The organism is Pseudomonas bharatica CSV86 (assembly GCF_000319305.2).
GTDB lineage: Bacteria > Pseudomonadota > Gammaproteobacteria > Pseudomonadales > Pseudomonadaceae > Aquipseudomonas > Aquipseudomonas bharatica.
The window spans coordinates 1376524-1433865 of sequence record NZ_AMWJ02000001.1 but is presented as its reverse complement, the minus strand read 5'-3'; the positions used below and the strand labels follow the sequence as shown (position 1 = coordinate 1433865).

The following is a 57342-nucleotide window of genomic DNA, read 5'->3' as shown; positions in this document are numbered from 1 at the left end:
CCGCCGAGGCTGTGAGACATCGCATGCACCGCGCCGAGGATCGCATTGGAGAACGCCAGCCCGGCCTGCATGCTGCCGAGCATGATCGACTCGCGCAGGGCGATGTCCGAAGGGTTGGCGATCATCTGCACCAGGTTGCCGTCTATCAGGCGCATGGCTTCCAGGGCGTGGGTATCGGTCAACGGCCCGTGGCCGGTGGAGACGAACGCCTCGATGGCGTGCACCAGCGCATCGATGCCGGTACAGGCGGAGAGGAACGGGTCCATGCTCAGGGTGGTTTCCGGGTCGATCAGCGACACATCGGGCACCACCGCCTTGCTGACGATGGAGAACTTCATGCGTTCCTGCTGGTTGGAAATGATCACGAACTGCGAAACGTCCGCCGACGTGCCGGCTGTGGTCGGGATCAGGATCAACGGCGGGCTGGGCACGCGGATGGTGTCGACCCCTTCGAACTCGAGGATGTGCCGGCCATGGGCGACCACGATACCGATGCCCTTGGCGCAGTCCATGGGGCTGCCGCCGCCAACGGCGACGATCACGTCGCACTGCTCGGCGCGGTAGCGCTCGGCGCCGTCCATCACCTCTTCCACCCGCGGGTTGGGCGACACCTGGCTATACAGCACGTAATCGATGCCCTGGGCCTGCAGACTGGCCTCGACATCCGCGACCCAGCCGGCGGCGATGACGCCGGGGTCGCTGACCAGCAGCACCTTGCGCGCGCCGAAGGTCCGTGCGTAATTGGCGACGTGATGGCGGCAGCCGGCACCAAAGATGATTTCGGGGGAGACGAACTTGCGCAACTGGCTCAGATTCGGGCTCATGCAACGCCTTCTTGTTTTTTTAAGTTAGCGCCAGCCTAAAGCAAAGAGAGGGTAAGGCAAAGGCGGCGCCGGCCGTCTCGAGAGCCGGCCGGCGCCAGGAGGATCAACGGTTAGCGAAGTACATGGTCACTTCGAAACCGATACGCAGATCAGTGAACGCAGGCTTTTTCCACATAGGTCCATCCTCTTCTGGCACCGCAGGCTGGCGGTGCGTCTAGTGATACACCGTTTCCGGTGCGGGTCGAATACTACTTTGGAACAGTCTTGCCACAACCGCAGTGGCTTGGAGCCTGGCTTGTCGGGCTTAGAAGAAGCCCAGCGGGTTGACGTCGTAGCTGACCAGCAGGTTCTTGGTCTGCTGGTAGTGGTCGAGCATCATCTTATGGGTCTCGCGACCGACACCGGATTTCTTGTAGCCACCGAACGCGGCATGGGCCGGGTACAGGTGGTAGCAGTTGGTCCAGACGCGACCGGCCTTGATTGCGCGGCCCATGCGGTAGGCACGGTTGATGTCGCGGGTCCAGACGCCGGCACCGAGGCCGAACTCGGTATCGTTGGCGATGGCCAGGGCTTCGGCTTCGTCCTTGAAGGTGGTGACGCCGACCACAGGGCCGAAGATCTCTTCCTGGAACACACGCATGCCGTTGTGGCCCTTGAGCAGGGTCGGCTGGATGTAGTAGCCGCTGGACAGGTCGCCGGCCAGCTGCTCGGCGTTGCCGCCGGTGAGGATCTCGGCGCCTTCGTCGCGGGCGATCTGCAGGTAGGACAGGATCTTGTCGTACTGCTGCTCGGACGCCTGGGCGCCGACCATGGTTTCGGTGTCCAGCGGGTTGCCGCGCTTGATCTGCTTCACCTTCTTCAACACCTCCTGCATGAACTGCGGGTAGATGGATTCCTGGACCAGCGCACGGGACGGGCAGGTGCACACTTCGCCCTGGTTGAAGAAGGCCAGGACCAGGCCTTCGGCGGCCTTTTCGATGAACGACGGCTCGGCCTGCATGATGTCTTCGAAGAAGATGTTCGGCGACTTGCCGCCCAGCTCGACGGTGGACGGGATGATGTTCTCCGCTGCGCATTTCATGATGTGCGAGCCCACCGGAGTGGAACCGGTGAAGGCGATCTTGGCGATGCGCTTGCTGGTGGCCAGGGCCTCGCCGGCTTCACGACCGAAGCCCTGGACGATGTTCAGCACGCCTGGCGGCAACAGGTCGCCGACCAGCTCGATGAACACGGTGATCGACAGCGGCGTCTGTTCGGCCGGCTTGAGCACGATGCAGTTGCCGGCGGCCAGGGCCGGGGCGAGTTTCCACGCAGCCATCAGCAGCGGGAAGTTCCACGGGATGATCTGCCCGACCACGCCCAGCGGCTCATGGAAGTGATAGGCAGCGGTGTTGTCGTTGATCTCGGCGGCGCTGCCTTCCTGGGCGCGGATGCAACCGGCGAAATAGCGGAAATGATCGGCAGCCAGGGGCACATCGGCGTTGAGGGTTTCGCGGATGGCCTTGCCGTTGTCCCAGGTCTCGGCCAGGGCCAGGACTTCGAGGTTCTGTTCGATGCGGTCGGCGATCTTCAACAGGATGTTGGAACGGTCCTGTACGGAGGTGCGGCCCCACGCGTCGGCAGCGGCATGGGCAGCGTCCAGTGCCTTGTCGATGTCCTGGGCGTTGGAGCGGGGGAATTCGGCAATCAGTTGGCCGTTGACCGGCGAGGTGTTGCTGAAGTATTGGCCGCTCAGCGGCTGGACGAACTCGCCGCCGATGTAGTTGCCGTAGCGGGGTTTGAAGGAAACGATGGCATCCGGGCTGCCGGGAGCTGCGTAGATCATGGTTCAGGGCCTCTGCTGAGCGGCGCCCGCCGTGGATGACGGGCAGTGACTGGATCTTAGTCAGGCGCGGCGGAGCAACGAATCAGCACTTGGCAGGGATGGGCTAGTCATTTGGTCGTAGGAGCGTGGCGGTTCGGCGACCCGACAAGCCACGCTCCTACGGGGACAGCGATGAGTCAAGCTCAGAGGCTCAGGAACAACTTCTGCGCACTGCTCTTGTCGATCCGGCTGCGATACACCTCGATGATCGCCTGGTTGCTCTGCGATGCCACCACCTGCGGTCCACGGTCATAACGCTGCTCGCGGGTCTTCAGGTGCGCCGCGGTGAAGTCACCGACCTGGGCATCGGCGCTGGCGTAGTGGAAATGCGCGTACCACAGCGGCTTTCCGTCCTTGTCATTGACCACGAATTCCTGCAGGTAGTCTTGGCGAAAGCCCTTGCGCCTGGCCAGCGCGATCCGCTCGCCTTCCCGCGCAATGCTGATTTCCTGCTGCTCCAGCAGCCAGGCCACCTGCCCCACCGTCGGTGCCTGCTTCTTGAGGATCTCCACCCGCAGGCGCCGGCCCTCGTCACGCATCAGTTGCGCCTTGGCGGTCAGCGCCGCGGACTGGCGCGCGGCGTCGAGGCCGTTGCTAGAGTCATCCGTGGCGTTTTCCCGGGTAAGCGCATTCTGTATCTGCTGGACCAGGGCATCCAGCGGGCGCGCTTCCTGGATCAGGATGTCCTCGATATCGACACCGACGGCCGCAGTCTTCGCCTGGCTGCGCACCTTGGCGATACAACGCTCGGCATTGTTGAGCAACGGCGTGGAGCGCTTGATCAGCGTAGCCAGGCCGGCCGGGGTCGGTGCCGGCGGCTCGCTGTGGGTTTCCACCACAGGCTGCCAGACACCTGGCTCGGAACTCTCCTCATAGCTGGCCAGCTCGCTGTTGTCGATAGGATCGACCACCACCACGGTTTCCGGACGGTCGCCTTGGGCCTTGCGCCGCGATCCCACCACGACGCCACGGTTGCGGGTGCGGATCAGCACCTGTTTGCGCTTGACTGGCGTTGGCCTGGGCATGGCCTCACTTCGACCAGGCAGCAGTTGCAGGCGCGCGGCCAGTTCCGCCTGGGCCTCGCGATGCAGTCTTTCCAGACTGTCGATGAATGCCTGGAGTAATTGCGCTGCGCCGGCGCCTCGCGGCAAAGTCTGATACAGACGGGAAGTATCGAGGGCGTGGCCGAGGCGACTGACCACGCTATCGAGCACCTCCACCTCCTCGGACTCGCTGAAGGCGCCTTTCACATCCAGCTCATCGCGCATGCTCAGACCGGTCCGCGCCGCCAGCAGGCCACGGTAGAGCACCTTGTAGTCGCTGCTTTTTTCGATATCGAGAATGGTCGCGGCACGCAGGCTCAGGTCTACCGACGTCCATGCCCGCAGGCTTGGCTCGCTGGTCAGAAGATCGTGGGTTTGGTCCGCCAATTGCGGTCCGCCGGGCAGGATGTCGCGCAGTTGCTTGCGCATGTCGACGATCACGGCATGACAGGCAAGAATGCCATCGACTTCCTCCTGGGACTTGCGACACGCTTCCATCATGCGCTTGAGCTGTTCCACGTGTTCTGGCGATTGCTCTTCCTGTGGCGAGCTTGCCGGGCGCATCTGCCGCATGATCGCGTGGTTGTCGCTGAACCGGGCGTGCAGGACATAGGCCAGTTGCGCCTGGGTGCCGGCACGATCGTAGAGGTTGCGCGCATGCATGCGCTTGAATTCCGGCTGCGGCTTCAACTGCTGCAACTGGCGCAGATTGTCGTCGAACGACACCAGCACAGCGTCAAGCTGGACAAGATGGTCGTGATAGACCTGCAGATGCTCCTTGGCCGGATACTGTTGGCGCGCCGCTTCGTCCAGGTCTGCCTGGACCTGCTCGGAAAGGCTGACCCGCTGTCCGAGCAGGCGGGCGTGGTTCTCTTCGAGCTGGACAGCGCGCTGGCGGTTGCTCTCACGCAGTTGCGCGATGCGCCGGTTGACCGGCATGCCGCCGCGCAGGCGCAGGCCGAAGTCCAGCCGCCAGTTCCCACCGGCGTCGCTGCGAACCCAGGGGCCGAGCTTGCCGGCGGCATCGATCAGGCGCGGCCCATCCTCGGTGAAGGACAACCGATAGATCATCCCGTCGATCAGGCCCAGCCACTGCTGCTGGTATTGATAAAGCCCATGATGGGGTCCCGGCCCTATCGGCGTACCGAGCTCGTCCACACTGACCTCGCTGCGAAAACCGGACAGTGCCTCGCGCTGGGCCACGGTCAGGTCGGTGCTTCCCCAGCCGAAACGCGACCAGCGGGGCGCCTGCGGCAGCTCGGTCTTGCTCGGCTCGATGCTCACCGCCTCGCTGTCCCGGTCCGGGGCTGTCGTGGTGTCGCCTGGCAGGCCGGGTTCGCTTTCCGGCAGCAGCAGCAGCAACGCCAGGCTCAGGAGCAATTGCTGCAGGTCACCGGGCTGGCCGGCGCTCTTGTCCTGCGCCAGTACCCCACGCAGGCTGGAAAACAGCGGCAGCATCCAGGCCGCCTTGACCAGTGGCCCATTGAAGAACGGCAAAATGGTGTTCAGCATCAGCCAGCCCAGCTCCTGGTAGCCCAGCCAGCGACTTTCGCTGGTAGACAGGGTTTCCCGCTGCGCCCGGGCAATCAGTTCCTGGGCGCAGGATTGATACAGCTGCTCAGGGACATTGCCGTGCAGCGCCGCCTCGCCCAGCTTGGCCAGCGCCGGCACGCTGATGATGGAGAACTCGTCACCAGGGAAGAAGCGCACGATGTGCGGTTCGGCAAAACCGCCATGGGCGTAGACCGCTCGGCGCGCCGGCGCCAGACGCTCGAGAATGTCGTCCTGCAGGGCTCCCGCTGCGCACAGGGCCTTGAAGAACTCCGCGCGGCTGGCGTACTCGCGCAACGGCTCACGGTGCAAGGGGCGATACAACAGGCAAGGGCCTTCGCCGATGGTCGGCGCCTCGATCAGCCAGGCATTGGCAGCGACATCAGGCGTGGCACCGGAACGAGCGATGAACGACAGCGGCCGCAGCGCCACCTGGGCCGCGGACGGCAGTTCGGGCCGGAACAGGCTGTCCACCCGCTTGACGCTCTGCGCGCTGAGCGATGCCGGATCACGCAGACGGGTTTCCAGCGCTAGCAGTGGCATTTGCTCGCAGATCTGCTGGATAAAGCGTTGCTGGCGCGGCCTGCGCTCGTCGGCATCGTCGAGCAAGACACGCTGCAGCAGCTCGGGATAGTGTCCTCCCACATCCAGGCGCGTCACCAGGCCCTTGAGATAATCCACCGTCAGCCACTGCGGCAACTTCGCCCCACTGAGGCTGTGCAGGCTCACGGTGCCGGCCTGCAACACCGCCAGGTTGGCCAGGGCGAACTGCATCGGCGTCAGCCGCACGATCTTTTCCTCGCCCTGGGGCACCACGCTGCCACCACTGCCGCCAGCGGCCCCGGTCACCTGCCTGTTGACCAGTTCCAGGTCATCCAGATCCGGTAACGGATCATGGGGATGGTCAGTGAGCATGGCGTCATGCAACTGCTGGCGGGCGAAATCGAAAGCGTCGGGCACGCCGTCGAGGAAGGATTTTTCCTCCTCATCCTGCCGCAGCCATGCCATGCGCAGCAGGCGCCCGGCGTAATCACGGCGCTGATCCTCGCTGGCCTTGGCCAGCCAGTCCGGCAATTGCAGGCGCAAGCGCTGGCGCATCTCGCGCTGGTTGGCCTGGCAGATGCCGAGCAGCGAGCTGGCTTCATCCAGACGCAGTTGCAGCGACTGGCCGGCACTCATGCCCGGCAGCGCCGGCAGGTGTGCCAATGCGGCGACAAGATCCTGCTGCTGCTCGCGCAACAGCAGGGCCTGGGACACGAACACCGAGCCAGGTGCCGTGTACTGGTGCAAAACCTGCGGCCCTTTTCTGTCAGGACAGCGATTGACCAGCGAGCCACGCAGGGCCGTACGCGACTCGAAGCGATAGATGGATCCGCTCAGGCTGAAAACCAGGGCCATCTTGCGCTGCAACTGGCTGACTTCGCGCTCCAGCAGGATCGCACTGGCCAGTTCCGGATCCAGGCCCTGTTCGACGCACAGAACCTGCGCGAGCAGGCTGATTTTCACTTCGACCAGGTTGTGCAATAGCGCCCGGTCCTGCGCTCGCGGGAAGTTGACGATGGTCCTTGCGGTCGCTGCCTCAAGGCTGTCCAGGCCACCATTGCGGAACAGTTCCTCTACGACTTCCTGGCATTGCTGCTGCAGATGGCCAGCCATCCACAACAACGGACTCCCCTCGCCGTCGCGGCTGAAGTTCCAGTACTCGTACAGCGCCTGTTGGTAAGTGGACAGCAGGTACCGCGCGCTTTCGTTGATCAGCGCCTGGATATCGGCAACTTCGACCTTGCTGCGGAACGGGGTTTCCGCGCCCTTGTAGAAGCTCAGGTAATCGCTGTCGGCGTCGAGGCTGAGCAAGGCGCCAGTGCAGAAGCACTCGATCAGAACATCGGCCAGGTCCTCGACCTGTTCGCTGCCCTTGGCATCTGTCCGGTACAACAACAGCGCCGAGGGGTCGGGCTCGGCGAATCCGCGCAGGTAGGCCTGCTCGAAGATCAGGCACCAGGCCACGTCACGCAGCGAGGGACGCCGGGCGAAACGCTGGGCGATGGGGCCGCAGAGGGGGGAGTTCAGGGCCAGTTGGCCGAGGGGTGATGGGGTTGGGGTCATGGGTGCGCTTCCTTGGGCTGGAGGGAAGCAGCATTTCAATCGTATGCATTGGCATGACGGTGGTAGATCTTGCTTGGGTGGTTGCGGCTGATGGCCTCATCGCTGGCAAGCCAGCTCCCACATGCGCTATCCCTGGGAGCTGGCTTGCCAGCGATGAGGCCCTATCTGACAACAACGTTGGCAGTGCCGACCTCATCGCCGGTACTTTCAGCGGAAATCAACGGTCCTTGAACTGCGCCTCACGCTTGGCAATGAACGCCGCCATGCCTTCCTTCTGGTCCTCGGTGGCGAACGCCGCGTGGAATACCCGGCGCTCGAAGCGCACGCCTTCCGACAGGCTTACTTCGAAGGCGCGGTTCACCGACTCCTTGACCATCATCGACACCGGTACCGACTTGCTGGCAATCACCGCCGCCACTTTCAGCGCTTCGTCCAGCAGCTCGGCCTGGGGCACGATCCGCGCCACCACGCCAGCCCGCTCGGCTTCCTCGGCGCCCATCAGGCGGCCGGTCAGGCACAGTTCCATGGCCTTGGCCTTGCCTACTGCGCGGGTCAGGCGCTGGGTGCCGCCCATGCCCGGCAGCACGCCGAGGTTGATCTCCGGTTGGCCGAACTTGGCGTTGTCGGCGGCAAGGATGAAGTCGCACATCAGCGCCAGTTCGCAGCCGCCACCCAGGGCAAAGCCGGACACCGCCGCGATGATCGGCTTGCGCCGGTTGGCCACGCGGTCACTGTCGCTGAACAGGTCGTCGAGGTAGATCTGCGGGTAGGTCAGCTCGGCCATTTCCTTGATGTCGGCGCCGGCGGCAAAGGCCTTGGCCGAGCCGGTGAGGACGATGCAACCGATATTGGCATCGGCCTCGTAGGCGTCCAGCGCCTGGTTCAGCTCGCCGATGATCTGGCGGTTCAGGGCGTTCAGCGCCTGGGGCCGGTTCAGGGTAATCAGGCCGACCTTGCCACGGGTTTCGACGAGGATGGTTTCGAATGTCATGAGCTGCTCCCTTCAAAGATTGCGCGCAATCACCATGCGCTGAATGTCGCTGGTGCCTTCGTAGATCTGGCAGACCCGCACATCGCGGTAGATCCGCTCCAGCGGAAAGTCGCTCAGATAGCCATATCCGCCGAGGGTCTGCAAGGCATCCGAACAGACCTTTTCGGCCATTTCCGAGGCGAAAAGCTTGGCCATGGACGCTTCGACCAGCGCCGCCCGACCGGCATCGCGCAGGGCGGCCGCGTGATGCACCATCTGCCGCGCCACGGCAATCCGGGTGGCCATGTCGGCCAGGCGGAAGGCCACGGCCTGGTGCTCGATCAGCGGCTTGCCGAAGCTCTCGCGCTCGCGGGCATAGTCCCGGGCCACCTCGAAAGCGGCGCGGGCCATGCCCACCGACTGCGCGGCAATGCCGATGCGACCGCCCTCCAGGTTGGCCAGGGCGATCTTGTAGCCTTCGCCCTCCTCGCCCAGGCGATTGGCCAACGGCACCCGCACCTCGTCGAAGACAATCTGGCAGGTGTCCGACGCGTGCTGGCCGAGCTTGTCCTCGACCCTCGCGACCTGGTAGCCGGGGCTGTCGGTGGGAACCAGGAAGGCGGTGATCCCGCGCTTGCCCGCGGCCGGATCGGTAACGGCAAAGACGATCACCAGCCCGGCATTGCTGCCGGAGGTGATGAACTGCTTGCAGCCGTTGATCACGTAGTGGTCGCCGTCGCGACGGGCGCGGGTCTTCAGGCTGCTGGCATCCGAGCCGGCCTGGGGTTCGGTAAGGGCGAAGGCGCCGAGCATGGCACCGCTCGCCAGCGGAGTGAGGAACCGCTGCTTCTGCTGCTCGTTGCCGAACTTGAGGATCGGCACGCAGCCCACCGAGTTGTGCACGCTCATGATGGTGGAGCAGGCGCCGTCACCGGCGGCGACTTCCTCCAGGGCCATGGCGTAGGACAGGTAGCCGGTATCGCAACCGCCCCACTGCTCCGGCACCAGCATGCCGAAGAAGCCCATGTCGGCCATCTCGGCCATCGCCTCCTTCGGAAAACGATGCTCGCGGCTCCATTGCTCGGCGAATGGCCGCAGGCGCTCCTGGGCGAACTGCCGGGCAGCATCGGCGATCTGTTGTTGCTCGTCGTTAACCAGCATGGCGCACCTCAGTCCAGGATCTCGACAGCCATGGCCGTGGCCTCGCCACCACCGATGCAGATCGCCGCCACACCGCGGCGCTTGCCTTTCTGGCGCAGGGCGGACAGCAAGGTCACCAGGATCCGCGCGCCGGACGCGCCGATCGGATGGCCAAGGGCGCAGGCACCGCCGTGGACGTTGACCTTCTCGTGTGGCAGCCCGAGCGTCTTCATCGCAACCAGGGTCACCACGGCAAAGGCTTCGTTGATCTCGAACAGATCGACATCGCCCACGTCCCAGCCGGTGCGTGCGAGCAGCTTCTCGATAGCACCGATCGGCGCGGTGGGGTAAAGCGACGGCGTGTCGGCGAAGGCGGCGTGACCATGGATGACCGCCAGCGGCTTGAGGCCCAGCGCCTCGGCGCGGGAACGGCGCATCAGCACCAGCGCCGCGGCGCCGTCGGAGATCGAGCTGGAGTTGGCCGCGGTCACGGTGCCCCGTCGCGGAACGCCGGCTTGAGTTGCGCGATCTTGTCCAGGCGCGCCTTGGGCGGCTGCTCGTCATCGCTGATCAGCACCTTGTCCTTGCCCACCGTGACCTCTACCGGAACGATCTCCGCGGCGAAACTGCCGTCCTTGATCGCCTGCTGGGCGCGGGTCAGGGAGGCGATGGCGAAATCGTCCTGTGCCTGGCGGCTGAAGTCGTTGGCCTCGGCACAGTCCTCGGCGAAGGTGCCCATCAGGCGACCCTTGTCGTAGGCATCTTCGAGACCGTCGAGGAACATATGGTCGATGATCCTGCCGTGGCCCATGCGATAACCGCTGCGGGCCTTGTCCAGCAGGTACGGGGCGTTGGACATGCTTTCCATGCCGCCGGCGACAACCACCTCGGCGCTGCCGGCCAGCAGCAGGTCGTGGGCCATGATCGCCGCCTGCATGCCGGAGCCGCACATCTTGTTCAAGGTGGTGCAGGTGGTGCCCTTGTCCAGCCCGGCACCCAGTGCCGCTTGACGCGCCGGGGCCTGGCCAAGGCCGGCAGGCAGTACGCAGCCGAACAGCACCTGCTCGACGCTGCCGGGCTGGATGCCGGCACGCTCGACGGCGGCGCGGATCGCCGCGGCGCCCAATTGCGGCGCGGTCAGGCTCTTGAGGTCGCCCTGCAGGCCACCCATCGGGGTGCGCACGGCGCTGACGATGACGATCGGATCCTGGTTCATGTTCGACTCCTTATTTCGCAGCCATGCGCAGAGCGCCGTCGAGACGGATGGTCTCGCCGTTGAGCATGCTGTTTTCAATGATGTGGCGGGCCAGCGCAGCGTACTCGGCCGGGCGGCCCAGGCGGGGCGGGAACGGTACCCCGGCGGACAGCGAGGCACGGACCTCCTCGGTCATCCCGGCCATCATCGGGGTTTCGAAGATGCCCGGGGCAATGGTCATCACACGGATGCCGAAGCGCGCCAGTTCCCGCGCGGCAGGCAGGGTCAGGCTGGCGACGGCGCCTTTGGAGGCGGCATAGGCGGCCTGGCCGATCTGGCCGTCGAAGGCGGCGATGGATGCAGTGTTGATGATCACCCCGCGCTCGCCCTCCTCCGACGGCGCGCCTTCGGCCATGGCCGCCGCTGCCAGGCGCAGCATGTTGAAGCTGCCGATCAGGTTGACGTTGATGACCCGGGCGAAGCTGTCCAGGCCATGGGGACCGTTGCGGCCCAGGACTTTCTCGGCACCGACGATCCCGGCGCAGTTGACCAGCCCGTGCAGGCTGCCGAAGGCGGCGAGCGCAGCATCCACGGCGGCCTTGGCCGCGCCTTCCTGGCTGATATCGGCTACCGCATGCCGGGCCTGCTCGCCAAGGCTGGCGGCCCTGGCGGCGACGGCCTCGGCATTGAGGTCCACCAGCATTACCCGGGCGCCGGCCTGGATGAGCATTTCAGCGGTGGCCGCACCCAGCCCGGAGGCGGCGCCGGTGACGATGAAGTTGTGATTGGCGATTTGCATGCTTGGCTTTCCTCAGGCGCTGGCCTTGTGGGCTTGTTGCGCCGCTTGTTGAAGGGCGATTTCCTGGCTGCGCAGGATGAAACGCTGCAGCTTGCCGCTCGGGGTCTTGGGCAGCTCGCTGACGAATTCGATTTCACGGGGATAGGCGTGGGCGTAGAGGCGCTTGCGTACGTGCTGGCGCAGGGCTTCGGCCAGTTCTTCGCTACCCTGCTGGCCGGCGCCGAGTACGACGAAGGCCTTGATCAGTTCGGTGCGCTCCGGATCGGGCTTGCCGATCACCGCCGCTTCGATCACCGCCGGATGCTCGATCAAGGCGCTCTCGACGTCGAAGGGGCCGACCCGATAGCCCGAGGTGGTGATCACGTCGTCGCTGCGCCCGACAAAGCTGATGCTGCCATCCGGGTTCAGCTCGACGGTGTCGCCGCTGAGGTAGTACTTGCCGACGAAGGCCTTGGTCGGCAAGCCGTGGTAGCCAGCGAACCAGCACAGCGGCGACTGCTCGCGATCCACGGCGAGGATGCCCGGCTGGCCGGCCGGCAGTTCCTCGTGCTGCTCGCCAAGCACGACGATGCGGTGACCGGGCACGGCATAACCGGCCGATCCCGGATGAACGTTGTGTTCCAGGCCGTGGTGGTTGCACAGCACCATGCCCAGTTCGGTCTGGCCGTAGTGGTCATGAATGGTTACCTCCAACTCGTCGCGGAACCAGCGGATCACCTCCGGATTGAGCGGCTCGCCGGCGCTGCTGACCACCCGCAGGCGCCCCTTGATCGGCGCGGAGAAGGCCGCGCCGGCGGCGATCAGCATGCGATAGGCGGTGGGCGAACCGGCGAGGTTGGTAATGCGGTATTTGTCGATCACCCGGCAGGTGCTCTCGACGCTGAACGGCCCGTCGAAGAATGTCGTGGCATGGCCCAGGGACAACGGCCCGGTGACCGCGTAGTACAGGCCATAGGCCCAGCCCGGATCGGCAAGGTTCCAGAAGGCGTCCTCGGGACGCAGGTCGATGGCATCGCGCATATAACCCTGGAAGGCAACGATGGCGCGCAGCGGCACTTCCAGTGGCTTGGCCGGCCCGGTGGTGCCGGAGGTGAACATCAGCAGGAACGGCGCTTCGCCGGGCAGCAATACCGGGTCGCAAGCCTGGGTGGTGGCATTCAGCGCAGCGTGGAAATCCACATCGCCACTGCCCTGGGCGGCATTGACGCAGATGATGGCGGGACACTGCTCGACTTCGTCCAGCTTGGCCCGGTTGTTCGCATCGGTGACCACCACCCTGGCCCCCGACGCATGCAGGCGGTGTTCGACCGCCTTGGGTCCGAACGCGGTGAACAGGGGCTGGTAGACCGCACCCAGGCACCAGGTGGCCAGTACGGTAACCAGCAACTCGACGGTGCGCGGCAGCAGCCCGGCGACCCGATCGCCAGGGCCGACGCCCTGGGCCTGGAGGACGCTGGCGAAGCGCGCCGCCTGGTCGCGCAATTCATCGAAACGGTAGCTGGCGCTCTGGCCGTCGCGGCCCTCCCAGTACAGCGCGACGGCCTCGCCATCGGCGTGCCGGTCGCAGCACTCGACGCAGGCGTTGAGCGCCTCGAGACTGCCTGCCAGTGCCGCCCGGGCTGTCTGCTGGTAATTGAAAGAACGTACTGCCGCGCTGTACTCACGCATTCGCCAGACTCCCCATTGTTGTTTTTGGAAGGAATTCGAAGGTCTGGAAATAGTCGCCCCGGTGCCACAGCGCGGCAATGGTCAAAGCTGTCAATGTGAATGACTGGTTTGGCCACTCGTGCGCTGGCCTGCCTTGCCTGGGCTTTTCGTACAGAGCCTAACAACAGGATCTACAGAGGATATTCAAACCAGCGCCGGAAGATTTTCCAACTAGCGGAGCGTGGCCCTATGCATAAGATCCCGCATCGTATTCAAACTTTCGGATAAAGAGGTCTGAACGATGCCGAATATTACCTTCAACGACACCAGAAAAAACACCAACGCTAGCGATATAAAAGACCTGATCGCCATAATAGATTGTCTATGGCGAGCATGGACCATGAAGGGCCAGGCACCAGCACACGAACTCGCAGACACTCCTTTTCAACCAACAGAAAATTCGTTACTGCATCATAGAATCAGATCCCTCAATACAATGGCCCTTGAGCTTTTGAGGCGTGATGACTTTCTGCAGGTGCTCTACAAGGAAGACATACCCCCTGGCAAACTGTATATAACGAAAGGCGCACTGTCTGGTGTTTCTTCTACCAAAGACATCAGAATGCTTCAGGACGCACAACACAGCCTTCTAGAGAGCCAGACAACCAAGCAATGTATTAGCGCCCTGATAGAGGCAACCAGTACGCTTCAGGATCTTCATCCTTACCACTCCGAGCTTGCGCTCGCCAACGCCATTACCTGCTATTTGGGCGGCACCGTTATCGCACTACGCACCCGTGCTGACCTATCCCGAGCGATAGTGTCACTCGAGGAGAAAGTGGCAGAACTTGTCGTCGACGCCAGCGACCCTGTAGACCCGGTCCGAGAAAAGCCTGACCTGATGATTGCGCTTCACTCGATCGATGATCTGAAAAAAAAGACCATCCGCTATGTTGCTGAGCTTGACCCCCGGCTCAGGCCCTCACCATGCTCGCAGTTGGGACACAACCTGAGGCTCGCACGACAGGCATTGTTGAAGCTCTCAGGCCGCCAGGAACTCCAGGATTTTTGCCAACGCTCCGACCTGGACCCGTGGCGTCTGTCATTCTCAAGCGACGGTAATTTGCAGGCAGCCCGCGTTGATAACAACCCGCCACTGGAGATACCTGGCGCCCAGCTATCGAGTCACTCGCTATCGGAAATTATCGGCACACTCAGAACGCTATCGAGGCAACTCCATACGGACCTTTCTTCGGATGGCACGATGCGACTTTCCAGTCTCCTAGACTACTATTCGATCGCTCATCCCATACATCTTCCAGGTTGGGGGACCGATGAATCCCTGGAGCAGCTGGAAACACAGCTGAAGCAGCAGCTCACGCGGGGAGAAAAAAAACTAAAAACACTTACCGCCTCAACTCGCCTGTCCATCGGACCCTGCCACCGGAGATATCCAAGCACCTTGTCGATGCCCTGTGGTCCGTCTATGACAACAACCAGGCCACCCGGGCCGATCTGATGAAACTTGACTTCGACGGCCCTCAAATTCGCAACTTCAGAAGGAATGGGAACGCGCCCAGCTTATACTGTTCGGCCTGTACCGCACCCCCGACTTCTGGCGCCTGACAAGACTCTGGAACCTGTCGATCAACAGCCTGTTGATTACGAAAGGCTCAATCTCCCTGTCGGAAATCGATAACAAGAGCAGAAGAACGACCTTTCTTCCGAAAGACTTCAATGACGAATCATTGAAAAAGCAGCTAAAACTTCTGATCCGCCTAGCGAACAGGATGCATACTGTAACCCTCCGTCCACGCCCATCCCTTTACTCAGCGCTTGTATTTCACTACAGACAGCCTCACACGGGAACATCGCCGTTTTCACTTGAGCAAAGCAGGTTAACGAAATGGGAAACACTGGCTATCATCAACGCTTTGCTACAGCAACATGACGAACTTTCTGCCTCGTCTTATTACCTCGGTGAAAAGCGCGACCTGGAAGAAATCCGTACTCTTTTGCCGACCGTCAAGGACACTGCAAGTTATCGTTACCGCCCGTCCACCGGTACGCTGCTGGCAAAGAAGACCTCACAAGCACTGAAGGATTTCCTTACCCTGCTCCCGAAACTATCGCCGGCCAATGCGCCTGGCGCATCGTTCTTTTACTGCAGTGTAGATGATGAATCCGGGGCGTTTACAATAAAGCATTCCCATGATCTCGACTGGTCATTCGACGGTTCATCATTGAACGACAATATGCAGAAGGACGCGTTGGAAAGCTTGAAGTCCGCTTCCTCATCCAGCCTCTCCCTGTGCAGTGACGGGAAGATTGGCTTACAGGAAGCTGCTGGGTATTACTTACAAACACTTCCAAGCACGCCGCCCGATGCCTTGCTCAAGGCTATTGAAACGCAAATTGGACGAGTGGGTTGTGGCCTCAGACGCGACTTCATCGACGCCAGTAAACTCTTGAATCAGGATGAAAATGTCACCCTCAGGAATGTGGTATCCAGTTTCCTAAAAAAAAACAATTGCGCCACTACGCTTTTTGAGTTTCTCGGCAACCAGATACTTGGAGAAGACAACCTGTCATGGAGAGACACCGACAGATGGCTCTATTTTCTGTACAAGATGATTTCGAGCACCGCGGCATACACATTGACGGAGCGAATACTCAAGTCACTGCACTGGTACAGCAGTTCCAGACGCCCCGGCTCCGTTGTAGCAAATGCAAGCCTGCTCATCCATGCGCTTTTGCTTGATCTTGACCCTCCCTCCAGCAAGGTCAACAAAAAGCTCCTTGGCTACTATATGAACAAAGAGCAAAATAACGGCAAATCCTATTCAGATATTTATATCGATTTCAAAAACCATGTGCGTAGCCTCGGCCACCTTTCGGCTGAAGCCGTCGACATGATATGCCTGTTCGTGGCCAACCGAATTGCGCCCGAACTGTTGACCTGCGACAGCTCCATCAAGCACGGCGGCCTCTTGATCACAACAGAGTACGTCAGCTCTGTCTATCTGGCGGAAGCATTGGCAGCTGGCTCATCGCAAGATAAAACCACGAACGAGCTTCTGTCACTCGCCGATGAACTACGCATGGAGCCTGCCGACAGCGAGACCGAAAAATTTATTATCCAGCAACAATGGCTGCCTGCCTTGCTCTGGACAAAGTTCCGTAAAGGAAAGGTCTCTTTTTCAGAATCGAGCCTGGACGAGCAGTTGGCCAAGGATGCCCTCACCGCATTCGAAGAGCGCAAAATTCAAGTCAAGCAGGCACTCGTGGATGTCAAACGTCAAATTCCCGACCGCATGTCGATTGTCAGAGCGGAAATTCAAAGAGTGTTCCCTCGATACCCCGGGGTCTTCGCTACGGAGGAATGGAACACTTCCAACATCTGCCTCTACCAGAGCCATGAAACCATTCATGCCTACCCGTTTCATGAAGTCTATGCCTCGGAAGCGCTAACTGAAATCATTGAGGACTGGTCCCTGGCAGTTGCCGAACCGCCGCTTGGTCAATACTCCGCCGAGCTGAAGCAGGCCAACAACCTGCGAAAAGATGCCTATAACCAAATCAAGAAACGCGCCGCAGAGCTGGCAGATGTGAATGCTCTTTTCGAACAAAAGTTCGATGACTACACAAGAACGCTATCGACTGCGTACAGCGTTCTAACCGAGGAAGCGCTATTTCAACTCCCGGAACGTATGATCAATGCTATCAAACGGCGTGACTTCGAGATTTTCACACTGCGCACCGCTGTACCGGAACTTGAAGCCCAGCAGGAGTCTCCCAGACTGACCAATTGCCTCAGGGGGCGATTCGGAGTGCTGTTGAAAATCAAGGAGCATAAAACCACGGTTTATTTCCAGCTTCTCCCGTTGCAAGGACTTTGCCTGGCCTTGCCCGCAGAAGTCCAGATCCCCGTGGGCGGCAGGCTCGTCGAACGAAGGGTCCGAACCGCCAAGGGTGCAGCTACTATCTGGGTCAGGGAAGGGACACCACTTCCCGTGGACTGGCATGCGTATCTTATGGGCACCAGCCCCAATGCCGGCGCTTCGTCTTCGCTGATTGTCGAGCCCCTGGTTCACACATCGCTCGCACAGCAAGGGCCTGGCGACGACAGTTCCCCGTTCATCCCGATCACTGATGCCCTGGTCAATAACCTGCTGCTGGGCGATAAAGAGACATTGAAACAACTATCCTGGGGAGAAACCTCGCTTGAAAAAGACCGGAAAAAAGGTCTCTTGAGCAACACCGTGGATATCCTCGTTCCTTTCGTCGAGAACATCCGATCACTGATCAACTCCAAACCCGCCTTTGATCCCAATAACTTTTCATCGGCCGCCTTCTGGCTTTATGCCGAAGCCATATTATTGGCCATTCCCTTTTCGAAAAACCTCTCGAAGCTGCTCACCGGTTCCAGAAGCATCAAGCCCTCCACGCTCGCTGAAGTGTCCTTGAGATCGACGCTGGAGGCCTTGAACCCAGCCTCGGGATTCATCAGCAGCATCAAGCTTGTCAGCCTGGCATCCTCCAAAGGCTACAAAATTTCCCAGCGAGAGTTGCTCAAGCAGTATCGACGGTTCAGGTCGTCATCCGCCGGTTGGTACTGCCAAAGCGGAGTTGCTCTTCTAAGACAACGATTCGTCTCATTACTCGCACCCTCCGCCGGCGGGACCGAAAACCGTTCGTTATACCAGTTGATGGTCAGGTCGACCGGCTCCGGTTCCGGCTGTTATCTGGTAGACCCTGCAACCCTTGCGGCCTACGGCCCATTACTGGAAAGGAAAAGCGTCTATGATGCGGCGGGCGTCATGAGCAATGTCCTGGTGAAATCCCAGTCCCTTCTCCCCGGATCGTTAGCCTCGAAAGTGCTGACCAGTGGCAAGTCCGTCACGCGTTTGCACGAAGATGACGAACCCGCGGCCCACGACGAACTATTGAACATTGTTAGTCCGCCAGCGTGACAGGAACCGACCGCAGCGTACCCGGTGGCAACCACCGGGTACATCGACCTCAATAGAGCACGTTATCCGTCAACTCGCTTTCCAGCCTGCGCAAATGCTCTTCTCGCCGGTTTCCCAGCTCTTTCATTTTTTGCAGGTAAACACCTTCAGCCAGAACCGACTGCTGCGCGCCGAGCTGCTCCAGCTCTCGCCAGTAGATATCCTCCACCTGCTCGAATCGTGCGGGGAACTCTTTACGCAAATACTCCCGCCAGAAATCAAGATTATTGACGAAGGCGGGAAACCGATTGCTCGCTTCAGCCTGCGTTACTTGCTCGATGGCATGCTGCACCTGCACCGGGGTCAATTTGACCAGGTCCGAGAACTTTGTAGTCACGGGTTGGCCAGGCAGGTGCAACTGCTCTTTCAACGCCATCCGATAGGCGAGGCTGATTTCGATTTCATCGACCTCCTTGCCGCTACGTGATCGTTCAACCATATCGGCACGGGCGATGTTCTGAAGCTGCTCGAGTCGAAACAGTCCACGGACGAGTCGGGTGATGTCCAAACGCTTGGGTATCCCGCCTCCGGCAGAACCGATTTGATAGACCAGACATCTTACTTCGAGGTCACTGAATACGTTCGCAACACTGTCAATGCACCTGACGGGCTGGGCGGCGACGTTGAACAGGGCTTCGCGCAAACCTGTATCTTCGTGCATGCTCGTGAGCATGGACCAGATACGGCCGCACAGATCGGAATGCGCATTCTTGAAGTCAGTCGTGTCCTTCAACCTGGCGATAATTTCGAAGAAATCGCGCGCCCCCTCTTCCATCGCGACGCTGTTCCATAGCGTGACCCGATCCGACCTTTCCTGCCCCTTGAACGGCTTCAGGCATGCTCGAAGGGTGTCATCCAGAGAACGCAGGAATTGATCCTGGGCGGTATAGAACCAATGATCCAGGCCCACGTTATCCTGATCACTCAGCAACAAGGCATTCTGGATTCTCGGCAACAGTCCACTCTCACCTCCCGGCATCCTCCGGATACCATTTCCGCGCAGATCGGCAAACTCTAGGAACGGCAAGCTAATCAGGCTTTCCGGCACCACACCCAATTTGCAATCACGCAGCCGGATCACCCCCAACGCCGTCAGCCCATGCAAGTCCAGTCCCACGCTCAGATCGATCCCGGTCAGGTCTAGCGTCTGCAGTCCATTCAGTGAACCTATGATCTGCTTTTCCTCCGGTTGCAATACGAACGTGTTGCGCCTCATGCTCAACACTTTCAATTTGCGCATGGTACGCAAGGCCGCCGGGACTCGTTCAAGGCCACATCTCTCCAGTACAAGGACCTTGAGCGATTTGAAACACGAGAGGAACCGATCCGCGTTATCGGAAAGCCGTGCATTGTGAATCCGCAGGTCGATGACATGGGAAAAGTCGACCTCGGGAAACTCACCCAGCCCATCGAACTCCCGAGAGTCGATCTTCAAGGAATAGCCAAGGATCCGCCCCCCATGATCACGGATCGCCGTGGTTTGCCTTCGCCAGCAACGCTTTATTTTCCTGATGATCCATGAGCGCTTCAGCTTTCCAAGACCTTGCCCCTGTTCTCGCCAGGCATGCAACGCTTGCTCCAGCCGGCGATAGTCCTCCTGGTAATCCAGCAACCGGCTGAAAACGTCTCCTCCCTGCGCAGCCGTCTGATCAAGAAATGCCTGGATCTGGTCATTATCGAAACCCGGATACAAAGACCGCGCCATCCTCGCCAACAGGGATATCCGTGCCGGTGCTCTTCCACTGAGCGGATACCCCAAGCGCCCGTCGGCAAGCCGCAGAACCGGCCGGAAAGCGGGTGTTTGCTGCGCGAGGTTCAACCAGCCTGATACAAGTTCCCGCTTCTCCAGCACCTTTGCAGTGACACGTTGTCTTGCCTGTTTCCCGTCTTTCCATCCCAAACGGCTGCAAGGTTCAGTACCCAACACATCGATGATCGCCTTGTAAATATCGTCGAACGCCTCCAGGCGCGTGCCTCTGTCAACCTGCACTCGCCCTGCTTCCGGGACGAGAATCGAAATCACAGGCGACTGTCCCGACTGGGAATAAAGCACCCCGCTCGCCGCCGGCGCGCTCTTCACGTGCAGGCTCAACTCTCTTGGCCACTCGGCTAGATTGCTGCAGGCAGCAAAGATCACCCGGACACTGTCGGGATTATGAAAGTTGTTGAAGTAGATACCTTCGAGCGCCCGCTTCACTCGTAATCCGCGAAGCATCCGGACAATACGCTGCCCAGTCGACAAGGGTATCCGCGAGCCCGACTCCAGTTGCTCCAGTTCGGCAGCGTTCATATGTTCAAGGAGCACGTCGGCGTAACGATCCGGCAGACCAGGAAAGTCGCGTCGCATAACATCGTGGCCCATGCCCGCGGCGCCCTTGGTTTCGCTCACCAGGGATTGGAAAAGCGGGTGCCGCTTCTGAAACACGGCATCAACCGTAACCGGCAATGGCTCTAAAAGCTGACGAGCACGTTCGAACAACTCGGAATCGGACTCACGGGCCCGCTCTGCACTCACTGCAATGTTGTCCAGTAACCGGTCTATTCGCCGGTCGGCCTGAAAACGCTCCAGCGAGTCTCTCAACTCCACCGGGATCGAATGCTCCTCGACGAGACAACCTCGTAGATAGGACTCGTCAATCCCGGAAATCCTCAACAGATCGTTGAGCTGATCATCACCCAGATCCTGGGTGTCAGTGTCCTCTCGCGACAGCATTCGAGCGGCACCGGTCCACTCCAGCGGATGCACCTCGGAACGCCACCAACCCTCTTGTTCATTGCTATTGAGCAAGAAATTGGATGAACCGGCCCGTTCAGCTTGATTGGCCCATAGACGCCGAACATTATCCCGGCGTATGACAGGAATCAGATGTTGCAAATGCCCGACCGGAAGTTGCCTGGCAACGATATGAACGGCCGCCCCGGTGATCGCAGAAACCGCAACAGTGCGCAGCGCCCCCATGAAATGATCCAGCGCTTGCGTGCACTCACCATGGGTCCAGTCTTCCACACCTTCATACACTTGGCTCAGCAAGTCTTTCACCGTCGCGACCAGCATCAACTCCCCCACACCAGGGATGAACGAGCCCAATAGCTGCAACGCCCCCAGGCCCGCACTTTCCAGTTGCTCTGCCTTTTTTCGATAGGCCGCGTCGTCTAGCAGTGCAACGGGGACGATGAGGGCGGCGGCGTCGGCCTTGATGCGCCATATTTGCCTCGTCGCCAAAATATCGAAGAGCTTGCTGCCGACGCCCCGGGTAGTGATTTCCAATTCGGGCGTGGCGCCCTGCGCCGATAATCTTTCAGCTATATCCAACTGACGATCGCGCTGGAACTGGCCAATGAACCACCGTCGGTATTCCGGCTCGGCCAACTGCTCGCCCAAGGCATGTCTCAGTGCATACCACGATGCATATTGACGGAAGGGCCGTAGCCGATCCCCTGGCAAGTAAAGAATCACCTGCCGTACCAGGCCTGACTTGTACCAGCGCACAGCGCCAGACAAGGGTTCCCCTATGGCCTCGAACACCAGCGCATTGGCCAACAGGACGCCGAAGACATCGACAGAAACACAGCGCACGGGAGTTCCCCGTAACCCAGTGACCCCGAGTCAACGTCCAGGCACATCTTCAATGCGTGTTCATCCAGCTCGCCTTGCAGGTAACTGCAATAGGCGTTGGCGAAGAACAGGTCGCGCTGAGCACCGGATAACAGCGCCAGCCGTTGATATCGCGAATCGGGATCGACGGGATAAATGACACCGTCTATGTGTTCCAGATAGCGTTTTCCGATATCTGCCTGACGACAGCGAGCAGCGACCCGCTCCGGTTCGAGCGGCAAGAGTTCGCCGTTCTCGACCACGCCGGAGCCCGGGTAATAGAACGAATCATCACATTGTGCAGTTTCAAAACCCTGTAGCAGGCGACGCAAGAGGTCCTGCGATTTCGAATACCGGCGAAACCCTGGAAGATCGACATCAGTAATTCGTACTGGTGGCTGTTCCACATGCAGCCCGAACTCCAGCCATTCGCTCTTTGCAATATCGATATCCCGACCGAGCAACTCGTTGAAAAGAGCGCCGTAGTGTGACACTGCAAATGTGTCCGCCGGTTCGATTGCAGACAACAACTGCTCGATTGCCACATGGCTGGAGTGGTATCGGGAAAGACTCGCATGCAAATGATCAAGTTGCTCCGCTGTGGCGGACTTGATCCAGTGCGGTGCAATAGTACAAATGAACCGATTGATTTCCGTACCGTCATCCAGGTCGGGCTGGACGGCTGCAATTGGCGGGGGCGGCGTAAGTTCACTCATGGGCAAGGCTCCTCGGGTTGAAGAGCCGCAGGCTAGGAACGGACGCTTGCCAGCGAATAGATGGAAATGCATCACGGCGTGCCTGCAGGCTTTTCCCGGAGGGGCGTGTTCCCGCTGACAGCGACTGACCTTATCCCTCTAGGCTCCCGGCTTTGAAACCCAGGAGCCTCCCATGAACGACACGCCCCCGCTCACCGATGCCCACGCCCTCGACCGCTTCATCGCCGCCAAAAGTCCCGAATGGCTGAAACGCGCCTCCATCGAACAGCTCGACGCCTTGCGCGAAAGCCTGTCCAGCCACCACCACCTTCAGGCCCGGGTCGGCGAATTGCTCGGGCGCATCCAGGCCCCGAAGCACTTCGCCGAGCCACGGTTGCTCGAGATGCTGCGCGGGCTTGGTTGCACACCGCAGCCGGCCAGGTCGGTGTGGCGCGATATCCGCCTGAGCGTGAAGATGCCGGTGTTCCGCATCACCGATGTGGATTTGCCATCATTCCACTACTACCCGGTGGACAGAGACCTGTGGAGCCGTCTGCTGGGCAATTTCGAGCAGGATGAGGCGCAGCCCGGGCCCATTACCCGGGCACCGGCATCGTTGAGGACGGCAGGCTGCTGGCTTGCGCGCCAGCCGAAGTCGCGGCGCGATGCCGCAAGCTGGACCTGGGCGGGCAATACCAACAGCATTTGCGTGAGGTCCTGGAGCCCGAAGATCCGCTGCAGCGCCAGCAGATCATCAAGCTGCTGAGCGACGACAAGCGCGCGGCCCTGGCTGCCCATGCCCGCTGTGCCTTGCTCAAGGGCGAGATCGATGCCGACGCCGAGCAATTGCTGCTGGAGCTGGCCAATGATCGCCCGGCCAGTGACGCCAGCATCGGGCATCTGCAACTGCTCGGCTTCGACGTGCACGGCGCACTGTTGTTGCAGGCATCCGCCAGCCATCCGAAGCTCGCCGGTCAGGTACTGCTGTACCTGGCCAACGACCCCGACCGGGCAATACGCCAGTGCGTATCGCTGGCCGCGCTCAATGACGACCTGGCTTCCTGTCTGCGCAATGCGGATTACGCCGAGTTCATCAGTCGACAACTGCAACGGGACGACCGTCTGAGCTTCCTCGGCATGCTGCAGTCCAGCCTGTTGGCAGCATTACCAACGTTGCAGGTGCGAAGCCTGGCGACCGGACCTGCGCCTTTCGAATGGCTGGCGCGACAACAGATCGCCAGAATCCGCTCGGATGCCGCGCAACTGCTGGTACCTACCGCTGCGATCGACCAGGCACTGCATCGCCAGCGCATGGAAGCGCTCAAGTCCGTCGGCGCGAATGTGGGCAGCCTGCTCGCCTCGTTTATCCCGGGGATCGGCGAACTGATGCTGGCGGGGCTGATCAAGGACGTGCTTTCGGAAACCTACGAGGGCGTGGTCGACTGGAGCCACGGCCAACGCCAGGAGGCGCTAGACCATTTGTTCGGCGTGGTCGGCAATCTGGCGATCACCGCGCTGGTCGGTGCAGGAGTGGGCATGGTCGCGCGCCAGCTCAAGCGCAGCGCGTTCGTCGATGTTCTGCTGCCTGTGGTCCGTAGCGATGGCAGGCGGGTGCTTTGGTCGGCGCAGCGCTCCAACCACCAGGCACCTCTGGCCCTGCAGCAACCCGCCGATGCCGATGGCCTGGTGCGGGTGCAGGGACGCCATTGGTGGCGCAACGGCGAGCAACTGCTCGAAGTGCGACGGCCCACGGCCGAGGCACGCTGGCGCATCGTCCACCCATCGCGCCGCGGGGCCTGGACCCCGGAACTGACCGGCAACGGCGACGGCGCCTGGTGGCAGAGCGGCGAGGACCCGTTGCAATGGCAGGGCCGCGCTGCACTGTTGCGTCGCTTCGGGCCACGTACCGACGGCCTGAGCCCAGTGGCCTGCGAACAGGTTGCGGCGATCTGCGGCCATGACGAGGCAAGCCTGCGCGGGTTGCTTGTAGAGCGTCGGCCCATGCCGGTGGAACTGGTCCAGGTCCTGGCCGACTTCAGCCTGGATGCGCGCATCGCCGACTTCTTCGAACAGCTCGACGACGGCACCCCGATTGACCGGCTGGATGCCGGCCTTTGTGCCGCCGCCCGGGAGCTGCAGCCCGCCTCCCCCACCGTCGACGACGAGCGCCTGGCCTGGACAGCCGATGCACAGGCGTTGCGGCCAGCACTGTTCGAACAGCTGGCGCGGCAGACCGCTCCTACCCTGGACGCCACAGGCCTGCGCGTGCAGCAACTGTTCCCCGGGCTGCCCGAGCGTTTCATAGAAGCCTTGCTGGCGGATACCGGCGAGTTGCATGCCGAGCAGCGCCTGCCCCTGGAGCTTCAGGAAAAAGCCCGCCAGGCCATGCGCGAGGTACGCGTTCTGCAGGCGCTGGAAGGACTGTATCTGGACAGCCGTTGTGGCAGCGATACGGTGCGCATGGTGTTTTCCCTGTTCCGCAGCTTGCCGCAGTGGCCCCGCGGGCTGAGCTTCGAACTGCGCGAAAACAGCTTCGATGGTCCTGTCATAGAACGGGTCCTGCCCCTGGCCGAGGCTTATGAGGTCCGGGTTCTGGTGGGCAGGGACGGGCAATTCCGCGCCTACGAAACCGGCGGAGCGGCATTGGGCCAGGCCAGCGGCAGCCTGTTCCAGGCCCTGGTGGACGGGCTTGGGGCCCAGCAACGCGCAGCCCTGGGGTGCAACGATGCCACGGCCATGCTCATCCTCCTGCGGCAGCAAGCCGACATCGACCGCGAGCGCTTGCCCGGCCTGCTCGGCATCAGTCGACCACCGGTTTACTTCCGCGCGCCGCAACGCCTGGCAGACGGGCGCCGCGGCTACCCACTCAGCGGTCGGGGACGTCCCGGCAGTACCACTCTCACCAGCATGGTGCGCAGCCTGTATCCCGGGTTCAGCGAACTGGAGGCCAGAGTCTGGCTGGAGCAGATCCAGCAACTGGACGGCGATCCCATGGGCGCTCTGTTGCGCGGTCAGGAAAACCTGCGCAACCTCGACCAGGCACTGGCCCGCTGGACGCAGGGCGCCCCGTTGCTGGCCCGCGGCGCGCGGCGCCGGGTGGCCGACGAAATTCGCCGCGGCTGGTGCCGGCAAACCTCATCGGTAACGGATATGGAAGGCCGCATCATCGGTTATCGACTGGACCTGGCACGCTCCCTCGGCGGCGACCTGCCGGAACTGCCGGAAGCAGTGGACTTCTCCCATGTGCTGGAGCTCAACCTCTCCGGCGCCAGGCAGGGTATCGCGGTAAACGGCTTCCTGCGTAGCTTCACCCGATTGCGCTGGCTTGACCTCGGACACAACACCTGTGAGCGGATCCCGCCGGCGCTGGCGAGCATGACCGAGTTGCAGGAGCTGTATCTGGACGGCAACCAGATCTGCATGGACGACTCCAGCCAGGCTACGCTGTCCGGACTGAACCGCCTGGAGGTGCTGAGCCTGGATCGCAATCCACTCGGTCGCAGCCCCGACGTCAGTCCCCTGCTACGCCTGCGACGCCTGAGCCTGCGCGGTACGGGTATCGCGGCCCTGCCAGGGGGCCTGGTCAACCGGGCCTTCCTGGAACTTGCAGATCTGCGCGGCAACCAGCTGGAGCAGTTGCCGGAGGCGTTCTTCTCTGCATCCGCGCGCATCCGCAGCGCTACCGTGCTGTTCGACAATCCGTTGCATCCCGAGGTGCGCGAGCGCTTGTGGGGCTTGGCGAGATGGACAGGGCGGGCCTGGAACAGAGCACCAGCGATGAGGTCTGCGAACAGTGGCTGGCCGGCATGCACGATGACCTCATGCGCGAGCGTGCCGGACAATGGCAGAGCCTGCGCGCCGAGCCGGGTTCGACAGCATTCTTCAGCTTGATCGGCGACCTGCTGGACACCGCCGAGTACCGCCTGGCGCCGGAGCATCTACAACAGCGCGTATGGCAGATGATCGCCGCCGCGGTGGAAAACACCGCCTTGCGCGAGTCGTTGTTCGAGCTGGCCAATGCACCGACCACGTGCGTGGACAGTGTGTCATCGAGCTTTAGCGTGCTCGATGTACGTCTGCAGGTCAGCCTGGCTGCCGCCAGGGTGCCCGAGACCGAGCATGGGACGGCGCTGCTCGCCTTCGCCCGCCGCCTGTTCCGCCTGGATCGCCTGGAAAAGCACGCCTTGCAGTTGATTGCGCAGCGGCACCTGGCGGGCGAACTGGTGGACGAAGTGGAAATCAGCCTGGCCTTGCGCGTGCGCCTGGCCGAGGTCCTGCAATTGCCCGGACAGCCCCGGCACATGCAGTTCGGCGACATGGCCGCATTGTCCGACCTTGACCTCGCCCAAGCCAGGACGGCGGTGGAGACTGCCGAGGCCAGTCCCGCGCTGGCCGACTTCATCGCCCGCCAGGATTTCTGGCTCGAGCATCTGCGCGAGCGACACGGGTCGGACTTCCGACGTATAGAGGCACGTTTCTGGGACAGCCTCGAACGCCTGTGCGAAGCCCGGACGCAGATGCCGGAAGGCGATTATCTGCAGCGCATGAACCAGCTCGGCATGGAGCGTGAAAACGCCCTGCACGAGCAGGCACGGACTTTCACCGAACAGGCCCTGGACGCCGGCTGATCGCCAAAGGAAGCAGGCCCCTTCAGGAACTGGCCAGTACCAGCGTCCGGTAATGCCCGGGACTGCTCCCGGACCACTTGCGGAAGGCCTTGTGGAAAGAGCTCACATCGGCAAAGCCCAGGCGTTCGGCAATCTCGGCAAAGCCCAGGTTCGGTTGCGCCAGCCAGCCGATCGCCAGTTCCTTGCGCACACTGTCCTTGAGTGCCTGGTAGGTCTGACCTTCTTCGGCCAGCCGGCGGCGCAGTGTCGAGGCGGAGATGCACAGGTGCCGGGCCAGGGTTTCGGTTTCCGGCCACTGCGCAGCCGGGCGCTGGCGCAGGTCGTCCTTGATGCGCCGCGCCAGGCTGTCCGGATCGCGGTACTTGACCAGGATATTGCCGGGCGCCTGGGCCAGGAACCGCTGCAATTCCTCGCCATTGCGCTTGACCGGCAGGTCAAGGCAATCGGCGGCGAAGATCATCCGCGTGCGCGGTCGCGAAAACTGCAGGTTCTGCGAGAACATCACCCGGTAGTCATCGCAGAAATCCGGTTCGGCGCAGCGCAGCTCGATGGCCAGGATCGGGATGCGCCGCCCGGCCAGCCAGCAGGCCACGCCGTGCACGATCATCCAGAAGGTGAAATAGGTGAAGGGCCGGCGCGCCTCCTGCTGCGGCTCGCCGATCACGATCTCGGCCAGGCTCTGCTGGCGCACCAGCACCGGCTGCAGGTGTTCGAATGTCAGGGTCAGGAATTCCAGGGCCGAGGCCAGCGCGGCGCCCACCGTGGGCTGGGCCATGGACGAGCGACAGATGAAGGCCAGGCTGCCGCTGCGCAGTCCGCGCGGGTCCATGCAGAAGAATTCGTCGTTGCAGCGTCGCGCCAGCAAGCGCCAGAGCCGGGCATAGGCGCTGGCCGGGACGCGGGCATCGGGCTGATCGAGCCGGGCCGGGTCGATATCGACCCGGCCCAGCACCTCGGCGGTGGCAACCCCCGGCGGGCAGCTTTGCAGCAGTGCTTCGCGCACCAATTGCATGGAGATGGTGTCTTTCGCCGTGTTCAACAGGGGTTCGCCTTGGGTCATGCCGGTACCGGCATCTTACGCCAGATTCAAGCGTGCAGTGCCAGCCTGGCGGCCCCGAACACTCAGCCCTGGTGTCTGGCCACCCACTTGGCATAACTGTCGATGAACCCCTGCAGGAACGGCCGCGACTTCTCCGACAGTTTCCCCTGCTCGTCGAACAGGCTCCCCGCGCCGCCCACATAGGCCTCCGGTTGCTGCATGCACGGCACATCGAGGAACACCAGGGACTGGCGCAGATGATGGTTGGCACCGAACCCGCCCACCGCCCCCGGCGACACGCTGATCACCGCTCCCGGCTTGCCGCTGAACACGCTCTGCCCGTAAGGCCGCGACCCGACGTCGATGGCGTTCTTCAAGGCCCCCGGCACCGAGCGGTTGTACTCCGGGGTGACGAACAGCAGCCCTTGGGTGTCCTTGATCTGCTCGCGGAAAGCCTTGTACGCCGCCGGCGGATCAACGTCGATATCTTCGTTGTACAACGGCAGCTCGCCGATCTCGACGATCTTAAGCTTCAGGCTCGACGGCGCAAGCTCACCCAGGGCCTGGGCCACTTTGCGATTCAAGGACGCCTTGCGCAGGCTGCCGACCAGCACCGCAACCGTATAAACCTGACTCATGAGCACCACCATCTGCGTGAATTAGGGAATAGACAGTTATAGATGATGGACGAGTGGCGGGAGGTTTTTTTCCTGGTCCTACAAAACTTCCTACGGACCGGTACGGTCTATGAACCACGCAGATCATTTTTTTCAGAGGTCATAACCGAAATGACAGCAGTACTGGTCGGGCAATTTCATGCCAGGGACGCCGAAGGACGCATCTATCCCGTGCATGAGTTTCAGGAAGCCACCCTGCAGGCCGATGGAAGTGCCGCCTCGTTACCGATTACCACCTACCGCCTGGCTATCGGCGATCGGGTCAACCACCTGGGCGAAGATCGCTTCGAGCTGGTGCAGAGTGGCGTCGAGTTGATCCGCGTCCCCTGATTTCCCTTTGCGAGCGGCTCGATCGTGGGCCGTTCCTCTTTTCCTTCCGAGAAGCAATCTGCGCCCGCCGTAACCCGCCTCATCCCGTCCATCTCCCTGACGACACATTGTGACCATCCCCTGGCCCATCCTGCGCGCCCACAGCCTCAGGAGAAGTCGATATGGCGATCTGTTTCAGCCCCCTCGGCCGCACCAGCCTGCGCGTCGCCGATACCTGCCCGTTGTCCCTGAGATGGAGCTACCAACTGCTGCTGGAACTGGGCGGACACCGCAACTTCATCACTCGCCACGGTTTCAACGACGACGAGTTGGCCCATGAGCTGGGCCTGCAGAAATGGGTCGAGGGCGACACCTTCGATACGGTCCGGGTGCTGGCAGCCCTGCGCAGGAACGCGCGCGCCTTCCACGCGGAGCACCCGCAACCAACCTACCCGGACCGACTGGGCAACAACCTGGCGGCGTTGGCCGGGTTGCTGGGGCTGAACGAGGCCGAGTTGCGCATCCTCGGCTTCTGCGTACTGATGTTCTGCGACCCGACCCTGAGCGACGCTACCGACCAACTGAGCCTGCTGGGCATCAATCGGACCATGAAAGTGCTGTCGGTCCTGCTCGGGCTTGACCTGCCCACCGTGGAAGCCTGCCTGGCACGTAGCAGCACCCTGATGCGCAGCGGCCTGCTCGAGCTGGGCACCGTCAACCGTGCAGCAATGGCCCTGAGTTCGATGCTGTCGATCAGCAATACCGAGCTGCCCGGCCTGCTGCGTTTCAGCCAGGGCCAGCCCCTGGAGCTGTTCGCCTACGCCTTCCGCCCCAGCCCGCCGGGGAACCTGAACGCCGAGCACTACAGCCATCTGAAGCACTCGCTGGGCATTGCCGAACGCTATCTGGAAAAGTCCCTGGCCCAGCGGCGCCCCGGGGTCAACATCCTGCTCTACGGCCCTCCCGGCACCGGCAAGACCCAATTGAGCCGGCTGATCTCAAGGAACCTCGGCTGCGTGCTGTACGAGGTGGCCTGCACCGACAAGCACGGCGACCCGGTCCAGGCCCGTCAGCGCCTGTGCTCGCTGCGGGCGGCCGACAGCGTGCTGCGCTCGCAGAGGGCGCTGCTGGTACTCGACGAAATCGAGGACATCTTCCACCACGCCAGCCCCGAAGCCGGCAGCCGCTCGCAGAAGGGCTGGATCAACCGCATGCTGGAAGAAAACGCCCTGCCCTGCTTCTGGTTGAGCAACAGCATCGAAGCGATGGACGCCGCGCATGTCCGTCGTTTCGACCTGGTCATCGAAGTGCCCAATCCGCCTTTGGCGCAACGTCGCAAGCTGTTGCGTGAATGCAGCGGCGGCAAGCTGGGCGATGAATTGGTCGAGCACCTTTGCAGCCATGAACAGATGACCCCGGCCGTGCTGGAGCGGGCGATACGGGTGGGACGCAGCCTCGCCCAACGCGCCGGAAAACCGTTGGACAACGCCGTTCGCAGCATCGTCGACAGCACCCTGAAGGCCCAGGGTTTCGAGCGGCTGCAGCCCGACGAGCAAGGCTTGCCGCCCTTCTATTCGCCACAGTGGATCAACACCGACCTGGCACTCGACGGCCTGGTCAGCGGCCTGCAGGCCCACTCCCAGGCCCGTCTGTGTTTCTACGGGCCACCGGGCACCGGCAAGACCGCACTCGGCCACTGGCTGGCCCGCGAGCTGGGCAAGCCGCTGATGGTCAAGCGCGTATCCGACCTGGTCTCGCCCTACGTCGGCAGCACCGAGAAGAACCTGGCCGATGCCTTTGAACGGGCCCGCCAGGAGGACGCGGTGTTGCTGCTGGACGAGGTCGACAGTTTTCTCAGGGACCGACGCAAGGCCCGGCAGAGTTGGGAAATCACCGCTGTGAACGAAATGCTCACGCAAATGGAAAGCTACAGCGGGCTGTTCATCGCCTCGACCAACCTGATGTCCGACCTCGATGAAGCCTCGCTGCGCCGCTTCGATCTCAAGGTACATTTCGGCTATCTGAACCCGACGCAGATCCGCAACCTGTTCGCTGCACACCTGAAAGCCCTTGGCCTGAAGGATGCCGGTGGCCGCGCCGTGCAGGGCCTGCTCAGCGAAACCTGCCTGACGCCGGGAGATTTCGCCCTGGTCGCCCGCCGTGCGCGCTTCAAACCCTTTGCCAGCGCCGCCGGGCTGGCCAGTGCACTGCTTGCCGAATGCCAGCTGAAGCCCGCGGCCCGGCAACGCCCGATCGGCTTCGCCGCCTGGACCAACTAATGCTTGCGAGGGGCTGCGGATCGGCAGAAACTCGCCCGCTTGATTGCTAGCCAAAGGCCAGCCCCGACCCCACAAGGATGATCCAGGTGCCTTCCGCCAAGACCCACAGCGCCCTCAATCGACAATGGGAACTGCTGCAGCAACTGCCCAAACGCCCGCCCGGCATCACCGTCAGCGAATTGCTGGCGCGCCTCACCGCCGCCGGCTACAGCATCAGCCGGCGCAGTATCGAACGAGACCTGCGCGACCTCTCGGTAGTCTTTCCCTTGCAATGCAACGATGGCGGTACGCCCTTCGGCTGGTACTGGAAGCCGGGCGTTAATGTGGAACTGCAAGGCATCACCCTGACCGAAGCGGTCAGCCTCGCCCTGGTCGAGGATGCGGTTCGCCCACTCTTGCCGGGGAGCATGCTGAGCGTGCTGGAACCACGCTTCGAACACGCCCGGGCCAAGCTCAAGGGCCTGGGCGACGGTAATCCGGCCGCACGCTGGCCGGACAAGGTGGCCAGCGTGCGGCCGGATTTCAATCTGCAGGCACCCCAGGTCCAGGCACGAATCCTCGAGCCGCTGCAGCAGGCATTGATCAGCGAACGGCAGGTGCAGTGCCAGTATTATTCAGCACATAACGACAAGCTCAGCGAACTGACCCTCAATCCACTGGCAATCGTGCAGCGCGGCCTGATCACCTACCTGATCGCCACCGCCGAGCCCTATACCGATGTCCGCCAGTTCGCCGTGCACCGGTTCCGCAACGCCGTCTTGCTCGATTCATCCTGCCGGGGCCTGGATTCCTTCGAACTGCAGGCCTACCTCGACAGCGATGCCCTGCAGTTCGGCAAACCAGAGAAGATCCGCTTGCAGGCATGGGTCAGCGAGCACCAGGCCCGGCTGATCCGCGAAACGCCACTGAGCAGCGACATGCAGTTGGAGGAAGTCGAGGACGGTTTCCACCTGAGCGCTACGGTGACCAATACCTGGCAACTGCACTGGTGGATCCTGTCGCTGGGCGATGCCTTGGTGGTGCACGAGCCACCCGCCCTGCGCCAGCAGATTGCCGGGACCCTGCAACGAGCAGCGGCGGCCTACGGGCCGGCCTGATCATCAGCCATTTGCAGAAGCAGGCGCGGCAGGATCTCTGCCGCGTCACCTGCCAGGGTGAAGGTCGTTGCCCCGTCCGCCGGCTCCGCGTCGAGATTGACATGCACCACCTTGGCACCGTTCTGTCGGGCCACCTGGGGAAGCTGCGCAGCAGGCATCACCAAGCCGGAAGTGCCGACCACCAGCAGCAGATCGCACGCCCTCGCGGCGGCCAGCGCCTCGCGCCAGGGCCGCTCAGGCAATGCCTCGCCGAACCAGACCACGCCGGGACGGATCCTGCCATTGCAACGCAGGCAACGAGGCGGCTCGATGCGCTCGCCCTCCTCGACCCGTGCCGGCTCGGCATCGCTGCCGGCGTAGGCCCGGGCACAGGCAAAACAGCGCGGCGCATGCAGGCTGCCGTGCAGATGGATTACCTCCTGGGACCCTGCACGCTCGTGCAGGTCATCGACATTCTGGGTCACCAGGGTCAGGCGCGGGACCCGGCGAGCCAGTTCGGCGATTGCAAGATGCGCCGGATTGGGCCTGGCGGCCAACACCTGGGCCCGCCGCCATTGATACCAGCCCCAGACCAGCGCCGGATCCTGGCGAAAGGCGTCGGCGGTGGCTAGGCTGGCCGGGTCGTAGCGGCTCCACAAGCCGCCCAAGGCATCGCGAAAGGTCGGAATGCCACTGCGCGCCGAAACGCCGGCGCCGGTAAAAACCAGTACATGGCGTGCGTCGCGCAGTATTCGCAGGTCGAACCCCGTCATCCTTCTCTCCTTGCTTCACGCTTCGTCAGACAGATTATCGAAATGGCCGACGACGATTCGCGTCGCGTCCGAAACGCGAAAAGCAAAAAGGGCGACCCTTTCGGATCGCCCTTTTCGCTGTACCGCCAACAGGAGCGGTGATGTTTGGTAGGCACAATTGGACTCGAACCAACGACCCCCACCATGTCAAGGTGGTGCTCTAACCAACTGAGCTATGTGCCTGCTGTGGGGCGGCATTCTACGCACTTGGCTGAGGCTGTCAACTGCAAGATTGAAGAAAATCTGCAAAAGAATCAGCGACTTCAAAAAGCGCGTGGCGGCAGACAAGGAAAACTCAACACAGGCCGCCCGGTCCCTGGTTACTTTTTGATCCAGCACAGCGCTTGCCCAGGGAAATCGTTTCGCCTGAGTCTCGTCGGCGGTCGATGCTCATCCCTTCTGCGAAGAACATTGGCCATCAATCAGCTACCAATTGACGAACCCAGGTTGCGCATTACCATAGAGTAACCTATAAAAATTATAGGTAACCGAAATGAGCCGTCAGCCTTTATGGACGAAGCAACAGCTCGAGGAATTCGTTCACGCATTGGCCAGGGATTCGGCCAGGGTCGTGTTCACGGGGCATTGCCTGCAGCGAATGGAGCAGCGCGGGGTGTCGACGGTCGAGGTACTGTCCTGCCTGCGTCGTGGATCCATCGTCCGCGGACCGTTCTACAACGCAGGACACCAGAGCTTCGAGTTCCGCATGAGCGAACCGGCGCCACGGGATATCGTCTGCGTCGTAGCGGCTGTAAAGCCGGTCGCAATCCCTGGCGAGCTTTTCGCCATTACCGTCTGGGAGATTTGAGATGTACGAATATACCGGCTGCGGCCTGAACGGGATCTTCCTGAAGAATGGCTACAAGATGGTGGAAACCTCGTATGGGGGTGGTGTGGTCATCGAAGACATCGATGGCCTGCACCGGGCCATTGCAGTAGACATTCTCGGCCAGACCACGCCGATGTCCGGGCATCAGTTTCGCTTCCTGAGAAAGGAGCAGGGCCTGGTCCAGAGCGAACTGGCAGCCCTGCTGCGCGTCGATGTGCAGACGGTCGCCAACTGGGAGAAGAAGGGCCTGGAGGCTGTGCCCGGGCCGGCGGATGTAGCGATGCGCGCCTGTTACTGCGCCTCTGTTCAGGTCCGCTTCGGGCCGGTGGTCGTCGAGCCAGACGCGAAGGCTGACGAATCCGCAGTCTTCGAGTGGAGCGATCATGCGTGGGTTGAGCGGGCCGCGTAAAGCCGGGACGGTTCGGGCAGACACAGCGAAAACAGAAAGGGCGACCCTCTCGGATCGCCCTTTCTGCTTGACCGCCAACAGGAGCGGTGATGCTTGGTAGGCACAATTGGACTCGAACCAACGACCCCCACCATGTCAAGGTGGTGCTCTAACCAACTGAGCTATGTGCCTGCTGTGAGGCGGCATTCTACGCTTTCGACAAGGTGTGTCAACCTTTTTTTCGCCTAAACCACTGAATAATAGAAATTTTTTACTTACGCTTGAGGCTTGGGCCGGCTTTAGGGGATTTCGTCAGCCCGGCTGGCGGGTGTTTATTATTGTTGATAGGATTGGCGCATCCGTAAAAAATACAAAACACACAACTACAAAGTCATCGTTTAGAGGTTCACCGCGCATGGCCACCATCGCCTACCCACAATCCTATTACGCCGCCTCGGCCAATCCGGTACCCCAGCGCCCCGCCCTGCAGGAAGAAGTGCAGACCGATGTCTGCGTGATCGGTGCCGGCTACACCGGCCTGTCCAGCGCCCTGTTCCTGCTGGAGAACGGGTTCAGCGTCACCGTACTGGAAGCCGCCAAGGTCGGCTTCGGTGCGTCTGGCCGCAACGGCGGGCAGATCGTCAACAGCTACAGCCGCGACATCGATGTCATCGAACGCACCGTCGGCCCGCGCCAGGCGCAACTGCTGGGGCAGATGGCCTTCGAAGGCGGGCGCATCATTCGCGAGCGCGTCGCCAAGTACAACATCCAATGCGACCTGAAGGACGGTGGCGTATTCGCCGCCCTGACCAGCAAGCAGATGGGCCATCTGGAATCGCAGAAGCGACTGTGGGAACGCTTCGGCCACACCCAGCTGGAACTGATGGACCAGAAGCGCATCCGCGAAGTGGTGGCCTGCGATAACTATGTCGGCGGCATGCTGGACATGAGCGGCGGTCATATCCACCCGCTGAACCTGGCGCTGGGCGAAGCCGCCGCCGTGGAATCCCTGGGCGGCAAGATCTACGAACAATCCCCAGCCGTGCGCATCGAGCGCGGCGCCAACCCGGTGGTGCATACGCCAAACGGCCGCGTGCGGGCCAAGTTCATCATCGTCGCCGGCAACGCCTACCTCGGTGGCCTGGTTCCGGAGCTGGCGGCCAAGTCCATGCCCTGCGGCACCCAGGTGATCACCACCGAACCGCTGAGCGACGAACTGGCGCGTACCCTGCTGCCGCAGGACTACTGCGTCGAGGACTGCAACTACCTGCTCGACTACTACCGCCTGACCAGCGACAAGCGCCTGATCTTCGGCGGCGGTGTGGTCTACGGCGCGCGTGACCCGGCGAACATCGAAGCGATCATCCGGCCGAAGATGCTCAAGGCCTTCCCGCAGTTGAAGGACGTGAAGATCGACTTCGCCTGGACCGGCAACTTCCTCCTGACCCTGTCGCGCCTGCCGCAGGTTGGCCGGATTGGCGACAACATCTACTACTCGCAAGGCTGCAGCGGCCACGGCGTGACCTACACCCACCTGGCCGGCAAGGTACTGGCCGAGGCGCTGCGTGGCCAGGCCGAGCGTTTCGATGCCTTTGCCGAGCTGCCGCACTACCCGTTCCCGGGTGGCCAGATGTTCCGCGTGCCGTTCAGTGCGATCGGCGCCTGGTACTACAGCCTGCGGGATCGCCTGGGGGTTTAATTGCTGCTGGCAGCAGGTTTATCCCTGCTGTCAGTCCCGGCCCTATCGCTGGCAAGCCAGCTCCCAACACTGTGGGAGCTGGCTTGCCAGCGATAGGGCCCTCAAGAGCAACACAAGGCTCAGCGCCCGATCGCCTCGACCGCCTGCCGCGCCGCCTGCTCCTGCCCCGCCTGGGCCAGATCATTGGCCGCCTTCAACCAGCGCTGCCGATCCACCGCGGCCGGCAACTGCCTTGGCTGCTGGACCAGCACCGCCCAACTGCCCTCTTTCTTCCACGCCGACTCGAACGCATCGAAGTCCATCAACAGCCGGCGGCTATTGCCCGCACGCAGCAATACCCGTTGCTTATACCGATCGAAGCCCACCAGCAGCCCGTAGCGCGGCTCGCTCCAGAAGGCCGAGCCCTCCTGGAAACGCACCAGCACCGGATAGCCCGCGGCGACCTGGCTCAGCAGCGCGGCCAGGCTGTGATCCAGCGGATAGACCAGCATGCCGTACTGACGCGCCGTGGTCTCAACCCCGGCCTGGAGCTTTTCGGCTTGTTTCGGCAGGCCCAGCAACCCCGGCGTCACGCGCACGCCCTGCTGCGACAGCAACGCAGCCAGCGCCATCGGTGCACTCTGGTCGGCGTTGCCACGGAAGAACGGTACGGAACTCAGCTCGACCCGCTGGGGCAATTGCCTGAGCTCGGAAGACGGCTGGCTGGCACACCCGGCCAGGCCGGCGGCCAGGAGAAAGGCCAGCATCAGGCGGCGCGGGGCAATGGAAAGGATCGGCATGGGTCCTCGCTCGACAGGGTCAAAGGGCCGATCATAGGCCGACGGACGGCAACGGTATAGCCCGCGCCGGGCTTGGAACAAAGCGGTCTAGCACTTGGACCTTCGGTCAATAGCCTGAAATAACTGACCGTCTAGACTTATCAGGTGTCTGAGTTACAGGTCCCGCCTGTACTGAAGAAGGAGGCACCCATGAGCCTGACCATGGCTATCTTCATGTTGATCGCAGCCTGGCTGAGCGTAGCCGCTGCCATGTTGTGGGGTGTACTGCGCATCGCCCGCCGCCACCATTTGCACCACCAGGATCCGCATGCAGCGACCAGGCCGGCCGCACCAGCCCATCGCCGGGCTGGCCGTCGTCACGCCAACGCGCACTGATCCGCCAGCCGCCTGCCATAAAAAAGGGGCTCCCGAAGGAGCCCCCAAACTACAGCACGCAACAGATCCGGTTGATCAAACCTCGCTGGCCTCACGGCGCTGACGAGCCCTGCGCGACATGATGTTGAGCACCTCGATCGCGGTAGAGAACGCCATCGCTGCATACACGTAGCCTTTCGGCACATGGGCACCGAAACCTTCGGCGATCAGGGTCATGCCGATCATGATCAGGAAGCCCAGTGCCAGCATCACCACGGTCGGGTTGTCGTTGATGAACTTGGCCAGCGGGTCGGCGGCTACCAGCATCACGATTACGGCACTGATTACCGCGATGATCATGATCGGCAGGTGTTCGGTCATGCCCACGGCCGTGATGATGCTGTCGATGGAGAAGACGATGTCCAGCAACAGGATCTGACCGATGGCCGCTGCAAAGCCCAGGGTAATGGTAGACGAGGCTGCCGATTCTTCCTTGGCCCGGGGATCCACGCTTTCATGGATTTCCTTGGTGGCTTTCCACAGCAGGAACAGGCCGCCGGCGATCAGGATCATGTCCTTCCACGAGAAGCTCTTGCCGAGGATGTCGATCACCGGCTCGGTGAGCTGCACGATCCAGGCCACGGTGCTCAGCAGCGCCAGACGCATCACCAGGGCCATGGAGATGCCGATGCGGCGGGCCTTGGAGCGGTACTCCACTGGCAGCTTGTTGGTCAGGATGGAAATGAAGATGAGGTTGTCGATACCAAGGACGATCTCCATCGCCACCAGGGTGGCCAGGGCGACCCAGGCGGTCGGGCTTGCAGCGAGTTCCAGCAGGTATTCCATGTATCAGGTCCTGAGAGGGGGTTATTGAAAAAATAGATCAGATTTTCTGGCCGTCGGCGTCCTTGCTGTCTTCCTTGTCGGTTTTTTCCGAACCGGTGGCTTCGCTCAGCGCCTGCTGGGCCGCTTCGTTGGTCTTGTCGATGGCCTGCTTGGCCGATTCGGCCGCCTGGTTGAGCATCTGCTGGGCGGATTTTTCAGCCTGCTCGCAGCCACCCAGGGCGAACAGGGCCATGACCAGCACCAGCGGTGTACCAATGGATTTGAGATAGAGCATGTCGTCCTCACTGCAATGGCGTCGGCGCGCGAAACGTGGCGCCGCAATGGGAGGCATTCTAGAGAGCGGAAAACTTCAGAAAAATTCGTATTTTCAGCGGTTATACTTCGGTTTTTCCGAATCGGCACCTCACATGCTCAATTACCGCCAGCTCCATTACTTCTGGGTCGTGGCCCGCACCGGCAGTATCGTGCGCGCCTGCGAACAGCTGAACCTGACGCCACAGACCATCAGCGGGCAGATCAGCCTGCTCGAGCAGACCTATGGCATCGAGCTGTTCCAGCGGGTCGGGCGCCAGCTGGAGCTGACGGAAACCGGGCGCCAGGCGTTGTCCTACGCCGAGCAGATGTTCCAGATCGGAGGCGAGCTGGAAGCCATGCTGCGCGCGCAACCCAACGAGCAGCAGGTGCTGTTCCGCGTCGGAGTAGCCGATGTGGTGCCCAAGTCCATTGTCTACCGGTTGATCGCCCCGACCATGGAACTAGCCGAACCGCTGCGCATCAGTTGCCGCGAAGACAAGCTGGAGCGCCTGCTCGCCGACCTGGCGATCCAGCGCCTGGACCTGGTGATTTCCGACAGCCCGATGCCCGGCCACCTGGACATCAAAGGCTATAGCCAGAAACTGGGCGAATGCGGCATCAGCTTCCTCGCCACCCCGGAACTGGCCGGGCGCCAGCCGCTGCCCTTCCCCGCCTGCCTGCAGCACGCGCCGTTGCTGATTCCCGGCCAGGAGACCATGGTGCGCAACCGCCTGCTGCGCTGGTTCGCCGAGCAGCAATTGCAGCCGCGGATCGTCGGTGAATTCGACGACAGCGCGCTCATGCAGGCCTTCGGCAAGTCCGGCAGCGGCATATTCATCGCGCCCAGCGTGATTGCCGAGGAGGTGTGCCGGCAATACGGTGTCGAACTGATCGGCCAGACCGACGCCGTGACCGAGTCGTTCTATGCCATCTCGGTGGAGCGCAAGGTCAAGCATCCGGGCATCGTCGCCATCACCGAGGGTGCGCGCCGCGAGCTGTTCAACTGGCCACTGGCTTGAAGCGGCTCAGCCACAGGGCCAGGGCCACCGACAGGCCGATCAGCAGCGCAGCGACCTGACCGACACTGCCCAGGCCTAGATAATCGATCACCAGGCCGCCGATCACTGCGCCCAGGCCAATGCCAAGGTTGCCCCCGGCGATATTCAACGAGGCGCCGAAAGCCGGTGCCGAGGGTGAAGCCTTGATCACCCGGACATGACTGACCAGGAACAGCGCCGCCTGGGTCGAGCCCCACAAGGCCAGGGCCAGGATCAGGCCGACCGGCGAGCCGATCGCCGGTACCACCACCAGCAAGGCGATCACCAGCAGCGCGCTGAAGCCTGCCGACGCCAGCAACGGATGACGATCAACCGCCCGGCCCCCCAGGCTGTTGCCAATCAGGCCCACCGCACCGAAGCCCATCAGGTACCAGCCGACCAGCTTGCCGTCGAAGCCGGCCAGGCGCTCCAGCAGGTCTGCCAGGTAGGTGTAGGCGGTGAACATGCCGCTGAACACCAGCACCGACAACAGCACATGCCCTTGCAGCAGGCGCCCGCGCAGCACGCCAAACTGGCTGCGCAGCGAGGTGGCCTCGCTCTTGCGCGGGGTATGCGGCAGAAAGCGCCATAGTAACAGGGCCTTGGCCAATGCCAGCAGGGCCAGCACGCCGAAAGCGGCGCGCCAGCCCCAGGCATCGCCCAGCAGGGTGCCAAGGGGAATGCCGAAGACCATGGCGCAGACCACGCCGAAGCTGATCTTGCTGATCGCCCGACCGGCATAGGCCGGGCCGACGATATCCACCGCCGTTTCGCTGGCCAGCGACCAGAACACCGGCAACCCCAGGGCCGGAACCAGCCGCGCCAGCGCCATTACCCAATAGTTCGGCGCCAGCGCTGCCAGCAGGTTGGACGCAGCGAACAGCAGCAACACCCCGACGAACAGGCGCTTGCGCTGGAAACGCGCGCACCAGGCGGTCAGGAAGGGGCCGCAAGCGGCCACGGTGAAGGCGAACAGGGTCACCAGCAACCCGGCACGGGGCACGCTGCCCCCAGGTCGCGCGCGATCCCCGGCAACAGGCCGACAATAAGGAATTCGGTGGTCAATACGGTGAAGCCGGCCGCGGCCAGCAACAGAATGGGCAAGAACATCCAGGCTCCAACGGTGAGCGCGTCGGCTCGAAACGGCCGCGCATGGTAACAGCGACAGCGCCGGCAGACCTACCGCCGGACGGCACCTTGGGTTGGGGCAGGCACTCTATGCTAGAGTTCCGCCCTTTTTCCGGCCGGCCTCGCCGGCGTCTGCCAAGACCGAGAAACAACCCTTATGCTGCCCGTCCTCACTCTGCTCAACCGCACCAGCCTGGTGCTGCAAATCGTCATCGGCCTGATCGCCGGCATCGCCCTGGCGTTGATCGCGCCAGGGGTCGCGGCCAACCTGGCCTTCGTCGGCAAGGTTTTCGTCAGTGCCCTGAAGGCGGTGGCGCCGATCCTGGTGTTCGTGCTGGTCATGGCCTCCATCGCCAATCACAAGCAGGGCCAGCAAACCCACATCCGGCCGATTCTCGCCCTGTACCTGTGGGGCACCTTCGGCGCGGCGGTTGTCGCGGTGGTGGCGAGCATGCTGTTCCCCTCGACCCTGGTGCTGAACACCGGCGAAGCGCAGATGAGCGCCCCCGGCGGCATTGCCGAAGTACTCCAGGGCCTGCTGCTCAGTGCCGTGGACAACCCGGTCAACGCCCTGGTCAACGGCAACTTCATCGGCATCCTGGTGTGGGCCATCGGCCTGGGCATCGCCGTGCGTCACTCGGGCGACACCACCCGCAGCGTGCTGGATGACCTGTCCAACGGCGTGACCATGATCGTGCGCGTGGTGATCCGCTTCGCCCCGCTGGGGATCTTCGGCCTGGTGGCCTCGACCCTGGCGCAGTCGGGCCTCGACGCGCTGCTCGGCTACCTGCACCTGCTGACCGTACTGATCGGCTGCATGCTGTTCGTGGCCTTGGTGATGAACCCGCTGATCGTCTGGTGGAAGATCCGCCGCAATCCGTTCCCGCTGACCCTGCTGTGCCTGCGCGAAAGCGGCATTACCGCCTTCTTTACCCGCAGTTCGGCGGCGAACATCCCGGTCAACCTGGCCCTCAGCGAGAAGCTCGGCCTGCATGAAGACACCTACTCGGTGTCCATTCCCCTCGGCGCCACCATCAACATGGCCGGTGCGGCGATCACCATCACGGTGCTGACCCTGGCGGCCGTGCATACCCTGGGCATCAACGTCGACCTGCCGACCGCCGTGCTGCTCAGCGTGGTCGCGGCAGTCTGCGCCTGCGGGGCCTCGGGTGTGGCCGGCGGTTCGCTGCTGTTGATCCCGCTGGCCTGCAGCCTGTTCGGCATTCCCAGCGAAGTCGCCATGCAGGTGGTGGCCGTGGGCTTCATCATCGGCGTGCTCCAGGATTCGGCGGAGACCGCGCTGAACTCCTCCACCGACGTGCTGTTCACCGCCGCGGCCTGCGAAGCCGAAGCCCGGCGCGCCTGATACCGTTCGCGACCGATGGCCTCACGCCATCGGTCGCTTGTGTTTTACCCGCCTGCGCCCCTAGGCTATGACCCTTTTCATGCAAAGAGACAGGGCCATGTCCGACGAGCACGATTCTTCCGCCACTGCCCGATTCACCCCCGCCGAAGTGCGCATCCTTGGCTCGCTGATCGAGAAACAGGCGAGCAGCCCGGAAACCTATCCCCTGACCCTTAACGCGCTGATGCTGGCCTGCAACCAGAAAACCAGCCGCGAGCCGGTGATGAACCTGACCCAAGGCCAGATCGGCCAGAGCCTGCGCAGCCTTGAGGGCCAAGGCCTGGTGCGCCTGCAGATGGGCAGCCGCGCCGACCGCTGGGAACAGCGGGTGGACAAGGCACTGGAGCTGGTGCCGGCGCAGTTGATCCTGATGGGGCTGATGTTCCTGCGTGGGCCACAGACCCTGAACGAACTGCTGACCCGTAGCCAGCGCATGCATGAGTTCGCCGACACCGAGGAAGTGCAGCACCAACTGGAGCGCCTGGTTGCCAGGGACCTGGCCCTGCACCTGCCGAAGCAGGCGGGGCAGCGGGAAGATCGTTATACCCACGCGCTGGGGGATCCGGAGGAGATCGAGGCGATCCTGGCCGCACGCCAGCAAGGGCCGGAGCGGGTCGCCAGCGGGGTTTCGGCGGAGCGCATCGAAGCCCTGGAAGCGCGGATTGCGGCGCTGGAAGAACGCCTGGCACGGCTAGAGCAATGATTTGATCCGACCGGCCTCATCGCTGGCAAGCCAGCTCCCACAGGTCAGCACAAACTTCAAGACCTGTGCAGTACCTGTGGGAGCTGGCTTGCCAGCGATGAGGCCCGAAAGAGCACCCTCTAAATCCGGGCGAAAGCCACCGCCAGTTGCACCTGTTCCCGCGTCGGCCGCACGCCGGTATACAGCACGAACTGCTCCAGCGCCTGCAAGGCAATCACCTCCAGCCCGGTGATCACCCGCTTGCCGCGCGCCTCGGCGGCCAGGATCAAGGGCGTGCGCGCCGGCATCGCCACGACATCGAAGACCACCCGGGCGGCATCGATCAGCGCTTCGGAAAACGCCAGCTCCTGCGCCTCCACACCACCGGCCATGCCGATCGGCGTCACGTTCACCAGCAACGCCGGACGCAGATCCCCGACCTCCGCCCGCCACTCATAACCACAATTCCCCGCCAGGCGTCGCCCTGCCTCTTCATTGCGAGCGATGATGGTGCCATTGCTGAACCCGGCATCCCGGAACGCACAGGCCACCGCCTTGGCCATCCCGCCGCTGCCGCGCAACGCCAGCGACCACTGACGATCGAGCCCATGCGCCTCGATCAAGTGCCGCACCGCGATGTAGTCGGTGTTGTAGGCCTTCAGATGCCCGTCGCTATTGACGATGGTATTGAGCGAGTCGATCGCCGCCACCGACGGATCCAGTTCGTCCACCAAGGCGATGCTGGCCTCCTTGTAAGGCATCGAAACCCCGCAGCCACGGATCCCCAAGGCACGGATCCCGGCGATCGCCCCCGGCAGGTCGCGCGTGGTCATTGCCTTGTAGTAGTAATCCAGCCCCAGTTGCGCGTACAGGTGGTTGTGGAAGCGTACGCCGAAGGTGCCGGGGCGGCCGGCCAGGGAAATGCACAGGACGGTGTCTTTGCTGGGGGTCATGACGAACTCCGGAAAACCACGAAAGCCGACAGTATGCCCAAGCCCGCGCCCTACCGCTGATCGGCCCTTACAAAACCTTTACCAAGGGCCCCGGCGAAAGCTTTCGAAATAGCGGTCATAGTGGTAACCCGACCCGCTGTATCGGGCGGCGTTATGCTCTGCGAGGAATCATCATGAAGCGTCATATACCCGGTATTGCCTTGCTGATCGGTGCCCTGGCCCTGTCTGGACAAGCCTCCGCCCACGGCGGTGGCTGGGGTGCAGGTCCGGTCATCGGTGCAGCCGTAGTGGGTGCCGTGGTCGGTGCTGCCGTGTCCGGTGGCCCGGAACGGACCGTGGTAGTGGAACGGGCCCCGGCGTATTACCCGCCGCCACCGCCTGCGCCGGTCTATTACCAGCCGCCACCCCCGCCGCCACCGGTGGTGTACTACCAGCCCTACCCGGTCGTGGAGCGCTATGTGCCGGCGCCACCACCGCACTACCACCGCTACTATGGCCCGCCGCCGGTCTATTACGGCCCGCCGCGCTGGTAGTGGATTTCATCAATGAACACTATTGAGAACACTGATTTCACCACAGCCCGCGTGACACGTAAGGTTGGCGGCATGACCCAGAGGGAGTACTCGCCATGGCCACCATCAGCATCATGTCCGTCGTCGGCAGCGCCGTTCCATCTCCACTGAGGGATGTCGGATTGCTGGTTTGCTGGTACCTGGTCCGTGACGGCGAGAAGATCGGTGGCCCGATCCTCTCGCTACCCGATGCCGAAGCAAAGGCCCGTGATATAGCAGCCAGGTCCTTCGAGGCATAGCTCAACGAAACATAGCTCCGCGAAACGTAGCTCCATGAAACATAGATCCATGAAACATAGCTCCGCGAAACCGTCTTTCCCTTGTGCGTTGCTCCGCACACCTCCCCTTGCCCCGCCTTCATGGCGGGGCTTTTTATTGCCCTGCGGTTTCGTCCAGCAACCCTTTCACCACCAGGCGCAGCGCCTGCGCCTCGCTGGCCCCGCTTTGCCGGGCCAGGGCGAAGGCAGTGAGCTGATGATCGGCACTGCTGCCGAACAACAGGATGGCACCGGCCCGGCTGAAAGCGTCCCGCGCTTCAGCGCAGCCAGGCTGGAGGATATCCATGGTCTCGGTCAGCCACTGCTGCGCGGTCAGCGAGCTGCCGTCCTCGCCAATGAATTGCCCGCGCCGTCCGAGGCGCATGGCTCGCCAATAGTTTTCCTGCTCGCGCCAAAGGGCCTGCTGGTCAGGCGCCCTGCCTGGTACCGGTTGCCTGATGGCCCATTCGACCATCTGCCGGAACAACCCGGCGATGCACAAACCGTCTTCCAGGCGCGGACAGGCATCGCTGATGCGCAATTCCAGGGTCGGGAAACGTGACGACGGCCGCAGCGCCCACCAGCAGTCGCCATCCGTACGCAACGAACCCGTACTGCGCAACCACGCCAGGTAATCCTGGTAATGCGCCCAGTCGTCCAGCGGTTCCGGCAGGCCCATGCGCGGCCATTCCCCGCACAGCACCCGCCGATAGCTGCAATAACCGCTGTCCTGCCCCTCCCAGAAGGGTGACGACGCGCTGAGCAGCAGCAACAGCGGCAGCCAGCGCCGCACCCGGTTGCTCACGGCAATCCGGTCGACCCCGGCGGGTACGCCGACATGCACATGCAGCCCACATACCACGCTGCGCCGGGCCACCTGGCGATAATCCTCGAACAACTGGCGGTAGTGCGCCTCTGCCGTCGGTCGCTGCTGGCTCCAGCCACCCAAGGGATGACTGCCGGCGCTGAGCAGCCCGACGCCGTCCGCCGATAGCTGCAGCGCCAGCCGCTCCCGGCGTGAAGCCAGGAAATCCCGCGCCTGGGCCATGCTGTCGAAGACCGGAGATACCAGCTCGACCTGGCTGCGGAACATCTCGGGAGCGAAATGCTCCCCGAAGACCTCGCGACAGGCTGCCAGCACCTGCGGCGGTGGGTCGTAGAGCAGGCGTCCGCTGGCCAGGTCTACCAGCAGGTATTCCTCCTCGATGCCGAAGGTGCAGCCCATGGCTCAGCTCCGTCGCGTCACGGTCAGCGCCACGGCGGCGATGCGCTCCACCCGTTCATAACCCGGCTCGAGCAATTGTTCGCCGAACACGTCCGGGTCCAGTTCCTCGTAGAACCAGGCCCACTGCGGCTGGTCGAGCACGTCGCGCAGGGCCTCGAGGAACGGGTCCTGCCCGTCGATCATGGCCACGCCGGTGTACAGCAGCAGGCTGCCGCCCGGGGCCAGGCGCTCCAGCGACTCACGGACCATGCGCAGCGACAGCCCTTCACCAAGCCGGCCGCCGCCGTGCCGGTAGGTGCGCTGCCGGGCATCGAGCATGTACGGCGGATTGGCGACGATCAGGTCGAACCGGCCCGTGATGCCTTCGAGCACATCGCTGTACTCCACCGAGACATTGGCCAATTCGGCCAGCGCCACGTTCACCGCCGAATAGCGCAGCGCCAGGGGGTTGATATCCAGCGCGCTGACCTGGGCATGGGGCCGCGCCCGGGCGATCAGCAGCGCGCCGATCCCGGTACCGCAGCCGATCTCGACGGCATGCTCGATCGGCGCCGTTGCATGTTGCAAGTGCGCCTCGATCACCCGTGCGAAGCGATAACTGTCCGGCCCGAAGAACACCGCATCCGCCGTGTCGGTGGGGAAGCCCGAATGCACCAGCAACAGATCATGCACGCTGGACCAGCGCACCTGGCTACGCAGCAGCCCGTCGTGTGGCCGGACGATGCCGGCCTGGCGCATGTGCTGCAATTCGTCCGGCGACAACAACGACTCATCGAACCCCAGGTTCCAGCCGAATACATCGCGCAAGGTCAGCGCCGGTCGCGACGCGTTCTGCTGCTGGTAGCGCTGCTGGGTCAGCGGGGTAACGCAGGTGAAGCGGTAGCCATCGGCATGCAGGCGCCGCCCCAGGTGCAACAGGGCCTCGTCGCTCAGGCGTTGCTCATCGGTCAATTGCATGGCAATGCCCTCCCTTGAGGCCGGTCAGTTGAATGTAGCGACGGGTGGCGGCCAGGCCCAGCGGCGTGGCATGGCGGTCACCGGCCATCTGCTCGATCAGTTCGGCAATCGACAGCTCCCGTTCCGGCCGAGGCCGCTCGACCTCCGGGAACAGCACCGGCACCGAACGGGTCTTCGGCGCCTGCCAGTCACCGGCGATCCAGTCATGCAGCAACTGCTTTTCATAAGGGCTGAACACCCCGAACATCGCTGCCTGCGGGCCTTCCACCAATTGCCAGAAACGGCTCTCGGCGGGATCGCGATCACGCAGGATCCAGCGCTGGCGCTGCAACGCATCGAGAAAGGCCGGAAAGCTGCCGGGCGCGGAGAGCCATTCGTTGACCGTGCGCCCGTCGAACCGGCAGCGGTCCGAATGCAGGTGCTGGGCGAAAACCCGTTTGCGCTCAAGGGCGGCCAACAGCTCGCTTTCCAGGTCGAAGCCCGCAGCCACGTCCATCGAGCCTGCGCCCAGGTCGTTCAGGCGATAGCCCCGGGCCAGGCGCCTATAGAACTCATCGCCGCCCTGCTCCGGCCAGAACTGCCGCACCGCCTCCAGGGCCTTGTTGGCGTGGCCGGTGCTGGCATTGTCGATGGTCACGTGCAGGCGGAAGTAATGCGGGTCGATGCCCAGTTCGTCCAGTTCATGACTGCTGATCAGCAGGTGCAACGGCAGTTGCTCGTAGCCCAGGTTGTAGCCAAGCACCTCCGGGAAGAATGCTTCGCTGTTGCAGCCCAGGGCCAGTTGCAGCGCGCCTTGCAGATAACGCTCATCGGCCAGCGGCACCGGCTCGTGGCAGCCTTGCTCGGTGAGCAGGCGGCGCCAGATCACCACATGGTTGCAGGCCGGGTCGCCATCGCCCAGTTCCTCAAGGTAGATGCGAATGAGCCCGTGGTAACGCGGGTCGTCCCAATGGGCCAGCACCCCATGCAACCAGGCACCATCGACAGCCTTGGTCGGGGTGACCTGCTGAAGGAAATACAAGGCGTGGGCCCGGTTGCTGAACATGCGGCGCGGTGCTCCAGCGCGGCGCTGCTCAAGGTAATCGGCATAGCGCTGGGCGACCTGCGCATTGCGCTGCTCGATCCAGGCGCCCAGCTGCCCAGCAGACGCCGGCAGATCGTCGCCCAGGGCATCGGCACGGCGCAGTTGGGCCGCCAGCCATTCCTCACTGCCCGTCACGCCACCGCGCAACAGCTCAAGATACAGGTTTTCAACACCACCCCGTGCACCGCGGGGCTGGCCTTCACGTCGTCCAGCTCGGGCATGCGTCCCATGATTGAATCCCCTGCGCAAACTCTGTTGGCTATCTATGCAAGGGAGGATCCCGGGCGCTGACTAGTTCAGATTCTTTGCGCCAGGGCAGGATGAGTTGCACGGGGCTTTTAGCTGCCAGTTGGTACCAGCTGATTAAAGTTTATTCATATTCGGACTAAGCAACGGGCGGCAATCGACAGGCTCCAAGCCATACTCCACAATGTCACGCTTAGAAAAATAAAAAACCTTGCCTTGCCAACGACATACCTTCTTTTAGTGAGCACCTACGTGAAAACCTCTCTCTCGATCTTCAGTCTGCTGCTAATGCTCACTGGTACCGTCGGCGTCACCGCCAACGCCGTCGCCCAACCCGCTTCCGCCCTCGAACAGCGCGACCCGTCCAAGCTGCACCTGGCTTCCGGCAGCGCCATGCTGGTCGATCTGCAGACCAACAAGGTGCTGTATTCCAGCCATCCCGACATGGTGCGCCCGATCGCTTCGGTGACCAAGCTGATGACCGCCATGGTCGTACTCGATGCCAAGCAGCCGATGGACGAGATGCTGACCATGACCATCGCCCAGACCAAGGAAATGAAGGGTGTCTACTCGCGGGTTCGCCTGGGTAGCGAACTGAGCCGCCGCGAGACCCTGCTGATCACCTTGATGTCTTCGGAAAACCGCGCTGCCGCGACCCTGGCCCACCATTACCCGGGCGGCTATGGCGCCTTCATCAAGGCGATGAACGCCAAGGCCAAGGCCCTGGGCATGACCAGTACCCGTTATGTCGAGCCGACCGGCCTGTCGCCGAGCAACGTCTCCACTGCCCGCGACCTGACCAAGCTGCTCATGGCCGCGCGCAACTACCCGCTGCTGAGCGAACTGAGCACCACCCGCGAGAAAACCGTGGCCTTCCGCAAGCCCAACTACACCCTGGGATTCCGCAATACCGATCATCTGGTGAACAAGCCGAACTGGGATATCAAGCTGACCAAGACCGGTTTCACCAACGATGCCGGCCACTGCCTGGTGCTGCTGACGAAGATGGACAACCGTCCGGTGGCGATGGTGATCCTCGATGCCTTCGGCAAGTACACCCACTTCGCCGATGCCAGCCGCATGCGCCAATGGCTGGAAACCGGCGCGACCAAGCCGGCACCGGCGGTAGCGGTGCGCTACAAGGCAGAGCGCAGCCAGAATCGGCCGCAGGTGGATTGAGTTTCTAACCTTAAGAACACCTTGGCCCCTGTGGGAGCTGGCTTGCCAGCGATTTGGCCCGACCTGACACCATCATTGCCCAAGCCGCCTCATCGCTGGCAAGCCAGCTCCCACAGGGTTTTGTGTCAACCCTGACTGCTGGCTTCAGGCAGTGGTATCGACGCTATTCCCCGAAGTACTGCTCCCCGACTCGGTCAGCGCCGCCAGCAGTGCGGCATTGGCCTGCAACAACTGGCCGGTAGTCGCCGCCACCGCCGCCTGGGCTGAGGCGATGCGGGTCTGCTTGATGGTGTCTTCCTGATCGCTGGCCATGGCTTCCTGCAGTTCTTTCTGCTGCTGGGCCAGTTGCTTCTGCAATTCCTTCACCCGTTCGCGCAGCAGCTTGACTTCATTTGACTCGCTGGTGGTCTGCGCCGTCTTTTCCGACGCCGTGGGCGCTGCCGCGCCGCCGCTGCGTACTGCCGACAGATCGCCTCGCACACTGCCCTCCGGCACCGCCGATGGATCGGAAGCGACGTTGGTCTTGTTGGTCACGCTGCTGAGGTTGCCGTTGATCGACAGGTTCGATGCCAGGGCTTTGAGGTAATCGGCCATGAAAATTAACGTCCTGAAATAAGAGATCCGAACAGGGCATCGGCCGTTGCACATAAACCTTTAACCCGTTCTCCCTGCGTAAATTTCCTCGCCGCTTCTTCGTTCTTCCCCTGACACCTCAATCGCGACCGAGATGGCAATGACCAAACCCCGCTCCCGCAAAGCCCTGTTCATCGGCCTGCCGCTGGTCCTGGCGCTCGGCCTCGGCGCCGCTGCCGCCGGCTGGCTGTACTGGAAGAACGACGCCGGCTACCCGCGCAAGATCGTCGAGCAGGCCAACGCCCTGCACGAGCACATGATTTCCTTCGACAGCCATATCACCGTGCCCCTGGACTTCGGCAGCGCCGGGCGCGAGGCGGACAAGGACGGACCGGGCCAGTTCGACCTGGTCAAGGCCGGGCGCGGCCGGCTGTCCGGCGCGGCGCTGACCATCTTCGGCTGGCCGGAACTGTGGAACGGCCCCAATGCTCCGCACCGACCGACCCCGGGCTTCGTCGACGAGGCCCGGCACCAGCAGGAAGTGCGCTACAGGATCATCACCGGCATGGTCCGCGATTTCCCCAACCAGGTCGGCATCGCCTATACCCCCGACGACTTCCGCCGCCTGCACGGCGAAGGCAAGTTCGCCATTTTCATCAGCATGCTCAACGCCTACCCGCTGGGCGATGACCTGGACCAGCTGGACCTGTGGACCGCCCGCGGCATGCGCATGTTCGGCTTCAACTACGTGGGCAACAACGACTGGTCCGACTCGTCGCGGCCACTGCCGTTCTTCAACGACACCGCCGACGCCCTCGGCGGCCTGGCGCCTATCGGCAAGCAGGCGGTGACCCGGCTCAACGACCTCGGGGTCATCATCGACGTGTCGCAGATGTCCACCCTCGCCCTGGAACAGGTCGCCCGCCTCAGCCGCGCGCCGCTGGTGGCCTCGCACTCGGCACCGCGGGCGCTGGTGGATATCCCGCGCAACCTCAGCGACAAGGAACTGCAACTGATCAAGGACAGCGGCGGCGTAGTGCAGATCGTCGGCTTCCCGACCTACCTCAAGCCCCTGAGCAAGCCGACCCTGGACAAGCTCGAGGCATTGCGCGCGCGCTTCGACCTGCAGCCGCTCGACGGCCTGGCCAACGCGCTGATGCCCGGCGACGCGGTGATCGCCATCTGGCCCGAAGCGCGCTTCGGCGACTACGCCAGCAATCTTTACGGCATCGTCGACAAGGAACCCAAGGCCGGGCTGAAAGAGTTCGGCGACGCCATCGACTATGCGGTGAAGAAGATCGGCATCGACCATGTCGGCATCGCCTCCGACTTCAACGACGGCGGCGGCCTGGACGGCTGGAAGGACGTCAGCGAGATCCGCAACATCACCGCCGAGCTGCTGACCCGCGGCTACAGCGAGGCGGACATCGCCAAGCTATGGGGCGGCAACTTCCTGCGGGTCTGGGAACAGGTGCAGAAAAGCGCCCGCCCCGTGGCTGCCGTTACCCCTTGAACCGGACCGCCCCCGACATGAACGATCGCCGCACCTTTCTCAAGCAGGCCGCCATCCTGGGTGCCGGCCTGCCGCTGGCCAGTTCGCTGGCCAAGGCTGCCGAAAAACCTGCCGGCATGCCGCTGTTGCAGGGGCCGGACAAATGGCGGCGCCTGCGCGAGCTGTTTCCCCTGGACCCGGACACCGCACACTTCGCCAACTTCCTGATCACCGCCCATCCGCGCCCGGTGCAGGAGGCCATCGACCATTACCGCCGCGAGATCGACCGCAACCCGGCGGCGCTGATGGACTGGGAGAGCCAGTACGAATGGCAGCGCGAGGGCGAGGTCCGTGACTGGGCCGCGCGCTACCTGGAAGTGCGGCCGCGGCAGATCGCCCTGACCGGCAGCACCACCGAGGGCCTGGGCATGATCTACGGCGGCCTGCAGGTGGGCGCCGACCAGGAAATCCTCACCACCGAGCACGAGCATTATTCCACCCACAGGACCCTGGCCTTTCGCGCCCGCCGCCAGGGCACCCAGGTACGCAAGCTGCGCCTGTTCAGGAACCCGTGGGAGATTTCCAAGGACCAGGTGCTCACCACCATCGACCAGGCCATCCGCCCGCAAACCCGCGTCCTCGGCATGACCTGGGTGCATTCCGGCAGCGGCGTGAAGCTGCCGGTGGGCGAAATCGGCGAGATCGTCCGCCGGCACAACCGCGACCGTGACGAGCACAACCGGATCATCTACGTGGTGGACGGTGTGCACGGCTTCGGCGTGGACAACCAGCGCTTCGCCGACTTCAATTGCGACTACTTCATCTCCGGCGTGCATAAATGGATGTTCGGCCCGCGCGGCACCGGGCTGATCTGCGCCGCCTCGGAACAGATGGGGCCGTTGGTGCCGACCTTCGCCACCTTCTCCCAGGACGAGGACTTCGCCACCACCATGACCCGGGCGGCTACCACGCCTTCGAACATCGCTGGGCCATGGGCAAGGCCTTCGAACTGCACCTGCAACTGGGCAAGGCCGAGGTCCAGGCGCGCATCCACCAGCTCAACGACCGCCTCAAGGCACGTTTGCTGGAGCACCGGCAGATCCAGCTGGTAACTCCGCGCAGCAGCGAGTTTTCCGCCGGTTTCACCTTCTTCCGTATCAAGGACCGCGACCCGGACGCCATCGCCGCGTACCTGGCGGACAACAAGGTGATGTCCGACGCGGTGAACCGCGATGTCGGCCCGGTGATCCGCCTGGCCCCGGGCCTGCTCAACGACGAGCAGGAAATCGACCGGGCCATGGCCCTGCTGATCAAGAAACTCTGAAGGAAAGCCTTGCGATGACTCCTGTCCTGTTCCGCCTCACCCTGACCGCCCTGCTCGGCTCCGCCAGCCTGCCCGCCCTGGCGGCCGGCGACCAGCCCGGTACGGTGTTTCGCGACTGCAAGACCGCTTGCCCGGAAATGGTCGTGCTGCCCGCCGGCAGCTACATGATGGGCACCCCGGACGACGAGCTGGGACGCCAGCCGGATGAAGGCCCGCTGCACCAGGTGACCTTCGCCAGGCCCTTCGCCATTAGCCGTTTCCAGGTCACGGCCGGGGAATGGGATGCGTATATCCGTGAGTCCGGGGTGAAGATCGCCGATGGCGACACCCGCCCGGGTCGCGAGTGCAAGGCCAGCAAGCCGCGCTACAAGCAAGGCCCGAAACAGCCGGCGGTGTGCATGGACTATCACGATATCGAAGCCTATGTGGCCTGGCTGTCGAAGAAGACCGGCAAGCACTACCGCATGGTCAGCGAAGCCGAGCGCGAATATGCCGCGCGCGGCGGCAGCACCGGGCCCTTCCCGTTCCCGCTGGACCCGGACGCCGAGTACGAGATCAGCCAGCACGCCAACGTGTACGGGCCGAAGGACGGCTACAGCTACACATCGCCGGCAGGCAGCTATCCGCCCAACGATTTCGGCGTGTACGACATGCACGGCAATGTCTATGAGTTCGTTGCCGACTGCCATCACGACAGCTACGTCGGCGCGCCGAGCGATGGCAGCGCGTGGAAGGAGCCGGGCTGCAAGGTGGTGCAGATCCGCGGCAATGACTGGGGCGAAGCGCCGATCTTCTCGCGCTCGGGGAACCGCAATAACGTGTACATCACTACCCGTGGGGACTGGCTCGGGTTCCGGGTGATCCGCGAGCTCTAAGGTCTGCACCGTCCCCTGTGGGAGCTGGCTTGCCAGCGATGAGGCCAGTTCGGGCAATGAAGCTGTCTGATCGGGCCCTATCGCTGCGGTGCGGCGGTCCGACAAGCCAGCTCCCACAGGGTCTGTGTTGTCCCACCACTATCGGGAGGTCCACAGTCAGCACATCAGTCCATCGGGAGCTGCCCGAAACCTGCCCATGAATTATTTACTTACATATTCCTGCGCAGGTTTTCGATTCTCATTCGTCCTTACAAGTGCAGCCCTCGGTTGAGCATCGGCTCGACCCCACTTTTTACGAACAAGACTGATGCAATGGCCCAACAATCGAAAAAGTCCAAATCCAGGTTGTGGTTCCTGGTCCACAGCTGGCTTGCCCTGCCCATCTGGTTCTTCGTGCTGATCGTCTGCGTCACCGGCACCCTGGCCGTGGTCAGCCAGGAAATCGTCTGGCTGGCCAACCCCGATGTGCGCGCCAGCAAACCGAACGACGATGCCGAGCGCCTGAGCTTCCAGCAGGTCCTCGATGCCTTGAAGCAGGCCGAGCCGGACATGGCCGTGCGCTACATCAGCCAGCCGGACGGTTCGCACTTCGCCCTGAACGCCGCCGTGACCTTCCCCGACGGCACCGCGCCGATCCTCTATGTGAACCCCTATACCGGGGCGATCCAAGGCAAGAGCCCGGACTTCAACTTCGAAGGCTTTACCCGTGCCCTGCACGGCTGGTGGCTGGTGCCCTTCACCAATGGCTACAGCTGGGGCTGGTACCTGGTGTCGCTGCTCGGCCTGCCGATGCTGGCGTCGCTGGTCACCGGGCTGGTGGTCTACAAGCGTTTCTGGAAGGGCTTTTTCAAACCGACCCTGCGTTTCAACCACGGCGCGCGGATCTTCTGGGGCGACTTCCATCGCTTGAGCGGCATCTGGTCGATCTGGTTCATCGCGGTGATTTCCATCACCGGCACCTGGTTCCTGATCCAGGCACTCCTCGCCGACAACCACATCACCCTTTCCACCGAGCCGATCACTCCGGTGATCGCTCGCGAAGACGTGCCGCTGTCGGACAGCAAGGCCCCGGTACCGCGCATCGACCTCGACGAAGCCACGCGCATCGCCACCACGCAGGTCCCCGGCCTGGACGTGACCTTCGCCCAACTGCCGTCCAATGCCTACGGCCACATCTACCTGGGCGGCCGCGGCTGGTATCCGCTGATGTTCCAGACCGCCAGCGTCAACCCCTACACACGCAAGGTCGACGCCTCGTTCCTGGTCGGCGACCGCTCGGCCCTGGAGTTCGTCACCGAATCCATGCGCCCGCTGCATACCGGTGACTTCGGCGGGCTCGCCATCAAGCTGATCTGGGCCTTCTTCGGCCTGCTGCTGTCGATGATGGTGCTCAGCGGCCTGCTGATCTGGACCAAGCGCACCGCCCAGGCCACCGCCGCCGCCCTCAAGCGTGCCGACAGGACGCCGAGGGCAACCAAGGTCACCGGCGAAGCCGCCACGGAGATGCAGCCATGAGCCAGGCCCGCGACGCTGTCACTGCACCGAGCCCGCTGAAACAGTGGTGGCTGAAATGGCGCTTCCACCTGAACATCCTGCTGTTGCTGATTCCCCTCGGCTTCATGCCCAAGTACTTCGCCGACGCGAAAATGTTCCGCGGCGAAAGCGGCCTCGGCGCTAACCCGATCGAAAACATCGCCGTCGGCCCATGGAGCATCAGCCTTTCCGAACTGCTCGCCGAGGCCCCGCGCCAGGACGGCCCGGCCGGTTACTTCAAGGCCTTCAACGCCTCGCTGTGCAGCTCCTGCGGCAGCGAGGTCAAGGCCGCCTACCTGCGCATCGGCAAGCCGCGCAGCCTGCGCGCCGCCGGCACCATCTTCTTCGGCAACCCGCACCGCATGAGCACCAGCCTGCCGGTACCCGCGCGCACCCGCGCCGACGCCGAGCTGTGGATCACCCTCGAAGGCTGGGACGGCAGCCTGCACCAGGCCTCGGTCCCCCTGGCCAAGGCATCCCCTGCCACCCTCGCCTGGCTGAACAAACAAGGAGGCAAACCATGATCTTCAAAGCCGGCAGGCTCGTCCTGCCCCTGTTGCTGCTGGCCTGCGCCGGCCCTGCCCTGGCGCACAACCCGATGTGCCAGTGCGAGCCGGTCGATGGCGAACGGATCAAATGCACCGGCGGCTTCTCCGACGGCAGCGGCGCGCCGGGGGTGACCCTGGATGTGATCGGCTACGACGAGACGGTGCTGGTACCCGGCAAGCTCGGCGACGACTCGACCCTGACCTTCAAGCGCCCGGACGGCGAATTCTATGTGCTGTTCGATGCCGGCCCCGGCCATGTGGTGGAAATCGACCATGCCGACATCGGTGAACCATGAGCCAGGTCCAGGTGGTACGACCGGCCGGTGCCGGACATGAAACCCTCTATGTGGCGCTGGTCGCCCTGCTGATCCTGGCGCTGGCCGCCGCCGTGGTCGGCCTGCGCGGCGAGCGCGAGGACGAGACCCGGGTCGAGGCCCACCAACTGGATGCCCGGCTTGATCTCAATGCTGCCGAGCAAGGCATCTACACCGATTTGCGGGTGGCCTTCGACGAGATCCAGGCGCGCCGCGATGAAGAGCCCGGCCTGGCCAGCGTCGAACTGCTGGCCGAGGAAGGCTTCGCGCCCTTCGTCGCCGATGCCAGCAGTGTTACCCGCGGTGCGCACCAGTGGCGCCAGCTCAACGCCGCTTATGTCGGCCTGAGCCCGAAACCGGACACCGCCGGCAGCTTCGTCCTGCTGGTGCCCGAGGCCCACGACGGCGCAGCCGATGTCTGGCTGAGCCGCAAGGCCGCGCCCACCCTGCCCGCCGAACTGACCGCCAGCGCCCTGCAGGCCGCCGGCTGGAAACAGATCGCCACCCACTACGACGCCGGTGTCACCCGCCAGCATCAGCACTGACCCGCAAGGAATGCCCATGCTCCGTTCCGTTGTCCTCCGAGTCCTCAGCCTGTTCGTCGCCGTGGCCCTGCCCGCCCTGGCCTTCGCCGAAAACGGCAAGCCGCTGCGCATCGGCATCACCCTGCATCCCTATTACAGCTACGTCAGCAATATCGTCGGCGACCGCGCCGAAGTGGTGCCGCTGATTCCGGCCGGTTTCAATCCCCATGCCTACGAACCGCGGGCCGACGATATCAAGCGCATCGGCACGCTCGATGTGATCGTGCTCAACGGTGTCGGCCACGACGATTTCGCCGACCGCATGATCGCCGCCAGCGAAAAGCCCGGCATCGCGACCATCGAATCCAACGCCAACGTGCCACTGCTGGCCGCCACCGGCATCGCCGCCCGTGGCGCCGGCAAGGTGGTCAACCCGCACACCTTCCTGTCGATCAGCGCCAGCATCGCCCAGGTCAACAACATCGCCCGCGAGCTGGGCAAGCTGGACCCGGACAACGCCAGGTTCTACAGCCAGAACGCCCGCGACTACGCCAAGCGCCTGCGCAAGCTGCGCGCCGATGCCCTGGCGCAACTGACCGAAGCGCCGAACCCGTCGTTCCGCGTCGCCACCATCCATGCCGCCTACGACTACCTGGTGCGCGAGTTCGGCCTGGAGGTCACTGCGGTTGTGGAACCTGCCCACGGTATCGAGCCAAGCCCGGCGCAATTGAAGAAGACCATCGACCAGTTGCAGGCCCTGGACGTCAAGGTGATCTTCTCCGAGATGGATTTCCCGTCCGCCTATGTCGAGACCATCCAGCGCGAAGCCGGGGTCAAGCTCTATCCGCTGACCCATATCTCCTACGGCGAATACACCAAGGAAAAATACGAAGTGGAGATGAAGCGCAACCTCGACACCGTGGTCCGCGCGATCAAGGAGAACCAGGCATGACCGTGGCCGAACCCGTCCTCGCCGCGCCCTGC

At 62.9% G+C, this 57342-nt stretch carries 46 protein-coding genes, 2 tRNA genes and 4 pseudogenes (2 of these 52 cut by a window edge); 27 read left to right on the top strand and 25 right to left on the bottom strand.

From position 1 onward, the window contains the following. The 9 genes and pseudogenes from ercA to CSV86_RS06250 form a co-directional block, all read right to left on the bottom strand. Nucleotides 1–824 (bottom strand): annotated as a pseudogene (ercA, locus tag CSV86_RS06290) (alcohol dehydrogenase-like regulatory protein ErcA) (it extends 339 nt beyond the left edge of the window). A gap of 103 nt (nt 825–927) precedes the next feature. Next, nucleotides 928–999, bottom strand: a complete 72-nt coding sequence (gene pqqA, locus CSV86_RS06285; protein WP_009394664.1) for a pyrroloquinoline quinone precursor peptide PqqA — start codon at nt 997–999, stop codon at nt 928–930. A gap of 129 nt (nt 1000–1128) precedes the next feature. Continuing rightward, nucleotides 1129–2649, bottom strand: coding sequence for an acetaldehyde dehydrogenase ExaC (gene exaC / locus CSV86_RS06280; protein ID WP_009394661.1), 1521 nt, complete (start codon nt 2647–2649; stop codon nt 1129–1131). A 182-nt stretch (nt 2650–2831) separates the two neighbouring features. Further along, nucleotides 2832–7388 (bottom strand): dermonecrotic toxin domain-containing protein, encoded by a 4557-nt coding sequence (locus CSV86_RS06275; RefSeq protein WP_009394660.1) that lies wholly within the window; start codon nt 7386–7388, stop codon nt 2832–2834. A gap of 217 nt (nt 7389–7605) precedes the next feature. Then, on the bottom strand, nt 7606–8379 hold the full coding sequence (locus tag CSV86_RS06270; protein ID WP_009394659.1) for an enoyl-CoA hydratase: 774 nt from the start codon (nt 8377–8379) through the stop codon (nt 7606–7608). 12 nt (nt 8380–8391) lie between these two features. After that, nucleotides 8392–9519 (bottom strand): acyl-CoA dehydrogenase, encoded by a 1128-nt coding sequence (locus CSV86_RS06265; RefSeq protein ID WP_009394657.1) that lies wholly within the window; start codon nt 9517–9519, stop codon nt 8392–8394. Nucleotides 9520–9527: 8 nt separating this feature from the next. Then, nucleotides 9528–10714 (bottom strand): annotated as a pseudogene (locus CSV86_RS06260) (acetyl-CoA C-acyltransferase). A gap of 10 nt (nt 10715–10724) precedes the next feature. After that, complete coding sequence (locus CSV86_RS06255) at nt 10725–11492, bottom strand: SDR family NAD(P)-dependent oxidoreductase (RefSeq protein ID WP_009394654.1); 768 nt, start codon at nt 11490–11492, stop codon at nt 10725–10727. Nucleotides 11493–11504: 12 nt separating this feature from the next. Then, the gene (locus tag CSV86_RS06250; protein ID WP_009394653.1) at nt 11505–13160 is read right to left on the bottom strand and encodes an AMP-binding protein; all 1656 of its coding nucleotides are present in this window, start codon (nt 13158–13160) and stop codon (nt 11505–11507) included. 280 nt (nt 13161–13440) lie between these two features. Between CSV86_RS06250 and CSV86_RS06245 the strand changes: the two genes are divergently transcribed. Beyond that, complete coding sequence (locus CSV86_RS06245; RefSeq protein ID WP_170394476.1) at nt 13441–14658, top strand: hypothetical protein; 1218 nt, start codon at nt 13441–13443, stop codon at nt 14656–14658. Nucleotides 14659–14797: 139 nt separating this feature from the next. Next, on the top strand, nt 14798–18112 hold the full coding sequence (locus CSV86_RS06240; protein WP_170394473.1) for a hypothetical protein: 3315 nt from the start codon (nt 14798–14800) through the stop codon (nt 18110–18112). A 49-nt stretch (nt 18113–18161) separates the two neighbouring features. Here the strand turns inward: CSV86_RS06240 and CSV86_RS32985 are convergent, their stop codons facing one another. Both CSV86_RS32985 and CSV86_RS06230 read right to left on the bottom strand, forming a co-directional pair. Beyond that, nucleotides 18162–21728: an NEL-type E3 ubiquitin ligase domain-containing protein gene (locus CSV86_RS32985; RefSeq protein ID WP_170394470.1), complete on the bottom strand. Its 3567-nt coding sequence runs from the start codon at nt 21726–21728 to the stop codon at nt 18162–18164. After that, the gene (locus tag CSV86_RS06230; protein WP_170394467.1) at nt 21662–22462 is read right to left on the bottom strand and encodes a dermonecrotic toxin domain-containing protein; all 801 of its coding nucleotides are present in this window, start codon (nt 22460–22462) and stop codon (nt 21662–21664) included. The genes CSV86_RS32985 and CSV86_RS06230 overlap by 67 nt, the downstream gene beginning before the upstream one ends. 172 nt (nt 22463–22634) lie before the next feature. Between CSV86_RS06230 and CSV86_RS06225 the strand changes: the two genes are divergently transcribed. The 3 genes from CSV86_RS06225 to CSV86_RS06215 are packed head-to-tail and all read left to right on the top strand — an operon-like array spanning nt 22635 to nt 27069. After that, a complete protein-coding gene (locus CSV86_RS06225) occupies nt 22635–23207 on the top strand; it encodes a hypothetical protein (protein ID WP_170394464.1) in 573 nt (190 codons plus the stop codon). Continuing rightward, nucleotides 23117–26332: a dermonecrotic toxin domain-containing protein gene (locus CSV86_RS06220; protein ID WP_311985821.1), complete on the top strand. Its 3216-nt coding sequence runs from the start codon at nt 23117–23119 to the stop codon at nt 26330–26332. Before CSV86_RS06225 ends, CSV86_RS06220 begins: the two co-directional genes overlap by 91 nt. Beyond that, complete coding sequence (locus CSV86_RS06215) at nt 26248–27069, top strand: NEL-type E3 ubiquitin ligase domain-containing protein (RefSeq protein WP_170394458.1); 822 nt, start codon at nt 26248–26250, stop codon at nt 27067–27069. Before CSV86_RS06220 ends, CSV86_RS06215 begins: the two co-directional genes overlap by 85 nt. A gap of 22 nt (nt 27070–27091) precedes the next feature. Here CSV86_RS06215 and CSV86_RS06210 read toward each other — a convergent pair whose 3' ends face one another. After that, nucleotides 27092–28129 carry an AraC family transcriptional regulator gene (locus CSV86_RS06210; protein ID WP_009394647.1) on the bottom strand — a complete coding sequence of 346 codons (1038 nt, stop codon included), beginning with the start codon at nt 28127–28129 and terminating at the stop codon, nt 27092–27094. Between the two features lie 62 nt (nt 28130–28191). Then, a complete protein-coding gene (locus CSV86_RS06205) occupies nt 28192–28746 on the bottom strand; it encodes an NADPH-dependent FMN reductase (protein ID WP_009394646.1) in 555 nt (184 codons plus the stop codon). A gap of 150 nt (nt 28747–28896) precedes the next feature. Between CSV86_RS06205 and CSV86_RS06200 the strand changes: the two genes are divergently transcribed. The 3 genes from CSV86_RS06200 (at nt 28897) to CSV86_RS06190 (ending at nt 32470) form a co-directional block, all read left to right on the top strand. Beyond that, entirely contained in the window at nt 28897–29115 is a 219-nt protein-coding gene (locus CSV86_RS06200; protein WP_009394644.1) for a hypothetical protein, read from the top strand. A 161-nt stretch (nt 29116–29276) separates the two neighbouring features. Then, nucleotides 29277–31373, top strand: a complete 2097-nt coding sequence (locus CSV86_RS06195; RefSeq protein ID WP_009394642.1) for an AAA family ATPase — start codon at nt 29277–29279, stop codon at nt 31371–31373. Between the two features lie 86 nt (nt 31374–31459). Then, on the top strand, nt 31460–32470 hold the full coding sequence (locus tag CSV86_RS06190) for a helix-turn-helix transcriptional regulator (protein ID WP_037058472.1): 1011 nt from the start codon (nt 31460–31462) through the stop codon (nt 32468–32470). Here CSV86_RS06190 and CSV86_RS06185 read toward each other — a convergent pair. Continuing rightward, nucleotides 32455–33222, bottom strand: a complete 768-nt coding sequence (locus tag CSV86_RS06185; RefSeq protein WP_009394639.1) for an SIR2 family NAD-dependent protein deacylase — start codon at nt 33220–33222, stop codon at nt 32455–32457. The two genes, CSV86_RS06190 and CSV86_RS06185, sit on opposite strands and share 16 nt — an antisense overlap. 145 nt (nt 33223–33367) lie before the next feature. Next, nucleotides 33368–33444: transfer RNA gene (locus tag CSV86_RS06180), tRNA-Val, on the bottom strand. Nucleotides 33445–33754: 310 nt separating this feature from the next. On the opposite strand from CSV86_RS06180, the gene CSV86_RS06175 reads away from it, so the two are divergent. Next, nucleotides 33755–34069 carry a DUF4258 domain-containing protein gene (locus CSV86_RS06175; RefSeq protein ID WP_009394635.1) on the top strand — a complete coding sequence of 105 codons (315 nt, stop codon included), beginning with the start codon at nt 33755–33757 and terminating at the stop codon, nt 34067–34069. A 1-nt stretch (nt 34070) separates the two neighbouring features. Further along, nucleotides 34071–34499, top strand: a complete 429-nt coding sequence (locus CSV86_RS06170; RefSeq protein WP_009394630.1) for a helix-turn-helix domain-containing protein — start codon at nt 34071–34073, stop codon at nt 34497–34499. Nucleotides 34500–34593: 94 nt separating this feature from the next. Here the strand turns inward: CSV86_RS06170 and CSV86_RS06165 are convergent. Next, nucleotides 34594–34670, bottom strand: a tRNA-Val gene (locus tag CSV86_RS06165). A 223-nt stretch (nt 34671–34893) separates the two neighbouring features. Between CSV86_RS06165 and CSV86_RS06160 the strand changes: the two genes are divergently transcribed. After that, nucleotides 34894–36177 carry an NAD(P)/FAD-dependent oxidoreductase gene (locus CSV86_RS06160; protein WP_009394629.1) on the top strand — a complete coding sequence of 428 codons (1284 nt, stop codon included), beginning with the start codon at nt 34894–34896 and terminating at the stop codon, nt 36175–36177. A 119-nt stretch (nt 36178–36296) separates the two neighbouring features. Here CSV86_RS06160 and CSV86_RS06155 read toward each other — a convergent pair whose 3' ends face one another. Further along, nucleotides 36297–36956: a peptidase C39 family protein gene (locus tag CSV86_RS06155; protein ID WP_009394627.1), complete on the bottom strand. Its 660-nt coding sequence runs from the start codon at nt 36954–36956 to the stop codon at nt 36297–36299. Between the two features lie 189 nt (nt 36957–37145). Between CSV86_RS06155 and CSV86_RS06150 the strand changes: the two genes are divergently transcribed. Beyond that, on the top strand, nt 37146–37331 hold the full coding sequence (locus CSV86_RS06150) for a hypothetical protein (protein ID WP_009394625.1): 186 nt from the start codon (nt 37146–37148) through the stop codon (nt 37329–37331). Between the two features lie 75 nt (nt 37332–37406). Here CSV86_RS06150 and CSV86_RS06145 read toward each other — a convergent pair whose 3' ends face one another. Together CSV86_RS06145 and CSV86_RS06140 are read right to left on the bottom strand one after the other, a co-directional pair. Next, nucleotides 37407–38156, bottom strand: a complete 750-nt coding sequence (locus CSV86_RS06145; protein ID WP_009394622.1) for a TerC family protein — start codon at nt 38154–38156, stop codon at nt 37407–37409. A gap of 37 nt (nt 38157–38193) precedes the next feature. Continuing rightward, complete coding sequence (locus tag CSV86_RS06140) at nt 38194–38430, bottom strand: hypothetical protein (RefSeq protein ID WP_009394620.1); 237 nt, start codon at nt 38428–38430, stop codon at nt 38194–38196. Nucleotides 38431–38563: 133 nt separating this feature from the next. Here CSV86_RS06140 and nhaR point away from each other — a divergent pair, with 133 nt between their 5' ends. Further along, the gene (gene nhaR / locus CSV86_RS06135; protein WP_009394618.1) at nt 38564–39469 is read left to right on the top strand and encodes a transcriptional activator NhaR; all 906 of its coding nucleotides are present in this window, start codon (nt 38564–38566) and stop codon (nt 39467–39469) included. On the opposite strand, the pseudogene CSV86_RS06130 reads toward nhaR, so the two are convergent. Continuing rightward, nucleotides 39450–40597: pseudogene (locus tag CSV86_RS06130) on the bottom strand (MFS transporter). The gene nhaR and the pseudogene CSV86_RS06130 overlap by 20 nt on opposite strands. Nucleotides 40598–40772: 175 nt before the next feature. On the opposite strand from CSV86_RS06130, the gene sstT reads away from it, so the two are divergent. Next, nucleotides 40773–41981 (top strand): serine/threonine transporter SstT, encoded by a 1209-nt coding sequence (sstT, locus tag CSV86_RS06125; RefSeq protein WP_009394614.1) that lies wholly within the window; start codon nt 40773–40775, stop codon nt 41979–41981. Between the two features lie 97 nt (nt 41982–42078). Beyond that, on the top strand, nt 42079–42723 hold the full coding sequence (locus CSV86_RS06120) for a YceH family protein (RefSeq protein WP_009394612.1): 645 nt from the start codon (nt 42079–42081) through the stop codon (nt 42721–42723). 119 nt (nt 42724–42842) lie between these two features. Here the strand turns inward: CSV86_RS06120 and CSV86_RS06115 are convergent, their stop codons facing one another. Next, nucleotides 42843–43655, bottom strand: coding sequence for a shikimate 5-dehydrogenase (locus CSV86_RS06115; protein WP_009394609.1), 813 nt, complete (start codon nt 43653–43655; stop codon nt 42843–42845). Nucleotides 43656–43828: 173 nt separating this feature from the next. On the opposite strand from CSV86_RS06115, the gene CSV86_RS06110 reads away from it, so the two are divergent. Together CSV86_RS06110 and CSV86_RS06105 are read left to right on the top strand one after the other, a co-directional pair. Beyond that, the gene (locus CSV86_RS06110) at nt 43829–44188 is read left to right on the top strand and encodes a hypothetical protein (RefSeq protein WP_009394608.1); all 360 of its coding nucleotides are present in this window, start codon (nt 43829–43831) and stop codon (nt 44186–44188) included. 95 nt (nt 44189–44283) lie between these two features. Continuing rightward, entirely contained in the window at nt 44284–44466 is a 183-nt protein-coding gene (locus CSV86_RS06105; protein ID WP_009394607.1) for a hypothetical protein, read from the top strand. 133 nt (nt 44467–44599) lie between these two features. Here CSV86_RS06105 and CSV86_RS06100 read toward each other — a convergent pair whose 3' ends face one another. Genes CSV86_RS06100 through CSV86_RS06090 form a run of 3 tightly spaced genes read right to left on the bottom strand, consistent with a single transcriptional unit; the run spans nt 44600 to nt 47885 of the window. Next, nucleotides 44600–45709 carry a carboxylate-amine ligase gene (locus CSV86_RS06100; protein WP_009394606.1) on the bottom strand — a complete coding sequence of 370 codons (1110 nt, stop codon included), beginning with the start codon at nt 45707–45709 and terminating at the stop codon, nt 44600–44602. A gap of 3 nt (nt 45710–45712) precedes the next feature. Continuing rightward, complete coding sequence (locus CSV86_RS06095; protein ID WP_009394605.1) at nt 45713–46666, bottom strand: methyltransferase; 954 nt, start codon at nt 46664–46666, stop codon at nt 45713–45715. After that, entirely contained in the window at nt 46650–47885 is a 1236-nt protein-coding gene (locus CSV86_RS06090; protein WP_311985790.1) for an iron-containing redox enzyme family protein, read from the bottom strand. The genes CSV86_RS06095 and CSV86_RS06090 overlap by 17 nt, the downstream gene beginning before the upstream one ends. Nucleotides 47886–48248: 363 nt before the next feature. Between CSV86_RS06090 and pbpG the strand changes: the two genes are divergently transcribed. Further along, entirely contained in the window at nt 48249–49175 is a 927-nt protein-coding gene (gene pbpG, locus CSV86_RS06085) for a D-alanyl-D-alanine endopeptidase (protein ID WP_037058468.1), read from the top strand. A gap of 144 nt (nt 49176–49319) precedes the next feature. Here the strand turns inward: pbpG and CSV86_RS06080 are convergent, their stop codons facing one another. Beyond that, nucleotides 49320–49769 carry a hypothetical protein gene (locus tag CSV86_RS06080; protein ID WP_009394601.1) on the bottom strand — a complete coding sequence of 150 codons (450 nt, stop codon included), beginning with the start codon at nt 49767–49769 and terminating at the stop codon, nt 49320–49322. 139 nt (nt 49770–49908) lie between these two features. Here CSV86_RS06080 and pvdM point away from each other — a divergent pair, with 139 nt between their 5' ends. The 9 genes and pseudogenes from pvdM to CSV86_RS06035 form a co-directional block, all read left to right on the top strand. Then, nucleotides 49909–51261: a pyoverdine-tailoring dipeptidase-like protein PvdM gene (pvdM, locus tag CSV86_RS06075; protein ID WP_009394600.1), complete on the top strand. Its 1353-nt coding sequence runs from the start codon at nt 49909–49911 to the stop codon at nt 51259–51261. Between the two features lie 17 nt (nt 51262–51278). After that, nucleotides 51279–52564 (top strand): annotated as a pseudogene (pvdN, locus tag CSV86_RS06070) (pyoverdine-tailoring periplasmic protein PvdN). Nucleotides 52565–52578: 14 nt separating this feature from the next. After that, nucleotides 52579–53439, top strand: coding sequence for a dihydropyoverdine dehydrogenase (gene pvdO / locus CSV86_RS06065; protein WP_009394597.1), 861 nt, complete (start codon nt 52579–52581; stop codon nt 53437–53439). Between the two features lie 312 nt (nt 53440–53751). Beyond that, nucleotides 53752–54954 (top strand): PepSY-associated TM helix domain-containing protein, encoded by a 1203-nt coding sequence (locus tag CSV86_RS06060; protein ID WP_009394589.1) that lies wholly within the window; start codon nt 53752–53754, stop codon nt 54952–54954. Then, nucleotides 54951–55496 carry a PA2404 family protein gene (locus CSV86_RS06055; RefSeq protein WP_009394587.1) on the top strand — a complete coding sequence of 182 codons (546 nt, stop codon included), beginning with the start codon at nt 54951–54953 and terminating at the stop codon, nt 55494–55496. Before CSV86_RS06060 ends, CSV86_RS06055 begins: the two co-directional genes overlap by 4 nt. Next, on the top strand, nt 55493–55816 hold the full coding sequence (locus CSV86_RS06050; RefSeq protein WP_009394584.1) for a hypothetical protein: 324 nt from the start codon (nt 55493–55495) through the stop codon (nt 55814–55816). The genes CSV86_RS06055 and CSV86_RS06050 overlap by 4 nt, the downstream gene beginning before the upstream one ends. Then, a complete protein-coding gene (locus tag CSV86_RS06045; RefSeq protein ID WP_009394583.1) occupies nt 55813–56379 on the top strand; it encodes a DUF6162 family protein in 567 nt (188 codons plus the stop codon). The genes CSV86_RS06050 and CSV86_RS06045 overlap by 4 nt, the downstream gene beginning before the upstream one ends. 16 nt (nt 56380–56395) lie before the next feature. Continuing rightward, on the top strand, nt 56396–57310 hold the full coding sequence (locus tag CSV86_RS06040) for a metal ABC transporter substrate-binding protein (RefSeq protein ID WP_009394582.1): 915 nt from the start codon (nt 56396–56398) through the stop codon (nt 57308–57310). Continuing rightward, nucleotides 57307–57342, top strand: partial view of a metal ABC transporter ATP-binding protein gene (locus CSV86_RS06035; protein WP_009394579.1) — the 5' portion only. The gene runs 714 nt beyond the window's last position; 36 of the gene's 750 nt are visible here — the first part of the coding sequence; it begins with the start codon at nt 57307–57309; the stop codon falls past the right edge of the window. Before CSV86_RS06040 ends, CSV86_RS06035 begins: the two co-directional genes overlap by 4 nt.

What these genes read in the sequence shown, in the direction of transcription:
- exaC (WP_009394661.1), bottom strand. Translation starts at nt 2,649, where the DNA reads ATGATCTACGCAGCTCCCGGCAGCCCGGATGCCATCGTTTCCTTCAAA.
- CSV86_RS06275 (WP_009394660.1), bottom strand. Translation starts at nt 7,388, where the DNA reads ATGACCCCAACCCCATCACCCCTCGGCCAACTGGCCCTGAACTCCCCC.
- CSV86_RS06270 (WP_009394659.1), bottom strand. Translation starts at nt 8,379, where the DNA reads ATGACATTCGAAACCATCCTCGTCGAAACCCGTGGCAAGGTCGGCCTG.
- CSV86_RS06265 (WP_009394657.1), bottom strand. Translation starts at nt 9,519, where the DNA reads ATGCTGGTTAACGACGAGCAACAACAGATCGCCGATGCTGCCCGGCAG.
- CSV86_RS06255 (WP_009394654.1), bottom strand. Translation starts at nt 11,492, where the DNA reads ATGCAAATCGCCAATCACAACTTCATCGTCACCGGCGCCGCCTCCGGG.
- CSV86_RS06250 (WP_009394653.1), bottom strand. Translation starts at nt 13,160, where the DNA reads ATGCGTGAGTACAGCGCGGCAGTACGTTCTTTCAATTACCAGCAGACA.
- CSV86_RS06245 (WP_170394476.1), top strand. Translation starts at nt 13,441, where the DNA reads ATGCCGAATATTACCTTCAACGACACCAGAAAAAACACCAACGCTAGC.
- CSV86_RS06230 (WP_170394467.1), bottom strand. Translation starts at nt 22,462, where the DNA reads ATGAGTGAACTTACGCCGCCCCCGCCAATTGCAGCCGTCCAGCCCGAC.
- CSV86_RS06225 (WP_170394464.1), top strand. Translation starts at nt 22,635, where the DNA reads ATGAACGACACGCCCCCGCTCACCGATGCCCACGCCCTCGACCGCTTC.
- CSV86_RS06215 (WP_170394458.1), top strand. Translation starts at nt 26,248, where the DNA reads ATGCACGATGACCTCATGCGCGAGCGTGCCGGACAATGGCAGAGCCTG.
- CSV86_RS06210 (WP_009394647.1), bottom strand. Translation starts at nt 28,129, where the DNA reads ATGACCCAAGGCGAACCCCTGTTGAACACGGCGAAAGACACCATCTCC.
- CSV86_RS06205 (WP_009394646.1), bottom strand. Translation starts at nt 28,746, where the DNA reads ATGAGTCAGGTTTATACGGTTGCGGTGCTGGTCGGCAGCCTGCGCAAG.
- CSV86_RS06200 (WP_009394644.1), top strand. Translation starts at nt 28,897, where the DNA reads ATGACAGCAGTACTGGTCGGGCAATTTCATGCCAGGGACGCCGAAGGA.
- CSV86_RS06195 (WP_009394642.1), top strand. Translation starts at nt 29,277, where the DNA reads ATGGCGATCTGTTTCAGCCCCCTCGGCCGCACCAGCCTGCGCGTCGCC.
- CSV86_RS06185 (WP_009394639.1), bottom strand. Translation starts at nt 33,222, where the DNA reads ATGACGGGGTTCGACCTGCGAATACTGCGCGACGCACGCCATGTACTG.
- CSV86_RS06175 (WP_009394635.1), top strand. Translation starts at nt 33,755, where the DNA reads ATGAGCCGTCAGCCTTTATGGACGAAGCAACAGCTCGAGGAATTCGTT.
- CSV86_RS06170 (WP_009394630.1), top strand. Translation starts at nt 34,071, where the DNA reads ATGTACGAATATACCGGCTGCGGCCTGAACGGGATCTTCCTGAAGAAT.
- CSV86_RS06160 (WP_009394629.1), top strand. Translation starts at nt 34,894, where the DNA reads ATGGCCACCATCGCCTACCCACAATCCTATTACGCCGCCTCGGCCAAT.
- CSV86_RS06155 (WP_009394627.1), bottom strand. Translation starts at nt 36,956, where the DNA reads ATGCCGATCCTTTCCATTGCCCCGCGCCGCCTGATGCTGGCCTTTCTC.
- CSV86_RS06150 (WP_009394625.1), top strand. Translation starts at nt 37,146, where the DNA reads ATGAGCCTGACCATGGCTATCTTCATGTTGATCGCAGCCTGGCTGAGC.
- CSV86_RS06145 (WP_009394622.1), bottom strand. Translation starts at nt 38,156, where the DNA reads ATGGAATACCTGCTGGAACTCGCTGCAAGCCCGACCGCCTGGGTCGCC.
- CSV86_RS06140 (WP_009394620.1), bottom strand. Translation starts at nt 38,430, where the DNA reads ATGCTCTATCTCAAATCCATTGGTACACCGCTGGTGCTGGTCATGGCC.
- nhaR (WP_009394618.1), top strand. Translation starts at nt 38,564, where the DNA reads ATGCTCAATTACCGCCAGCTCCATTACTTCTGGGTCGTGGCCCGCACC.
- sstT (WP_009394614.1), top strand. Translation starts at nt 40,773, where the DNA reads ATGCTGCCCGTCCTCACTCTGCTCAACCGCACCAGCCTGGTGCTGCAA.
- CSV86_RS06120 (WP_009394612.1), top strand. Translation starts at nt 42,079, where the DNA reads ATGTCCGACGAGCACGATTCTTCCGCCACTGCCCGATTCACCCCCGCC.
- CSV86_RS06115 (WP_009394609.1), bottom strand. Translation starts at nt 43,655, where the DNA reads ATGACCCCCAGCAAAGACACCGTCCTGTGCATTTCCCTGGCCGGCCGC.
- CSV86_RS06110 (WP_009394608.1), top strand. Translation starts at nt 43,829, where the DNA reads ATGAAGCGTCATATACCCGGTATTGCCTTGCTGATCGGTGCCCTGGCC.
- CSV86_RS06105 (WP_009394607.1), top strand. Translation starts at nt 44,284, where the DNA reads ATGGCCACCATCAGCATCATGTCCGTCGTCGGCAGCGCCGTTCCATCT.
- CSV86_RS06100 (WP_009394606.1), bottom strand. Translation starts at nt 45,709, where the DNA reads ATGGGCTGCACCTTCGGCATCGAGGAGGAATACCTGCTGGTAGACCTG.
- CSV86_RS06095 (WP_009394605.1), bottom strand. Translation starts at nt 46,666, where the DNA reads ATGCAATTGACCGATGAGCAACGCCTGAGCGACGAGGCCCTGTTGCAC.
- CSV86_RS06080 (WP_009394601.1), bottom strand. Translation starts at nt 49,769, where the DNA reads ATGGCCGATTACCTCAAAGCCCTGGCATCGAACCTGTCGATCAACGGC.
- pvdM (WP_009394600.1), top strand. Translation starts at nt 49,909, where the DNA reads ATGACCAAACCCCGCTCCCGCAAAGCCCTGTTCATCGGCCTGCCGCTG.
- pvdO (WP_009394597.1), top strand. Translation starts at nt 52,579, where the DNA reads ATGACTCCTGTCCTGTTCCGCCTCACCCTGACCGCCCTGCTCGGCTCC.
- CSV86_RS06060 (WP_009394589.1), top strand. Translation starts at nt 53,752, where the DNA reads ATGGCCCAACAATCGAAAAAGTCCAAATCCAGGTTGTGGTTCCTGGTC.
- CSV86_RS06055 (WP_009394587.1), top strand. Translation starts at nt 54,951, where the DNA reads ATGAGCCAGGCCCGCGACGCTGTCACTGCACCGAGCCCGCTGAAACAG.
- CSV86_RS06050 (WP_009394584.1), top strand. Translation starts at nt 55,493, where the DNA reads ATGATCTTCAAAGCCGGCAGGCTCGTCCTGCCCCTGTTGCTGCTGGCC.
- CSV86_RS06045 (WP_009394583.1), top strand. Translation starts at nt 55,813, where the DNA reads ATGAGCCAGGTCCAGGTGGTACGACCGGCCGGTGCCGGACATGAAACC.
- CSV86_RS06040 (WP_009394582.1), top strand. Translation starts at nt 56,396, where the DNA reads ATGCTCCGTTCCGTTGTCCTCCGAGTCCTCAGCCTGTTCGTCGCCGTG.